Genomic DNA, 57,671 nt, shown 5'->3' with positions numbered 1-57,671 from the left:
CATACACAGTTCAATCGCTACGCGACCTAGATCTAATGGATTGCCGGACGGAGCAGGTATTGCATAGTGGGGCGGCAGGTATTGGCGCACCTTCTCCACCATTCCTCGAGTTTTCGAAATGAACGCCTTTCAGATAGCGTTGTGTGCACTCCTCAGCCTCGGTGTACTGGGTACGGGCGCCTTGCTCGATTACCGGAACGCTGATCGAGACAGGGCGGCCAGGACCACCGATTACTCGAGCCCCAGTACTCTCCTAACAGGCCGCACAAAGCAGAAAGAAGACGAGGCGAAGGACAAACCCACCGCCTGAGCTTTTGTTTAGCTTCTAAACCGATATTACCGGCTCGGCCTCAACTGAGGTCGAGCGCGGGACGTTGAATATCGATCGGCGTTACCGAGCTGGCTATTGCTATCAGCCCTGGTTTCCCGCCAACCGCTGCCAAGCGGCTGAACATGGCAGCTGCCCTCACGCCTAGGTTTATCAGACTGCCTGCGGCGCCGGCGCCTTAGCCTCACCCTTGTTGGCAACGCTAAAGCTCGCTCGTCCTTTACCGGCGCCTTTGGCGCGGTATAGCGCTTCGTCAGCTGACCGAAGTGCGTCGGCAAAGTCACCACCTGACCAGAGCGCGCCGCCGACACTGCAACCGATGTTGATAGATTCGCCCGCCAGCGATACCGGCTCGGCAAGCCTGGCGATCATGCGATCGGCCGCGCGCTGCACATTGCGCACGGATTCGCCTTTGCGCAGGCGCAGAAGCAGGACGAACTCATCTCCACCGTGCCGCACTGCGATGTCTCCGTCGCGGATCGAAGCCGAAAGCCGCAGCCCGACCTCATGCAGGAGCGCATCGCCTACGGCATGGCCAAAGAGGTCATTGACCGGCTTGAAGCCATCGAGGTCCAGGCACAGAACGCCGAAGCTCGATTGCTGTTCTTCTTCGGTCCGTACAGCTTCTACGTATTTCTGCAGCGCTGCCCGGTTCGGCAGTCCGGTCACGGTATCGCGATAGGCAATCCCTTCGACCAACGCCAGCTGACTTCTTTTTCGGGTCAGGCTGTCCACCAGATGCCGTATCGCAACGCTGAGGGCTTCGACTTCCTGCGTGCTTTTCAGTAGCGGAATCCGAACTGCGGCCCCTTCCGAAATGCGGGCCGCTGCGTCAACGATCTCTCGTAGCGGCTGTGTAATCATTCCCGCGACAAACCAGCCGATGACGGCGAAGGCCAAGGACAGCATGGCCCCCCAGATGAAAATCTCATCGCGTAACTGGCGTGCTTCGGCAAACGCGATCTTTGCGGGCTGGCGAGCAATGACGGTCCAACCCAATCCGGGGTAGTTCTCGAAGCCGACGCTTTCGGCAAATCCCGTCAGATATTCTGTGCCGTCTGGCCAATGCACCACGGACCAATTCTGCACGGGACGGTCCTCGAGCTTGATTCCGATAGGCTTACCGATCATTTCCCTCGGGCCGAGCAGCACCGTCCTGTCTTTGCTGACGACAAGAAACTCCAACCCTGGCAAACGCTTTTGCAGTGGTTCAAATAATGATCTGCCCACCTCATCTGCCCACTCCCAGGAAAGATGGGTGGCCAGCACCCCTGCCAGTGCCCCCGAGTCATCGCGCACGGGCATGCTGATGTCGACAAACTTCATCGCCTCGCCCGACGGGTTCGGCAGCAGTTTGGCCAGTAACACCGCCTCGTGTACGTCACCGATAAAGGTGTTTTCCACCCCGTTGAGGAATACGGGTCTGGCCGAGATGTCCACGCCCTCCAACAGGCTATCGGTGGAGGCGACCACCTTGCCGTTGGCGTTTGTGAGGCCGATCCAGGAGTAGCTGGGAAAGTGATCGCTCAGATGATTGAGAAGCGTGCGGGCTTCACCGACATTTTCTGGGTTGCGAAGCGCTTGGAGCTCACTGAGTACGGTCAGCTCTTTGGAGCGGCCGCTCATGTCGCGGTCAAGGCGATCAACCATCGAGAAAGCCGCTTCTCCGAGCTGTTGTCCCGTCCATTCCTTCAATCGCGAAATGGAAGACTCACCGATGGCGGTGCCGAAAATGCAACTGAGTACGAAGACGACCAGGGCGACGACGATGGCGAAGCGCGCTCGCAAGCTGCGTAAAGGTGTGAGAAACATCAAGCGAAACCATAAGGGAGACATCAAAACGCCAGGACAAGCTAACGTCATACGCCGCTATGTCGGCCGCAGGGCTGGATTCTCCAGCCCGATTCATCGCAACGAGGTATCTGGGCCTCTTACAAGGCGGCGCTGCGTCACCGACGTGTTTCCGGCATAGTGAGCGCAGAACAAAAACAAAAAAGGCCCACCATCCGGTGAGCCTTTTCTGTTGTTTCGTATGGTGCCGGCACCAAGAGTCGAACTCGGGACCTACTGATTACAAGTCAGTTGCTCTACCAGCTGAGCTATACCGGCTAAAAGATGGGCGCCATTATAGCCATTGCTCGCGGCGAGTAAACTGTTTGTTGCCAGTTGTTTGCATGAGTTTATTCAAGTGCTTGCGAATCGCGCCTCAAGCTCGGCAATCAGCATCAGATTGCGCGGTGTCAGCTCGGCTGGGCAGAACGTACCCAGGCGTACCGCATAGCCGTTTTCGGCCAGTACCAGCGCGCGGTCGAGCAGCAGCCAGAGTTCCAGCGGCCGTCGGAACAGACCGCGCAGCAGTTCCAGATTGCGTACTTCGGCCAGGCGCTGCCAGCCGCGCCGTTCGAGCGCGTCCCAGTTCTGCTCCGGCGGTTCGGGTAGTTGCTTTAGCGCCGCCAGGTCACGGCAGTACTGTGCGAAGCGCTTTTTCAGCCAGCTACTGGGAAGCGAGGGTGTGGGCAAATAATCATTCTTGCCGCGCAGCTCACGTTGGAGCACGTCGAAACCCAGGCGCCAGGCCATCGACTGGTCGCGCTGACGGCGTTCGCGCGCGCCGGCAGTGACGGTTTCGCTGAGTGGCAGGCCGAGGTCGTCTCGGGAGAGCTCAAGGCTTGATTGCCGCCCAAGCGTCGACAAGGGCCGGTAACGATCTGTCTGGATCCGGTTGTAGCAGCAGGGTGCGATTGCCAGTTGCTGGCAGCGTTGCGCGATGCTCAGGTTGATCAGATGAACGTGCAGCTCGCCACAGGCATGCAGCGCTATCGGCGTTGTGGTGGGGTTGAGCTGTGCAGCCACGTCGTCGGCCATCACGTCCTGCTGTCGGTGGTTTGCGTCGATGCCAAGCTTCTGACTGAGGTGGGCGCCGGCTGTAACCAAAGCCTGATCCCACTCAAGGCACGTCAGCTCGCCCCCGCGCCTGACCAGCTGGCGCCCCAGATGACCTTTGCCCGCGCACCAGTCGACCCAGTGGTGCGGGACTTCACTGAACGTCAGGGCCGCGTCGAATGCCTGGATCTGCAGCCACTTGCGTCCGGGCACGTCGGCCAGCTGGCGCGCAGCAGTGTTTTGGGTGGGTGAGGAGGGCAGCTCGTCCATGCAGCTCAGGGCGATGGCCCGCGCAGCCAGCTGTGGAAACGGGGCGGGTGCGAGCAGCTGTGCGGGCTGGTTGTGCGCGGCTTCAGCGTCTTCCAGCGAGCGGCTGCGCAACCAAAGGGCCAGTTCAGGGTGTTCGGATTCCCAGCCGAGACGCATGTGCGTGAAGGGGCGCGGGCGCCACAACGGTTGGTGCTGCAACAGAAACTCGTCGAGCTGCTGAAAGCGTTCGGCCAGTTGTGCGTAGCTGAATGAGGCGGTGGGCATGGGGGCTCGGCGATGGCGGCTTCATGGTTATGATCGCGCCGAAAGCGGCTGCCGAAAAGCCAGACGCCCGTCGAAACGGGCGTCTGCGGGGACTATTTGCCGTAAATCTGCTCGGGTAGCCAGGTGACCAGCCCAGGGAACTGGTAGGCAATCACCAACAGCAGCAGCTGAATCAGGATGAACGGCACCACGCCTTTGTAGATCGTGCTGGTGGGCACTGATTTCGGTGTCACGCCGCGCAGATAGAACAGCGCGAAGCCGAAAGGTGGCGTGAGGAACGAGGTCTGCAGGTTCAGCGCGATCATTACGCCGAGCCACACCGGATCGAGCCCCATGGCCAGCAACACCGGGCCGACGATCGGGACGACCACAAAGGTGATCTCAATGAAGTCCAGGATGAAGCCCAGGAGGAAAATCACCACCATCACCAGGAAGAAGGCGCCGAGCACGCCGCCTGGAAGTTGGGCGAATACATCCTCGATCAGCACTTCGCCACCGAAGCCGCGGAACACCAGTGAGAACAGCGAAGCGCCAATCAGGATCAGAAACACCATGGCGCTGATTTCGGTGGTGCCATAGGCCACTTCGCGCAGCTGGCCGAAGTTCAGTTTGCCCTTGTAGAGGGCCAGGACCATCGCACCGAGCGCACCCAGCGCCGCGGCCTCGGTTGGTGTTGCGTAGCCAGCGAGGATCGAGCCGAGCACCGCGCTGATCAGCAGCAGCGGCGGCACCAGGGCATTGATCAACTTGCCCCACTCAATCGGGCCGAGCTCTTCCTGCGGCAGGGCCGGCAGTTTCTTCGGCTGGAGGATGGCCACGCCGATGATGTAAAGGATATACATGCCGACCAGCAGCAGGCCGGGCAGTAAGGCCCCGACGAACAGGTCCCCGACCGAAACGGTCTTTGGTGAGAAGATGCCCATCTTCAGCTGCGCCTGCTGGTAGGCGCTGGACATGACATCGCCCAGCAAAACCAGCACGATCGACGGCGGAATGATCTGGCCTAAGGTGCCCGTGGCGGCGAGGGTGCCGGTCGAAATCGCCGGATCATAGCCGCGGCGAAGCATGGTTGGCAGCGCCAGCAGGCCCATGGTCACCACGGTGGCGCCAACAATGCCGGTGCTGGCCGCGAGCAGCGCGCCCACCACACAGACGGATATCGCCAGCCCGCCGCGCAGGGTGCCGAACAGGCGCGACATGGATTCGAGCAGGTCTTCGGCAACCCGGCTCTTTTCCAGCATTACGCCCATGAACACGAATAGCGGCACCGCGAGCATCGTCTGGTTGTTCATGATGCCGAACAGACGATTCGGCAAGGCGCTCAGGTAACCGCCATCGAAGGTGCCGGTAACGATGCCGAGCCCGGCGAACAGGAGTGAAACACCGCCCAAGGTAAACGCGACCGGGTAGCCGGCCATCAAGGCCGCGCAAATGCTGATGAACAGCAGTATTGCCATCAACTCAGCCATGCTTCACCTCCTGCTCTGGCAGGCGGCCGGCCATGGTGTAGGCGGCTTTGATGATTTCGGAAACGCCCTGCAGGATGAGACAAACCACCAGGACGAGGATGATGCTTTTCTGCAGGTAAACGAACTTGAGACCGCCCGATTCGCTGGAGCCTTCCAGCGTCGCCCAGGAGTTGGCGACATAGTCCCAGCTTGCCCAGCCGAGAAACAGGCAGACAGGCAAGAGAAACAGCAGGGTGCCGAGCACTTCGACCAATGCCTGGTAGCGTGGGGTGAAACGCTGATAGAAGATGTCGACGCGGACATGGCCGTTGCGTTGCAGAACCCAGGCGGCGGCACCCATGAATACCAACGCGTGTGCGTAGAGGACGGCTTCCTGCAACGCAGTTGCGCCGATGCCGAATCCGTAGCGCAGTACCACGACGATGGCGGTTCCTATGACCAGAAACAGGGTCAGCCAGGCGCAGGCCTGTCCGAAGCGGGCGTTCACGGCGTCGATTACTCTGGCGAGACCGAGCAGTGGAGGGGCATGTTTCGACATGGCAGATCCTTTATTGTTATGGCCAGGCGGCCGGCGATTCTAGGCGGCTGTGCGAACGTGTCGCAACCGGCAGTACTACGTACGTAGTGCCTGTACGTAGTCACGGCGCTTGAGTGAGAGATAGCCATATGATAGCTAGAACTACCTGATTTCGGGGTTCCGACATTCAGCATTACAACAACAAGGAGTGACTCATGAAACGTCGTCAAATTCTGGCCGCCGCTGGCGTTGGTCTGGCCGCAACCGCACTGGCCGGTTGCAATAAGGAAGCCGAAACCGCTGCCAAGTCCGAAGGCACCGCAAGCACCGAGAAATTCAATTGGAAGATGGTCACCTCCTGGCCGAAAAACTTCCCGGGTGTAGGCGTTGGCGCAGAAAACTTCGCCAAGCTGGTCAACGAAATGAGCGATGGCCGGCTCACGGTCAAGGTGTATGCCGCTGGGGAATTGGTCCCGGCACTTGAAGTGTTCGATGCGGTGTCCCGTGGTACGGCCGAGATGGGTCATGGTGCGCCCTATTACTGGAAAGGCAAGGTCCCGGCCGCTCAGTTCTTCTGCGCATTGCCATTCGGTCCCAATGCTCAGGAAATGAACGCCTGGCTGCATCGCGGCGGCGGCATGGAGCTCTGGGAAGAGGTCTACAAACCATTCGGCGTACTGCCCATGGCCTGCGGTGCGACGGGCGTGCAGACCGCGGGCTGGTTCAACAAGGAAATCAACTCGGTTGATGACTTCAAAGGCCTGAAGATGCGTACCCCCGGCCTGGGCGGCGAAGTGCTGACCAAGATGGGCGGGACTGTGGTCAACATGCCGGCCGGTGAAATCTTCACGGCGCTGCAGACCGGTGCCATCGATGCCACCGAGTGGATTGGCCCGTACAACGATCTGGCGCTGGGGCTGCACAAGGCTGCCAAGTACTACTACACGCCAGGCTGGCAGGAGCCGAACGTCACCTTCGAACTGGACGTCAACCTGAAGGCTTGGGAAACCCTGCCGGACGATCTCAAGACCATCGTTCGTGCCGCGGCCCGTGCCGTCAACGGCGACATGCTCGACGACTACAACGCGAAGAACATGGAGGCTATGGAGCAGCTGCGCGCGCAGGGCGTTGAAGTTCGCCGGCTGCCGGACGAAGTATTGGCTCGTCTGAGGGAAGTGGCTGCCGAGGTGGTCGATGCTTCCGCCGCTGCCGACCCAGTCGCCAGCAAAGTCTGGGACCAGCAGAGTGCCTACCTCAATCGCTTGTACGAATACGCCGAGCTGAACGAGAAGGACATCTACAACATCCGCGGCTGATCCACCAACCGCATGAACGAAAACGCCGCCCGATGGGGCGGCGTTTTCGTTTGCGTGGAATTAGTTTTCCAAGGTCGCGGTCAGACTGATCTGCGCATTGAGCACGCGCGATACAGGGCAGCCTTCCTTCGCCTGGTTGGCGATCTGTTGGAACTGCTCGTTATCGGTGCCCGGCACCTTGGCTTTCAGCGTCAGGGCGATTGCGGTAATGGAGAAGCCTTTGTCGTCCTTGTCCAGGCTGACTTCTGCGGTGGTGTTGATGCGCTCGGCAGTCAGTCCGGCTTGACCGAGCATCATCGAAAGCGCCATAGAGAAACAGCCGGCATGTGCTGCGCCAATCAATTCTTCCGGGTTGGTGCCGGGAGCGCCTTCGAAACGGGTGTTGAAGCCGTAGGGGTTGTCTTGCAGCGCGCCACTTTCGGTGCTGATGGTGCCTTTGCCGCTTTTCAAGTCACCTTGCCAGACGGCGGATGCGGTTTTCTTCATGGGATTCTCCGAATGCTGCGGGTGGACGAATGGCGACGCGGTCTGCCGCTTGGCTGCATGCGGAGCGACATCACCGGCCGGCTGGCCGGCGTTGCGTCACCTAGTGTTGTTCGGCTGCGAGGATCGCGCTGGCCAGCTGCATGTCGCTGGCCTGTAGTTGCGGTTGCTCGCTGCGCAGTTTCACCAGCATCGCTTCGAGATAAGGGCCACGGATGGCGCCATCACTGGCCACGAAGCTGCTGGCGTCTTCCCGTGCCGCGGCGACCAGCTTGTCGTCGCGGAACGTCATGTAAGTGGAAGCGGTGGTCGCGCCCGACGATAGAATCTGCCGGACGAACCCGTCGTCCGCCATCGCCGCACCGAAAGGGATACAGCTCAGGGTCACGGCTGCCAGGAGTGTTTTGCGCATGATGGATGCCTCTGCTTGATCCTCCATTAGAGAGTGCGCAGCGATCAGCAGAGTTCCTTGGACGCTATCCGCTGCGTTCAATCAGTTGGCGAACCTTGGCGCCGAGCATGTCGATGCTGAAGGGTTTGGCCAGCATATCCATTCCGGGACCGAGGAATTCGCCGCGTACCTGAGCGTTCGGTGCATAACCGGTGATGAACAGCACGTGCAGGTCCGGTCGGTGCTGGCGCGCGATTTCTGCCAGCTGACGCCCGCTGATGCCGGGCAGTCCGATGTCGCTGACCAACAAATCGATACGTTGAGCACCCGTCAGATGCGGCAGTGCGCTGTTACCGTCCACTGCTTCGAGGACCTGGTAGCCGAGTTCTTGCAGGACCTCGACCACCAGCATGCGCACCGCGGCTTCATCCTCGACCACCAATACGGTTTCGTCGGCCTGCGCGCCGCTGACGGCCACTGGTTTGCTGGATTGCTCTTCGATGTGCGCAGCCTGCGTCCGGTTGCGCGGCAGGAACAAGGTGATCAGCGTGCCTTGCCCCGGTGTGCTGTCGATGCGTACATGGCCGCCAGTTTGCTTGACGAAGCCATAGACCATCGAAAGCCCGAGGCCGGTGCCCTGGCCGATAGGTTTGGTGGTGAAGAACGGGTCGAATGCCTTGGCGACCACTTCGGCTGGCATGCCCGAACCATTGTCGGCCACGCTGAGCGTGACGTATTCGCCGGGTTCGGGGCCGTCTGGTTGCGGTGTATTGATCTGTACCGAGCCGGTTTGAATGATCAGCCTGCCGCCTTCGCTCATGGCGTCACGCGCGTTGATCACGAGGTTGAGCAGGGCGTTCTCGAGCTGGTGCGCATCCGTGTAGGCCAACCAGGGGCTTTCCTGCAGGCGGGTATCGAACTCGATGTGCTCGGCCATGGTGCGGCGCAGCATGTCCTCCATCGACTCGACCAACAGGTTGACGTTCACCGGTTGCGGATCCAGCGACTGGCGCCGGGCGAAGGCCAGCAGGCGATGGGTCAATGCCGCGGCGCGATTGGCCGAACTGGCCGCCGCATCGACGTAGCGACCGAGATCGTTGGCTTGACCGTTGGCGACTCGGCGCTGGATCAAATCGAGGGCGCCCAGCACCCCGGTCAGCATGTTGTTGAAGTCGTGGGCGAGGCCGCCTGTCAGCTGGCCGATGGCTTCCATTTTCTGTGCATGGCGCAGGGTGTCCTCGGCGCGCTCGCGCTCACCCATCTCCAGATGCAGCAGATGGTTGATCTCGGCCAGCTCGCGCGTGCGCTCGGCGACGCGTCGTTCCAGATTGTCGTTCAGCTCGCGCAGCGCTTCTTCGGCGGTGACCTGTGCCGTGATGTCGGTGTTGGTGCCGAACCAGCGAGTGACCTGACCGAAGTCGTCGCGAATAGGTACAGCGCGCGCCAGGAACCAGCGGTACTGGCCGCTTTTGCCGCGTAGCGGGAAGGTTTCCTCCCAGATCGAGCCGATCGCCACGGCGCGTTTCATAGAAGCACTGACCCGCTCGTGATGGTCGGGGTGATGGACCGAGCGCCAACCCAGGGCTCGCATGGCCTCCAGTGTGGTTCCGGTGTAGTCGTACCAGCGCTTGTTGTACCAGTAGATGTGGCCTGCCGGATCGGCCATCCAGGCGAACTGGCTCATATTGTCGGCGAGGGTGCGGAATTGCTCCTCGCTGGCGCGCAATGCAGTTTCGGCGCGCATACGTTCGTCGGCCGTCCAGGCACGGTCAGCGACTTCGCGAATAAAGGAGATGTCGTCCTCAGCCCATTGCCGTGGTCGATCCTGCAGCAGGATCAAGGCGGCGCTGAGGGCGCCCTGCTCGTGCAGCGGCACGCAGACCAGGCTTTGAACGCGCCTCAGGCGCAGGCTTGCTGCCTGTGCGGCGGTACGCGGGTCATGCAGCACGTCTTCGACCACCACCAGCTCGTCGTGCTGCAGGTCGTAGATGAAGTCGCCATAGTCGGCAAAGCACATGCGCTCGCTGTAGTCACCCAGAGCGCCGTCGCTCCAGTAGCGCTCGACGGTGGCGTATTGTCCGCCTGGGTCGATGGACAGAAAGGCCGCGCGGGTCACCTGCAGTGTGGTGCCCAGTGCCCGCACGGCAGCCGTGACGATGGTGATGCTGTCCGGTTGTCCGCGCAGCAGATCGCCCAGCTCCATGAGCACCGATTGGCGCTGTTCGGTGATCTGGCGTTCCTGTATCTGCTCTTCGAGCAGCGCGTTCATGCGCAGCAGCTTCAACGCAGCGTTGCGCTCAGCGGTGATGTCCCGGGCGGTGCCCAGCAGGCGAACCTTTCCATCGCTGTCTACCAGCCGGCGCCCGCGATTGGTCTGCCAGCGGAACTGGTCGTTGCGCTCGTCATACACCCTGTATTCGAGGTTCAGTTCGCCGCCACCGACCCCGTCGAGCGCGTTGCGGAAGGCCTGCAGAAGTGCGTGGCGGTCGTCAGCGTGCACCCGCGCGAGGAATTGATCCACCGTCAGGGCCGGTTCGTTCGGTGCGATGCCCGCGAGTGCCTTGAGCTGGGAATCCCAGTGCAGGCAGTTGCCTTCAAAATCGTATTCCCAGACGCCAATTGCCGCGATCTCGTTGGCCAGGCTGACGCGCTGTTCGGCTTCCAACAAGGCCTCGCGCGCGCGCGCTCGGTCAGCGGCCGCGCGGATGCGCTCGGCTACTTCGCGCACCAGTGAAATATCCGCCTGGCTCCAGCGGCGTGGCTGTCGACTGCCGAACAGCAGAAAGGCGCAGTCAGCGGATTGCTCCAGCAAGGGCGCGAGCAACAGGCTGCGGTAACCAAGGTGTTCATGCAGGCCGCCGCAGTTGCCGTGACAATCGGCTTCGTCAAGGAGGTCCTCGAACGGCACGATAAGGCCCTGCGATAAGCGCAGGCGTAACGTCCGTGCACAGCCTCCAAGCGTGTAGGAGGCGGAACGAGATTCGCTGGGGCCCTGCGGCCAGTGCTGATCGATGATCAGGCCGTCGCGCTCGTCCACATGTCCTTGATAGATGCAATCCGCCCCCATCAGCTGGGCAAGCCGATCGGCCATCATGTCGGCCAGCTCGATACGACTACCGCTGTCCTGAAGACGGTCGCTCAACTCGAGCAGGTAGGATTGCTGGGCCTCGCCGCGGGTCCGCTCGCTGATGTCGGTGAAGGTGCAGATCGCCCCATGCAGCACCCTGTCCCGGTACAACGGGGCGACCCGGTATTCCACCGGCAGGCTGGTCCCGTCCGCGCGATAGAACAGCTCGTACTCGACGTGTGCCGGCTCGCCGGTCGTGGCGGTGCGCAGAATCGGGCATTCCTCGAGCGGATAGGGTGAGCCGTCCGGATGACTATGGTGGATAGCTGGATGCAGCTGCCGGCCAAGCACGTCTTCTTTGCTGGAAAACCCGAGCAGTTTGACGAATGCCTCGTTGCACAGGGTCACCAACCCCTTGGTGTCTATGGAATAAAAGCCTTCGCTTGCCGCGTCCAGCAAGCTACGGGTGAATGCCTCGCTTTCCAGCCGTTTGATTTCGGCCAGGCGTCGCTCGTGAATGTCCTGAGCGACCAATACCCAGTGCAGCAGCTGGCAGTCGCAGTCGTAAACGGGCGCGCCGCTGCCTTGGAACCAGCGTTGGCTGCCGTCCGCCGCCAGCAGCGGAACTTCGAAGCTGCCGGCCTGGCCGGATTTCAGGGCGCCTCGCCATTGCTTCAGTATGGCGTCGCGGTGATCCGGCGCCACCGCTGAGAGCCAACCCATGCCAGCCGAGGCTTCGGCGCTCAGGCCGGTAAAGTCACACCAGTAGCGGTTGCAGAAGATTAATTGCCCGTCAGCATCGCACTGCCAGATGACCTGAGGGCTCAGGTCGACCAGAGCTCGGTAACGCTCTTCAGCTTGGCGAACGGCTGCCTGTTCGTGCAGGCGCTCGGTCAGGTCGCGCAGGATATGGACGAAACCCAGGTGCTGACCGTGATCATCCTTGAGCGGCATTTGCACCCCGCTGGCCCAGAAGCGGCTGCCATCCTTGCGCACATGCCAGCGTTCGTTCATCGCCGAACCATCGCGTGCCGCGGTTGCCATTTCCTTTTCTGGCACTCCGCTGGCCACGTCTTCCTCCACGTAGAATCGCGAGGCGTGGCTGCCGATCGCGGCGTGCGGTTGCCAGCCGAGGATGCGTTCGGCGCCCTGGTTCCAGCTGGTAATGAGGCCCTGGGCGTCGGTGGTGAGAATCGCGTAATCGACTGCGCTGTCGATGATCTGTCGGTTTCGCTCGTTGGCTTCACGGCTGCGACGCAGCTCCAGCAGGGCCATGACTTGACGGCCCAATGCCTCCAGATGGGCGCGCTGGCGCTCCGACAGCTGCCGCGGCTGGCTGTCCAGAACACATAGTGTGCCGAGCGGCAGACCATCGGCGGTGCGCAGTACCGCTGCGGCATAGAAGCCCGTCATACCGTTGGCCAGCGGCTCGTTGGTCAGGTCCTCGATCACCAGCGGTTCGCTGCAGCCGATGGCGCGGGCGCAGAGCGCCTCGTCTCGAGGACGGTTGCCACCTTCGATGTTGACCGAGGCCTTTACCCATTGGCGGTCCTTGTCGACGAACACGATGGCGGCGCTGGGGGTGGTGCACAGCTCGGCGGCAAGCAGCACCAGATCATCGAATGCCGCCTCGGCGGGGGTGTCGAGAATGCGGTATCGGGCCAGGGCTGCCAGTCGGTCAGCTTCGTTCCATGTATTGCTTGTGTTTTTCTTCTTCAAAACGTTTGCTCGGCTATCCGTGGCGGCAACGATCTTGGTGTCCATGCGGCGGCGACCGAGCGCTTGCAATGGCTAGGCGGCGGCGCAGATGCAAGCGGTTGTTGCTATGCAAGATACCTGTACAGGTCCTAATGCCAAGTAGACCTCGGTCTACGGGCAATCTGCCAGAGCCGCCGGTCTGGTCTTGAGCGGTAGCTCCCAAGTTGTCGTGGCTGGACGGCGTCAGTGCGGGTTGATCGCAGGCCGCACGAGGCCTCGGTCGGCCGCTTGCAGTGCCGCCAGCAGCTTTTGGTCACGGCGGTAGACGTCGGGACGATAGCGCGGCAGCCCGTTGCTGTCGGCTTCGGCTGTCCAGTAGGCCAGGAGTATCGGTGTGGGTTCTGTCGGGCGGTATTCGTAGGTCAGCCCAGTATCAAGCAATTGGGCAACGCGCTCGCGTTCGGCCTCGCTCAGCAGCAAATCAACCAGTTGCATTACCGATTCTACCCTGACACAGCCCGAGCTGAACGCCCGCTGCGAACGTGCGAACAGGCCCTGGCTCGGCGTGTCGTGCAGGTAGATGGAATAGGGGTTGGCGAAACGGATGACCACCCGCCCGAGCGGGTTGTCGGGTCCGGCGGCCTGGCGCAGCAGGATCCGCCCCGGATTGCTCCAGTCGACCGTGGCCGGATCGAGTACACGACCTTCGTAATCGAGCACCTGCATGTTGTGTTGCGCGAGGTAGCCCGGGTTTTCGCGGATCTGCGGCAGCTTGTCCTCACGCAAGATGGTCGGCGGTACGGTCCAGGTCGGGTTGAGCGTGATTCGCGTGACGATCGACTTGATCGAAGGGGTCTGCCGAGTATTGCGGCCCACCTGGCTGCGTGCTTCCCATTGCGGGCTGCTGTCACGGAAGTAGATCACTCGCCCGCCAGCGATATCGACCAGCAGCGAGCGCGGCTCGATGTCAGCGGATAGCCAGCGGAACCGTTCTAGATTTACCCGCAGCTGATTCAGCCGGTCGGCTGGCGTGGCGTTTAGTTCGGTCAGTGTGTCGGCGCCTAGGATGCCGTCGTCCTGCAGGGCATGGCGGCGCTGAAAGGCCTTGAGCGCGTCCACCAGCTGGTCACTGTAGCGATCATCGACGCCGCCCGGCGCGGCGGCCGTTGCGAGCAGGTAGCCGTCTGCGCTCAAACGCTGCCATAGCAGTGGCACACGTGGATCTGACATGCCTGGTCGCAAGGTTTGGCCGGCGGGAATCCGCTGCCATTCTGGCTCCGGTTGATCGCGCAGCCGCGCATAGGCCTTGCGCAAGTTGTTGTACTGCTCCAGCGACGGACGCGCCTTATTGAATGTGTGCTCCAAGTGCTCCAGTCCTTCGCTGGCAATGGACATCAGATGCGCCTCGGCCTTCGGCGTTGCGGCCGCATCGGGGCTGTGCCAGACGGGCTCGATGCGGTCCTGGGGCAGGCGTCCTTGGGCAAGGTGACCTAGGGCCGACAGGTAGGCATGGCTGGCTAATACATCGCTGCACTCGCGGTGCAGCGGATCACGTGTGGCGGTTAGCATCGCCCGACGAATGGCTTCGGGATGGTAAGCCGCAGGTTCCAGTCCATCATCGACCAGCGCTTCGAGCTGCACCAACAGCGCGTCAATCTGCGCATAGGAGGTCCACAACATATCGAACTGCTTGCGCCGATAGAGCTCAGAAAGCCGTTCCAGAGCGGTTGTATCGACATCTGCCAGGGGCTGGCCGCACGCACTTGGGAGGTTCTGCAGGACACCCTGAATTGAGCCGGCGGGCTCAGGTATCGGTTCCGCCGCCGCCAGCCATGGCGCCAGAAGCAATGTGAAAAGCAGACCTGATGTATGTTTTTTGTACAACGCTTCACTCCTGGCGGTCCCGCTGACTGCTAGACTCCGCCGCTGAACAAGCCACGGTGCCTGGAAAACTAGGCCCGTTCAGGCTACTAGAACTTGTTGTATCAGACGACGTGGGAGCGCTGCAGGTCCCGTCTGATTTAATTTCGCTACTTCAATTCGAATATGGGCCTGGTAGCGAGCAGTGGGCGTCGGTCGGCAGGGAAGATCGGCATTGGCGCCCGACGAGGTTACTGTGCAAATGATGGTTTCGCTTCGCCGCCTCTGTTTGGCCGTCGGCTTGCTCATGTCTATGCCGCTGCTGGCTGCTCCACCTGCTTATCAGCCGTTGGTGAACGATCTTGCCCGCGTGGCACCGAGCCTCGATCCGGTAGTGTTGACTCATGCTGTCGCGGCCATGCAGTGCGCCGTGAACCATGGCGCGACGCCGGCTAAACGGTTGGCTGTCATCGATTTTTCGCTGCCTTCGTCAGAGCGCCGGCTGTGGATTTTCGACCTGCAGCGCGGGCGGCTCTTGCTCAAGGATTTCGTCGCACATGGCAACGGGTCGGGCGAAAATCTGGCTACGCGTTTCTCCAACGTCGAAGGTAGCCACCAGTCGAGCATCGGTCTGTTCCGCACTGCAGAAAGCTACAGCGGCAAGCACGGCTACTCGCTGCGCATGGACGGGCTCGAGCCCGGAGTGAACGACTTGGCGCGCGAGCGGGCAATCGTTATCCATCCGGCCGATTACGTGAATCCGGCCTGGATCGCGACGCAGGGACGTATCGGTCGCAGCCAGGGCTGTCCAGCGGTTCGCCCAGAAGTGGCGCGCATGGTGGTCGACAGCCTCAAAGGCGGCCAATTCATGTTCTCCTGGTACCCGGATCAGCAGTGGCTACAGTCGTCGGCTTACCTGAACTGTGAATCGGGCCAGGCGGCCACCTTGATTGCGTCAAGAACTGACAATTAAAAAAGTCGCTCGATGTTTAGAGAGCGAGGTGGATGTGAAAAGGGACATTCACCTCGCCGTTATCCTTTCAGCTATTTCTGTTCGCTTTGCGGCGTGACCCTGAGCACTTCTTCCAAGGTCGAGAGCCCTGCAGCAATCTTCTGCGCGCCAGATAGGCGCAGGCTGTGCATGCCGTCTTTGAACGCCTGACGGCGTAGGGCGATGAGATCGGTGTCGGCGGTGATCAGTGGTTTGATCGCATCGTTGAGCAGCATGATCTCGTAGACCCCGGCGCGGCCGCGATAGCCGGTGTCGCGGCATTCGATGCAGCCCACCGCCTGATGGGCGTTACTCGGCAGCGGGGCATTCCAGGGTTTGGTCAGGGCCTGCCAGTCATCGGCGTCGAGCTTTATGGGCGCCTTGCAGTGTGGGCAAAGTGTGCGCACGAGACGCTGGGCCATCACCCCGAGAAGTGTTGCGCGGAGCAGGTAATGCGGCACGCCGAGTTCCAGCAAACGCGTAATGGCGCTCGGCGCGTCGTTGGTGTGCAGCGTCGAGAGCACCAGGTGGCCGGTGAGTGCCGCCTGGATCGCCATTTCCGCTGTTTCCAGGTCGCGAATCTCACCGACCATGATGATGTCCGGGTCCTGGCGCATCAGCGCACGCACGCCGCTGGCGAAGGTCAGGTCGATGTTGTGCTGGACCTGCATCTGGTTGAAGGCGCCCTCGATCATCTCGATTGGGTCTTCAATGGTGCAGACGTTGACCTCGGGCGTCGCCAGTTGCTTTAGGGTGGTGTAAAGCGTGGTGGTCTTGCCCGAGCCGGTGGGGCCGGTGACAAGGATGATGCCGTTGGGCTGGCCGGTCATGCTCTGCCAGCGGCGCAGATCTTCGGCGGAAAAGCCCAGCTGATCGAAGCCCTTGAGCAGCACTTCCGGATCGAAGATCCGCATCACCATCTTTTCGCCAAACGCCGTCGGTAGGGTGGAGAGGCGCAACTCGACTTCACCGCCGTCCGGCGTCTTGGTCTTGACTCGTCCGTCCTGCGGTTTGCGCTTCTCGGCGACATTCATTCGTCCTAGCGACTTGAGACGGCTGACCACTGCCATCGCTACCTGCGGCGGGAACTGATAGACGTTGTGCAGGACGCCGTCGATGCGAAAGCGCACTGTGCCCTGTTCGCGCCGCGGTTCGATGTGGATGTCGCTGGCACGCTGGTCGAAGGCGTACTGGAACAGCCAGTCGACAATGTTCACCACGTGCGCGTCGTTGGCATCCGGCTCCTGATCGCTGGCGCCGAGATTGAGCAGCTGCTCGAAGTTGCCGGTGCCGCTGATTTTCTGGTCGGTCGCGGTGGCGCCGCTGACCGATTTGGCCAGCCGATAGAACTCGACGGTGAAGCGCTGCAGATCGACGGGGTTGGCCACCACACGCTTGATGGGCCGCTGGAGCACATGGGTGAGGTTGGCTTCCCAACTCTTTACGAAGGGTTGGCTGCTGGCGATGGTCACCGCCGAGCTGTCGACCGCTACCGCGAGGATCTTGTGCCGCTGGGCGAAGGCATAGGACATCAGTGGGGTGACCGCCGCGACGTTGATCTTCAGCGGGTCGATACGCAGGTACGGCTGCCCGGCCTGTTCGGCGAGCCAGACGGTAAGGCTTTCCAGATCGTGTTTCTTGCCGGGACGCGCCAGGTCGTCCAACTGCTGCGCGCCAAGAAACTCCAGCGGGTGCTGCTGGCTGTTCGCTGAACTGCGCCGCAGGGTCATGCATTGCTCAGCAGTTTCCTGCAGTAACCGTCCTTGGGCGACCAGATCTCGCAGCAGATCATTGAGGTCGAGGAAACGGTCCTGGGTGGGCGAGTTCAACACGGACATGGGGCCCTTCGGTCATGGCGGAGACGAGGGCCAAGCTTGCCGATAAATCAGCGCGCTGTCTGCCTGAGCGGTTCAACTTTGCGGGACCGTCCGTAACTGTCGAAGGCTGGCGGCACGCCCGCCGTTACAGCCGCTTGATCGCCAGCTTCGGTAGCGTGGGCTTCACTCACCAGCGTGTGGGGCGGGCATTGACCGCGCGCAATTGGGCAGGTTGGGGGTAGTCAAGTAGGGTGGGCTTCAGCCCACAAGACTCGGGTGGACGGGCACAGGTAAGGGGCTTTGCGATAGCGGTGGGCTAAAGCGGAGCGCCGCCCGGCCCACCCTACGCTCAGTACAGGCCTTGAGCCTATTTTTTTGTCAGCAGCTTCCAGGGCTTGAGCGTCCAAACCGTGCGCGCCTGATCTACCCGAGCATCGAGCAGCTCGTCGTTTAACGGCTGTCCGGCCAGCTCGTAGAGCTTGGCCAGTTCGCCGTAGAGACGGTCGGCTTCCGGCAGCTCCAGCGTGGTCCGAGCCAGGTGCAGCCAGACCAGCAGTCGTTCCATGCGTGGGCGTTGTTCGGCGAGGTCTTCGGGTTGCTGCTGATAACGCAGCAGTTGCAACGCTTCGGCTTCTTCGCCGAGCTGGCGAGGCAGCCAATTGCCCAGCTCCGCGGCGCCCTGGCGGTTGCCACGGTTGTTGCGTCCGCTGGTCCAGCCGCGTTGCAGCAGCCAGAGCGAGGCTCTCAGCGAGAACAGCCCCCAGCGCGGCGCGGCCAATTCGGCGGCAAACTCGTCGGGTGCAGCCTTACGCGCATTCTCGTCGTCCTGACCGGCCTCGATACGCGGGCGCCAGTCCTGGATCAGTGCGTCGAGCTGCTCGCGCAGTTCGCGGCTGGTCGCACGCGGGGCGGCCTGGCCGAGGCTGCCCAGCAGGGCGCGCAGCTCGACCAGTTGCTGCAGCCAGTCGCCGAGCAGTTTCCAGTGGCCGTTAAAGCGGTACTGTTCGGCCAACCGCTGGCTGTTGCCCAGCAGCTGCCAGGCCAGCGCGGCGAAGGCGTCGTCCAGCGGCATGCTCGCCGCAAGCGTCGGTGCGGGCAGGCTCAGCGAGTAGCTGTCGGCGTCATGCAGGCGATAGCCGCGCTCGGCTTTGCTGATGTCGCAAGGCATCAACGGCAGATCAGCGGCCAGCTCGGCGGCCAGTTCCAACAGGGCGTCGGGTTCGCCCTGGCGCAGCTCCAGCTCCAGCTCGCAGATTTCCTCGCTCTGTTTGCCGACCACGACCTTGCCCAGATCCAGCGCCGCTTCGATAACCACCTTGGCCTTGCCGCGACCCCAGGCGATTTCGGCTTTTTCGCGGACGAAGTCCGTGGTGAAAATCGGCTTCAAAGTTTTCTTGTCCAGCTCGGCCAGGCTCGCGGGCCAACACTCGTCCGCGAGTTTTTTCAGGTCCAGCTTGGCCTTGTCCAGGTACCAATCCCACTCGTTACGCTCGGACAGCCCAGCCACGCTCTGGCCGCGGCTTTTTAGCGTCTGAATAAACTGCTCGCCGTCGCGGCGCAGACGCAGCGCGACCTTGGCCTGAGCCAGGTCGCGCTCGGGGGTGTCGTAGTACTGGTTGAACAGTTCGTGCCGCTGCCAGCCGCTCTTGTTGCGTTTCTTCAGCAGCGGATGCTCGCGCAGGGCCGCCAGGGTTTCGCGACTGACGCGCAGTTTGATTTCGGTTTCTTTCTGCATGGTGCCGAGATGATGCCTATGTTTGAGTGTGACCTACGTCACTTGGTAGCGGCCCTTTGAGGTCATCCGTATACTTGCCGCCTTCTGAAGCCGGGGTGTTCCCTATGCCAATCAATCCTTTCGTCAGCCTGTTCGGACGCTCGCCTATCGGGCCGATGCAACAGCACATGGCTAAGTCCCACGAATGTGCCGCCAATCTGGTGCCGCTGTTTCAGGCGATCACGGCCGAAGACTGGGAACGGGTCGAACAGATCCAGAAAGAGATGGCCCGACTGGAAAACGAGGCCGACAAGCTAAAGAAGAGCGTCCGTCAACATCTGCCCAAGAGCCTGTTTCTGCCGGTTCCGCGTTCGGATCTGCTGGAGCTGCTGAGTGTACAGGACAAAATTGCCAACCGTGCCAAGGACATCGCCGGGCTGATGCTGGGCCGTTGCATGACCATTCCGCCGGCCCTGCAGCCGGAAATGATGGCCTTCGTGCAGCGCAGTGTCGACGCCAGCTGCCAGGCGCTGAAAGCGCTCAAGGAACTGGATTCGTTGCTGGAAACCGGCTTTGCCGGTCGTGAAGCCACGCTGGTAGAAAAAATGGTCGAGGAGCTCGAGGAAATCGAACGCGAAACCGACCGCATGCAGATCACGGTGCGCCGCGCGCTGTTCAAGCTGGAAAAGGAATTGCCACCCGTAGACGTGATGTTTCTCTACAAGATCATCGAATGGATCGGTGACGTAGCTGACCGTGCCGAGCGCGTCGGCAACCGTCTGGAACAACTGCTGGCGCGCTGATGCGCCAGCGTCTTTTCTGGTTCAACAGGTAATTCCTTATGTCTTTTATCGCGGAATACGGTTTCGTACTCCTGGTGCTTGCCTGCGCTTTCGGTTTCTTCATGGCATGGGGCGTGGGCGCCAACGATGTGGCCAACGCCATGGGTACTTCCGTCGGTTCCCGGGCGCTGACCATCAAGCAGGCCATCGTTGTGGCCATGATCTTCGAGTTCTGCGGGGCCTATCTGGCCGGTGGCGAAGTCACCGAGACCATCAAGAACGGCATTGTCGACGCAGAAGTCATATCGCCGGATCTGATGGTGCTGGGCATGATGTCGGCGCTATTGGCAGCCGGCACCTGGCTAATGATCGCCACCATGAAAGGCTGGCCGGTTTCCACCACGCACTCGATCATCGGTGCGGTGATCGGCTTTGCCGCGGTCGGTGTGTCCACCGATGCGGTGCACTGGGACGCCATCGGCCCCATCGTCGCCAGTTGGGTGGTGACGCCCATGCTGTCCGGCATCGTCGCCTTTGGCCTGTTCATGAGCGTACAGAAACTGATCATCAACACCGATGATCCGTTTCTCAACGCCAAGCGCTTCGTGCCGCTGTACATGTTCCTGACCGGTTTCATGGTCGCGCTGATGACCGTCACCAAGGGCCTCAAGCATGTCGGCCTGACGCTGAGCGGCGGCCAGGGCATCCTTCTGGCGTTCGCTATCGGTGTGCTGGTGATGCTGGTGGGGATCGCGCTGCTGTCGCGGATCAAGCTTGATGTCGAGGCTGATCGGACCTTTCACTACGCCAGCGTGGAAAAGGTCTTCGCCGTTCTGATGATTTTTACCGCGTGCTCCATGGCTTTCGCCCATGGCGCCAACGACGTGGCCAACGCGGTAGGCCCGCTGGCGGCCGTGGTCGGCGTCATCCAGTCGGGCGGTGCCGCGGAAATCGCTGCCAAGTCTCCGGTGCCGGGCTGGGTGCTGCTGCTGGGCGCCGTCGGTATCGTCATCGGTCTGGCTACCTACGGCTACAAGGTAATCGCCACGATCGGCAAGGAAATCACTGAGCTGACGCCAAGCCGCGGTTTCGCTGCCGAACTTGCGACCGCAACCACCGTTGTCGGTGCCTCCGCCATCGGCCTGCCGGTATCCACCACCCATACGCTGGTCGGCGCGGTTCTGGGCATCGGTATCGCAAGGGGTATTGGCGCGCTGAACCTCGGAGTGGTCGGGTCGATCTTTATGTCCTGGCTGATCACGTTGCCGGCCGGAGCCTTCCTGGCGATTGTGTTCTTCACCATCCTCAAAGCGATCTTCGTCTGATCGGACGCGTTGCCGCTGCTTTTTCCCCTCGGGGGCGCGGCGGCAACGCGTTTCATGTTTCACTGGGCGCCTTCGTCTTTGTCTCCAAGGAGGTCGTCGGTGCCCATCCCCTCGCTCAAAGACCAGTTTGCCGCGCTGATTGCCGCGCCGTCGGTGAGCTGTACTCAGGCCCATTGGGACCAGACCAACCGCCCGGTCATTGACCTGCTTGCGGGCTGGCTGGGCGACCTTGGTTTCAGCTGTGAGGTGCAGGAAGTCACCCCTGGCAAGTTCAACCTGCTCGCCAGCTACGGCAGCGGGCCTGGCGGGCTGGTGTTGGCCGGGCACAGCGATACCGTGCCCTTCGATGCCGAATTGTGGACAGCCGAACCACTCCAACTGCGCGAAGCCGATGACCGCTGGTATGGCCTTGGCGTTTGCGACATGAAAGGCTTCTTCGCGCTGATCATCGAGGCGGTACTGCCCCTGCTCGATCAGCCGTTCCGCCAGCCGCTGCTGATCCTGGCCACCTGCGATGAAGAAAGCTCAATGTCCGGCGCCCGCGCGCTGGCCGATGCCGGCCGGCCGCTGGGGCGCGCCGCGGTGATCGGCGAGCCGACCGGGCTGCGGCCGGTGCGCCTGCACAAAGGCATCATGATGGAAGGCATCGAAATCCAAGGGCAGAGCGGGCATTCGTCCAATCCCGCTTATGGTCATAGCGCCCTGGAAGCCATGCATGACGTCATGACCGAGCTGATGACGCTGCGCCGCGAATGGCAGGGTCAGTACAACAATCCGTTGTTCGACGTACCGCAGCCGACACTCAACCTCGGTTGCATCCACGGCGGTGACAACCCCAATCGCATCTGCGGCCAGTGCTCGCTGGAGTACGATCTGCGGCCGTTGCCGGGGATGGAGCCTGATCAGTTACGCGACGCAATTGCCGGGCGCCTGCGTCCGGTCGCTGACAAACATCAGGTGAAGATCGACCTGGCGCCGCTGTTCCCCAGCGTACCGGCCTTCGATCAGGGCGCTGATGGCGAGCTGGTTAAACTGGCCGAGCGGCTCACCGGACATGCCGCCGAGGCAGTGGCCTTCGCCACCGAAGCGCCTTATCTTCAGCAGCTTGGCTGCGAAACGCTGGTGCTAGGCCCGGGCGATATCGCCTGCGCCCATCAGCCGGATGAGTACCTGGATCTCGACAGGATCGAACCCACCGTGAGGTTGTTGCGCGGGATGATCGAGCACTATTGCCTGCAACCGGCGAGCCGAGGATAGGAGCAGGGCTGGCGACCTCATCGTCGCATGTCCCTGCTCCCTGCCTACCGTACCCGACCCGACTCCCGGACTGAACAAGCTGTTACTGAAGGCTTTTTGCAATGCACAACTACGTCACCTGGCTTCGCGACTCATCGCCCTATATCAATTCGCATCGTGACCGCACCTTCGTGGTCATGCTGCCCGGCGATGGCCTGGAGCATCCCAACTTCGCCAATATTGTTCATGACCTGGTGCTGTTGCACAGCCTTGGCGTGCGCCTGGTGCTGGCGTTCGGCTCACGTCCGCAGATAGAGTCGCGGTTGGCCGCTCGCGGTATCGAGCCGCGCTTTCACCGCGACCTGCGCATCACCGACACGGCAACGCTGGAGTGCGTAATTGATGCCGTCGGGCATATGCGCATTGCGCTTGAAGCGCGTCTTTCCATGGATATGGCAGCTTCGCCCATGCAGGGCGCACGGCTGCGCGTGGCCAGCGGCAACTTCATCACCGCGCGACCCATCGGTGTTCACGATGGCGTCGATTACCAGCACACCGGCGAAGTGCGTCGCGTTGATCGCAAGGGCATCGGCCGCCTGCTGGATGAGCGCACCATCGTGCTGCTCTCGCCGCTGGGCTATTCACCCACCGGTGAAATCTTCAACATCGCCTGCGAAGACATCGCTACCCGTGCCGCCATCGATCTGGAAGCCGACAAGCTGGTGCTCTACGGGTCCGAGCGCGGCCTGCGCGATGAAAGCGGCAAGCTGGTGCGTGAGCTGCGCCCGCCGCAAATTCCGGCCTATGTCGAGCGCCTCGTCGGCACCTATCAGGCCGAGCTGTTGGATGCCGCCGCGCAAGCCTGCAAAGGCGGTGTGCGCCGCAGCCACGTGATCAGCTATGCCGAGGACGGTTCGTTGCTCAATGAGCTGTTCACCCGTGACGGCGGCGATGGCACGTTGGTGACCCAGGAGCAATTCGAGCAGCTGCGCGAGGCGACCATCGAGGACGTCGGCGGGTTGATTGATCTGATCACGCCGCTGGAAGAGCAGGGCATTCTGGTGCGGCGCTCGCGCGAGGTGCTCGAGCGCGAGGTGGAACAATTCAGCATCGTCGAGCGCGACGGGCTGATTATCGCCTGCGCAGCGCTCTACCCAATCGCAGATTCCGACTCGGGCGAGCTGGCCTGCCTGGCGGTCAATCCGGAATATCGTCATGGCGGACGCGGTGACGAGTTGCTCGAGCGTATCGAGGCGCGGGCGCGCAAGTTGGGCCTGAAAACCCTGTTCGTGCTCACCACACGCACGGCGCACTGGTTCCGCGAACGCGGTTTCGAGCCTAGCGGCGTCGAGCGTCTTCCGGCCGCACGGGCCTCGCTCTACAACTTCCAGCGCAATTCGAAGATCTTCGAAAAGGCGCTATAAGGCGGCTGGATCAGCCTTGAGTGGAGCAAGGAGAGCCAGCACGAATGAGGCCGCATTGCGCGACCTTCATGCGTCTGAACTCAGGGGTGTAGGGAGGGCCTAAGCCCACCAAGGATGGTACCGGCGCGCGCACAGCCAGGCCAGGCGTCAAGCGCTGTCAAGAAGCAAGCGGTGGGCTAAAGCCCACCCTACGTACTACGTACTGCCATTGCACATCTGCCGCTCGTTGACGGCTAGCGGCATGTTCCTCGGCGCTATACCGGTGTCAGGCTGGTCAGGCTGCGCTGGTAGTCCTCGACGAAGCTGTCGAAGTCCTGAGTGTCCGCAGCTTCCACCTGCGCCTGCTGTGCCAGTGAGCTGCGTGCGGCTTCGTCGAACCAGGCCATGTCGGCATCTGACAGCGCTCGGCTACGGAAGTCGTCGGCGTGTTGACGGGTCTGCCGCAGCGCGAACTGGCTGAAGCTCTCGCCGTTGCGCTGCAGCTCGGCGAGCACGCGGGCCGAAGGCGTCAGGCTGCTGTCTGCAACCTTGGCCTGTTGCGCGGCGACGGCGCGGGAATGCTCATCACCGCCGTGACTGCGGTCCAGCAGTTCGGCGACTTGGCCGATCTGCGCAATCAGTTCGTTCGCCCACTGCTGCAGGCTGACGTCTTCACCGCAGCGACGCAGTTCAAGCCCGGGTTTGCGGCCTTCCTTGACCACGCTGAGGAAGTTGTCGCTGCTGGCCCGACATTCGCCTTCTACCAGGCAAGGGCTCTGCTGCAACGTGCAGAACAGCAGGAAGGCATCGAGGAAACGCGCTTCGGTGACGTCGATACCCAGCGGCAGGAAAGGATTGATATCTAGGCAGCGCACCTCGATGTACTGGATGCCGCGCGCTCGCAGCGCATGCAGTGGGCGCTCGCCAGTGTCGGTGACGCGCTTGGGGCGGATGTTCGAGTAGTACTCGTTCTCGATCTGCAAGACGTTAGTGTTGAGCTGTTGCCAGTTGCCCTCCGCGTCCTTGGTGCCCAGCGCCGCGTAGTCGGGGTAAGGCGTGGACACCGCTTTGTGCAGGCTGCTGGTGTAACTCGGCAGATCGTCATAGCAGGGCGTCAAGCCGGCCTGGGCATTGCTCTGATAACCCAGATCGCTCATGCGCAGGCTGGTGGCGTAGGGCAGATACAGCGTGTCTTCGTCGAGCTGCTGTAGCTGGTGCGGGCGGCCACGCATGAAGCTGACGTCCAGTGCGGGCGAGGCGCCGAACAGGTACATCAGCAGCCAGCTGTAGCGGCGGAAATTACGGATCAGTGCGATATAGCGCCAGGACTGATAGTCCTGCGCCGAGCGCTGGTCGCTCTCATCGGCCTGCAGCGTAGCCCACAGCGCCTCGGGCAACGAAAAGTTGTAATGGATGCCGGCAATGCACTGCATCGTCTTGCCGTAACGCAGCGCCAGGCCTTGGCGGTACACATATTTCAGTCGACCGATGTTCGAACTGCCGTACTCGGCGATGGGAATCTGCGACTCGTCCGGCAGGTGACCGGGCATCGAGGGACTCCAGAGCAGCTCGTCGCCGAGCTTGCTATAGGTGTAGCGATGGATCGCGTCCAGCTCGGTCAGCGTCTTTTGCGGATCGGTTTCGGTGCCGGTGATGAACTCCAGCAGCGCTTCTGAATAGTCCGTGGTGATCTTCGGATGGGTCAACGCCGAGCCCAGTGCTCGCGGATGCGGCGTCAGCGCCAGCTGACAATCGGTGTCGACACGCAGGCATTCACGCTCTATCCCATGCAGGCATTGCGAGAGCAGCGACAGGTTGTGGTGCTCGGCCAGCAGCGCCAGGCGGTGGGAGAGAAGATCGCTCAATTGGGAATTCCTTCACGCGTCAGTCGGCACAATATGGGGGTGGATTGCACGCTCTACAAGAGGCCGTCAGCGTTGGACCACGCACCGCTGCAGGGCGTTTCCAGCTAACCTTGGGCGGCGGTCCGGTGACTCAGGTAACCGAGAAGGTCGCCTGCGCCTTGGCCACCAGCTTTTCACCCTGGTGGACTTCGGCTTCGAGTACCTGAGTGCGCCGCCCGCCGTGCACCACCCAGGCTCGGCAGGTCAGTTCGCCTTCGCTCACCGGGCGAATGTAATTGACCTTGCACTCCAGGGTGACGCTGTTGGGCTCGCCGCCGTTGAGGCTGTGACTGGCCTGGCCCATGGCGGTGTCGATCAGCGAGAACAATGCGCCGCCGTGCAGCTTGCCGTGCAGGTTGCGCAAGCCATCGTGCATTGCCAGGCGCAGCAGTGCCTCGCCATTGTCGGCCTTGATGATTTCCAGGCCCAACAGGCGCCCAAAGGCGCTGCTGCTGCCTACTGCCTCGACTTCGCGCACCTTATTTCCTCAGATTCTTCGCATTGGCGAACAACGCGGCCATGGCGTTATTGGCCGGTGCCGGCTTGGTTTCCGGCTTGGCCGCCTTGCGTTCGCCGCGTGCTTGGCCGCCACGGTTGTTGCCACCTCCGCGCATGGAGTCCGCTTTCTCACCGGGCGTGTCGCTCATACGCATGGACAGGCCGACGCGCTGACGGGGTATGTCCACTTCCATGACCTTGACCTTGACGATGTCGCCAGCCTTGACCACTTCGTAGGGATCCTTGACGAACTTCTCGGACAGCGCCGAGATGTGCACCAGACCGTCCTGATGCACGCCGATGTCGACGAAGGCACCGAAGTTGGTCACGTTGGTCACCACACCTTCGAGCATCATGCCGGGGGTCAGGTCGCTGAGCTTCTCGACGCCGTCCTGAAACTCGGCGGTCTTGAACTCGGGACGCGGGTCGCGGCCGGGCTTCTCCAGCTCTTGCAGGATGTCGCTGACGGTCACCAGACCGAAGCTCTCATCGGTGAACTGCTTGGGATCCAGGCGTTTGAGAAACGTCGAGTCGCCGATCAGCGAGCGGATGTCGCGGCCGGTGTCGGTGGCGATGCGCTTGACCAGCGGATAGGTTTCCGGGTGCACCGCAGAGGCGTCCAGCGGGTTGCTGCCATTCATCACGCGGAGGAAGCCGGCGGCCTGTTCGAAAGTTTTGTCGCCCAGGCGCGGGACCTTTTTAAGTTCGCTACGGGCTCTGAACGCGCCGTTGGCGTCACGGTAGGCGACGATGTTCTGCGCCAGCGTGGCGTTCAGCCCGGAAATCCGCGCCAGCAGCGCCACCGAGGCGGTGTTGACGTCGACGCCGACGGCGTTCACGCAGTCTTCCACCACCGCATCCAGCGAGCGTGCCAGTTTCAACTGGGACACATCGTGCTGGTACTGGCCCACGCCGATGGCTTTAGGCTCGATTTTTACCAGTTCGGCCAGCGGATCTTGCAGACGGCGGGCGATGGACACGGCGCCGCGGATCGACACGTCCAGATCCGGAAATTCCTTGGCGGCCAGCTCGGAGGCCGAGTACACCGAGGCGCCGGCTTCGGACACCATTACCTTGGTCAGCTTGAGGCCGGGCACCTGCTTGATCAGATCGGCAGCGAGCCGGTCGCTTTCACGGCTGGCGGTGCCATTGCCGATGGCGATCAGGTCGACGCTATGCTTGGCGCAGAGTTTGGCCAACGCGGCCAGGGTGCCGTCCCAATCGTTGCGCGGGGCGTGCGGGTAGACGGTGGCGGTATCGAGCAATTTGCCGGTGGCATCGACCACCGCCACCTTGCAGCCGGTGCGCAAGCCAGGATCGAGGCCCAGCGTGGCGCGCGGGCCGGCCGGGGCGGCCAGCAGCAGGTCATGCATGTTGCGCGCGAATACGCCGATGGCATCATCCTCGGCCTTGTCGCGCAGTTCGCCGAGCAGGTCGGTTTCCAGATGCGTGTAGAGCTTGACCTTCCAGGTCCAGCGCACCACTTCGCCGAGCCACTTGTCTGCGGCCCGCCCACGGTTCGAGATGCCGAAGCGCTCGCCGATCATCACTTCGCCCGGGTGCATGCTGCCGGGCGCTTCGTCGCCGACTTTCAGGCTGACGCTGAGCACGCCTTCGTTGCGCCCGCGGAAGATCGCCAGTGCGCGGTGTGACGGCGTGCTCTTGAGCGGCTCGTCATGCTCGAAATAGTCGCTGAACTTGGCGCCTTCGTTCTCTTTACCCGGCACCAGCCGCGCACTCAGGGTGGCGTTGTGGGTGAGGAAGTCGCGCAGTTTGGCCAGCAGGTTGGCGTCTTCGGCAAAGCGCTCCATGAGGATGTACTTGGCGCCTTCGAGCACCGCTTTAGTATCGGCGAAGCCCTTCTCGGCATCGACGAAGCGTGCCGCCTCGGCTTCTGGATTGAGCTCAGGGTCGGCGAAGATCGCGTCGGCCAGCTCGCCAAGGCCGGCTTCCAGCGCAATCTGGCCTTTGGTGCGGCGCTTCTGCTTATAGGGCAGATAGAGGTCTTCGAGTCGCGTCTTGGTATCGGCAAGGTCGATCTCGCGCTTCAGCTCAGGCGTGAGCTTGCCCTGTTCCTCGATGCTGGAAAGGATCGACGCGCGGCGGTCATCCAGTTCGCGCATATAGCGCAGACGTTCTTCCAGCAGGCGCAGCTGGGTGTCGTCGAGGCTGCCGGTGACTTCCTTGCGGTAACGGGCGATGAAGGGAACGGTGGAGCCTTCATCGAGCAGCGCCACGGTGGCGGCAACCTGTTGCGGGCGCACGCCCAGTTCTGCGGCGATGCGGGAGTTGATGCTGTCCATGAACCTACCTGGGTCAGTCAAACCATGCAGGCCGTGCCTGCGCGAAAGGGCGCGATTATAAGGGCAGCAGAGCATTTGAGGCCGCAAGCCGGACGAAAAACCCGAGCCAGGCGCACCGACTCATTCTTTCGGCCCTCGGCCAGGCACCGCAAAATCTGCTAACAATGGCTGTCAGTTGCGTTTACTTCACTGCGCGCATAATGCGCCGTCGATCATTCCGGGAGTTCTCATGAGCAGCACCGCACCTGCCAACGAAGGCGAAAAGATCCTGATTGTTGACGATGACGCCCGTCTGCGGCGCTTGCTCGAGCGCTTTCTCGATGAGCAGGGTTACCGAGTCCGGACGGTGGAAAGTGCCGAGCAGATGGACCGTCTGCTCAGCCGCGAGCTGTTTCATCTCGTAGTGCTGGACCTGATGATGCCGGGCGAGGACGGCCTGTCGGCCTGTAACCGGCTGCGTACCGGTGGCAACCAGATCCCGATCATCATGCTGACGGCCAAGGGTGACGAGGCCAGTCGCATTCAGGGGTTGGAGCAGGGCGCGGACGATTATCTGGCCAAGCCGTTCAATCCCCGTGAGCTGTTGGCGCGGATCCGCGCGGTGCTCCGCCGCCAGGCACCGCAGGTGCCAGGTGCGCCGGGCAGCGAAGATGAAACGGTGACCTTCGGTGATTACGAGCTGTTCCTCGGCACCCGTGAGCTGAAGAAGGGCGATCAGGTGCATATGCTCACCACCGGTGAATTCGCCGTGCTCAAGGCGCTGGTACAGCACGCTCGCGAGCCGCTAACCCGAGACAAGCTGATGAACCTGGCCCGCGGTCGCGAGTGGGATGCGCTCGAACGTTCCATCGATGTGCAGATTTCCCGCCTGCGCCGGCTGATCGAGCCGGACCCATCCAAGCCGCGTTATATCCAGACCGTCTGGGGCGTCGGCTATGTGTTCGTGCCTGATGGCAACAAATAGCAGCCGCCTGCTGCTCGCGGCGCTGAGCCAAATTGGGATGCAGTGCTTTTCTCAGGCTGCATCATTGGATGGCTTACGGATCACGAAGTGAGCCATCAGCCTCGTAGGGTGGGCTTTAGCCCACCACCCTTGTTCGACTCGGTTGGCTAAAGCGGAGCAGCTTACGACCCAGTCTTCACTGTGAAATCCCACATCGCTGGCCTCTTGGTTCAGCCTCCCGCGGTCAAAATCGGCTTGTTTATGAAAACCCCGCTCTGGTTCCCGCAAAGCTTCTTCGCTCGCACCCTGTGGATGGTGCTGATCGTGGTCCTGTTCTCCAAGGTATTGATGCTCGTGTACCTGATGATGAACGAGGACGTCATGGTCGATCGTCAGTACAGCCATGGTGCGGCGCTAACCTTGCGTGCCTACTGGGCAGCTGACGAGGAAAACCGCGAACGCATCGCAGAGGCGGCCGGCTTGCAGCGGGTTACGATGGACGATGTGCCGCCCAGTGAATATCACTGGCCTTACACGGAAATCTTCCAGCGGCAGATGCAGGCCGAACTCGGTGTCGAAACCGATGTGCGGGTGCGTATTCAGCCTGACACAGCCATCTGGGTCCGCGCGCCTAGCCTAGGGCCGGACTGGTTGCGGGTGCCGTTGTACGCATACCCGTTGCGCGGTCAGCGGATCTGGAGCGTGCTGGGCTGGTTTCTCGGTATTGGGCTGCTGTCCACGGCCGCCGCGTGGATCTTTGTCAGCCAGCTCAACTTGCCGCTCAAACGCTTGGTCTATGCGGCCCGGCAGATCGGCAAGGGGCGTAGCGTGCGGTTGCCCATCAGCGACACGCCGAGCGAGATGACCGAGGTTTATCGCGCGTTCAACCAGATGGCAGAGGACGTCGAGCAGGCTGGCCGCGAGCGGGAGCTGATGCTCGCTGGCGTATCGCACGACTTGCGCACGCCGCTGACGCGCTTGCGGCTGTCCCTCGAACTGATGTCCAGCGACGCGGAGCTGACCGAGGACATGGTTCGCGATATCGAGGACATGAACGCGATCCTCGATCAGTTCCTCGCCTTCGTTCGCGATGGCAGCGACGAGCCGGTGGAAAGCGTCGACTTGGGCGAGCTGGTACGTGAAGTCGTGGCGCCCTACAACCAGTACGGAGAAACCGTTCGCCTCTGTGTCGAGCCGATGCCGCAATTGGCGTTACGACGAGTTTCGATCAAACGACTGCTGGTGAATCTGATTGAAAATGCGCTGCGTTATGGCGGCCATGGTGTCGAAGTGGCCGCCCATGTTTCGGGCGACAGCAATGCACCCTATGTCGTCCTCAGCGTGCTTGACCGGGGCACGGGCATCGATCCCCGGGAGCTCGGCGAAATATTCAATCCGTTCATCCGCGGCGACAAGGCACGTGGCGGGCAGGGCGCCGGGCTGGGGCTGGCGATCGTCAAGCGGATCGCATCGCAACATGGTGGTGTGATCGAGTTACGCAACCGCGAAGGCGGCGGGCTCGAGGCGCGGGTGAGCCTGCCGTTGGGGTTGTTGCTGCCGAGGGATGCGGTGAAGCAGTAGGCTGACCGTAGGCTTCGGTTCCCTACTGTCGAGCCGGTTCTTGCTGGCCGCATAGGGCTCTCGATTACGGAATCCGTGGAAGCTGCGATTCCCGGTTTCCAGCGTTCGCTTAGCCCTTTCCCTTCGTCCTCGTCAGATGCGGGCCGGCGTTCTTTTCCAGGTACTGGATGATCAGCCCCGCGACGTCCTTGCCAGTAGTTTCCTCGATGCCGGCGAGGCCTGGGGAGGAGTTCACCTCCATCACCAGCGGACCATGGTTGGAGCGCAGGATATCGACGCCCGCGACGCTCAGGCCCATGACCTTCGCCGCGCGAATCGCGGTCATCCGCTCTTCCGGGGTGATCTTGATCAGGCTGGCGGTGCCGCCGCGGTGCAGATTGGAGCGGAACTCGCCAGGCTTGGCCTGACGCTTCATGGCGGCGATGACCTTGTCACCAACCACGAAGCAGCGAATGTCCGCGCCGCCGGCTTCCTTGATGTATTCCTGCACCATGATGTCCTGCTTGAGGCCCATGAAGGCCTCGATCACCGACTCGGCGGCGGTGGCGGTTTCGCACATGACCACGCCGATACCCTGGGTGCCTTCGAGCACCTTGATCACCAGCGGCGCGCCGTTGACCATCTGGATAAGGTCGGCAATATCGTCTGGCGAGTGGGCAAAGCCGGTTACCGGCAGGCCGATGCCACGGCGCGACAGCAACTGCAGCGAGCGCAGCTTGTCCCTCGAGCGGGCAATGGCTACCGATTCATTCAGCGGAAACACGCCCTGCATTTCGAACTGGCGCAGCACTGCGCAGCCATAAAAGGTAACCGAGGCGCCGATCCGCGGGATCACCGCATCGAAGCCTTCCAGTGGGCGGCCGCGATAATGAATCTGTGGTTTGTGGCTGGCGATGTTCATGTACGCGCGCAGGGTGTCGATGACGACCACCTCATGGCCACGTTGCTGGCCGGCCTCAACCAGACGGCGGGTCGAATACAGGCGTGGGTTGCGCGACAGCACGGCGATTTTCATGGGGCACCGGAAAGAGTGAGAGTCTGGGGTTTTTCCTGCACGTAGGTGCGGGCAGGGTCGACCAGCCATTTGCCGTCCATCAGGGCTTTTGACCCCAGCAGTAAGCGATAGCGCATGGTCTTGCGACAGGTAAGGGTGAATTCGACGGGCCACAGGTGGTCGCCCAGCGCCAATAGCGTACGCACCACGTAGCGGGTCTGTACGTGTCCGTTGGAGCTTTTGATGATCTTGCGCGCCACCAGCGGCGCTTCGCAGCGGTGGCGACTCTGCACCAGCGTCCCCAGGTGCGCCGTAAAACGGACCCAGCGTTCGCCATTGCGCTTGAATTCGCTGATGTCGGTCGCATGTAAGGCAGAGGTGCTAGCGCCGGTATCGATCTTCGCGCGCAGGCCGACCACACCGAGCTCAGGCAAGGCGATCCATTCGCGCAAACCGATGATTGTTTGGAGGTCGGGACTGTTCAAAAGCGTATCCGGTAAATTTCCGCGCATTCTAGACAGGCTGCATGACAACCGCATCTCCCTGTTCCAACCTATGACAACGAGACGCTAGGCAGAGTTGAACGATGAGTGAGAAAGACGACGGCAAAGTCCGTCTGGACAAATGGCTGTGGGCGGCGCGTTTCTTCAAGACGCGCGCCTTGGCCAAAGCGGCCATCGAAGGCGGCAAGGTGCACTGCAAGGGCGAGCGTTGCAAGCCGAGCAAGGAACCTAAACTCGGCGAGGAGCTGGTGATTCGGGCCGGCTATGATGAGCGCACCGTGGTGATCAGGGCGTTGTCGGCCGTGCGCAAGGGCGCACCGGAGGCTCAGCTACTGTATGAGGAGACCGCCGAAAGCCTGGTTCGCCGGGAGAACGCTGCGGCCATGCGCAAGGCCGGCAGCCTAGGGGTGGAAACCGATGGCAAGCCAAGCAAAAAACAGCGTCGCGCGTTGCAGCGGTTTCATTCGGACGCGGGTTGAGTGCCGCTGGTTGGATGGTCGCCACTTTCGACCTAGAATGCGGTCCCTTCTTCTAGGTGCCGCACCATCGCCGAGACGTGCCACGTCCCGCCATTTATGACGGCCCCGAACGCCCACCTGCTCTGGTCATGCCCATGCTCGATTCCGATTACACCCAACGCTTTCTTTTCGATGACACCGACGTACGCGGCGAATGGGTCGGGCTCGAGCGCAGCTATGCGGAGGTCCTGGCGAAGCATGCGTATCCTGAACAGGTTGCGCAGTTGCTCGGCGAACTGCTCGCGGCGGCGGCGCTGTTGGTCGGCACGCTGAAATTCGATGGGTTGATGGTGTTGCAGGCACGCTCGTCCGGTGCGGTGCCGTTGTTGATGGTCGAGTGCTCCAGCGATCGAGAGGTGCGCGGCATTGCTCGCTATGACGAGGCGCTGCTGACCCCCGGCGCGACCCTGTCGGAACTGATGCCCGATGGCGTTATGGCGATGACCATCGACCCGGCCAACGGGCAGCGTTATCAGGGCATTGTTGCGCTGGACGGCGTGACCTTGGCGGACAGCCTGTCGAACTATTTCGCCTCCTCCGAGCAACTGCCGACGCGCTTCTGGCTAGCCGCTGATGGCCGCCGTGCTTGCGGGATGTTGTTGCAGCAGCTGCCAGCTGATCGCATCCGTGACGGCGAAGAGCGCGAAGCCAGCTGGCAGCACCTGCGCACCCTGGCCGATACCCTGTCGACTGAAGAGTTGCTGGGGCTCGATACCCAGACCATCCTGCATCGTCTTTATCATGAAGAGCGGGTTCGGCTGTTCGACCCGCGGCCGATCGTGTTCCGCTGCAGCTGCTCGCGTGAACGCTCGGCCAATGCAGTCATCAGTCTCGGCCATCACGACGCCGAGCTGTTGCTGACGGAGCAGGGCGGGTCCATCACCATCGATTGCCAGTTCTGCAATCATAGCTACCGGTTCGACGCGGCCGATATCGCCCAGCTTTTTGCCGGTGCGGGAACGGAAGGTCCATCCGGCACGCGGCATTAAAGGCTTTCCGGGCGTAGGAACCTTTTCGCCATCACGCCCTCATACCCAGCGCAGCGTCATTTCTGTCATAATCGCGCGCACTTTTTTTCGGTGTAGTCCACTGTACCGTGGGCTACAACAGCATGGAGGAATCGGCCCAAGGCCGACGGGAAACTCATGACGCAAGCCACTAACGCCGTGTACATCGATATCAGCACCGCTCAACTGGTTGAACAAGCCATTAAGCGCGGTGAAGGTGAATTGGCCGCCAATGGCGCGCTCGTCGTGAAAACCGGCCACCGGACCGGTCGATCGCCAGCTGATCGCTTTATTGTGGAAGAGCCCAGCACCCAGGGCTCCATCGCTTGGGGGCCGATTAACCGTCCGTTCCCCGCCGAAAAGTTCGACGCCCTGTGGGACCGCGTCGAAGCCTTCAACAAGGCTCAGGATCATTTCGTTTCCCACGTCCATGTAGGCTCTTCCGAAGGTCACTACCTGCCGGTCAAGATGGCCACTGCAACCGCGTGGCAGAATCTTTTCGGTCGCCAGCTCTTCATCAATCCCGAGCAGTACAACCCGGCCGGCAAGGATGAGTGGCAGGTCCTCAACGTCGCCAACTTCGAATGCTCCCCCGAGCGTGATGGGACCAACTCCGACGGTTGCGTGATCATCAACTTCGCCCAGAAGAAGGTCCTGATCGCTGGCATGCGCTACGCCGGTGAAATGAAGAAGGCCATGTTCTCGGTGCAGAACTACCTGCTGCCCGAAGCTGACGTTTTGCCGATGCACTGCGCCGCCAACATTGGCGAAAACGGTGACGTCACCTTGTTCTTCGGTTTGTCCGGCACCGGCAAGACCACCCTCTCGGCAGATGAGTCGCGCTACCTGATCGGCGATGACGAGCACGGCTGGGGCACCGGTGTGGTGTTCAACATCGAAGGTGGCTGCTACGCCAAGTGCATCGACCTCTCCGAGAAGAACGAGCCGGTCATCTGGAAAGCCATCCAGTTCGGCACCGTGCTGGAAAACGTCGTGCTGAACGACGAGCGCGCCGCTGACTACACCAACGACAGCCTGACCCAGAACAGCCGCGCAGCCTACCCGCTGGAATACGTCGAGAAGCGTTCCGACAAGAACCTTGGCGGCGAGCCGAACGCGGTGATCTTCCTGACCTGCGACCTGACCGGTGTTCTGCCTCCGGTGTCGATCCTCAATGAAGAGCAGGCGGCTTACCACTTCCTGTCCGGCTACACCGCGCTGGTGGGTTCCACCGAAATGGGTTCGGGCAGCGGCATCAAGTCGACCTTCTCCACCTGCTTCGGCGCGCCGTTCTTCCCGCGTCCGGCCGGCGTGTATGCCGAGCTGCTGATCAAGCGCATCCAGGCGTTCGGCTCCAAGGTCTATCTGGTCAACACTGGCTGGACCGGTGGTGGCTACGGCGTCGGCAAGCGTTTCAACATTCCAACCACTCGTGCCGTAATCGCTGCGATCCAGAGCGGTGCGTTGGTTGGTGCCGAAACCGAGCATCTGCCGATCATCAACCTCGACGTGCCGAAGGCCGTCGCCGGTGTCGACACCCAGCTGCTTAACCCACGCAACACCTGGTCCGACGCCAACGCCTACGACGAGGCCGCGAAGGAGCTGGCGAACAAGTTCGTCGAGAACTTCAAGAAGTTCGACGTCTCCGATGCCATCAAGGCCGCTGGCCCGCAGCTCTAAGCTGTAGCGACAAGCCATGGAAAAAGCCGCCTTCGGGCGGCTTTTTGGTGGACATCTTTCTGCCAGTTCGGTATGGCCGATGGGCGTCAGTCGCCCTTGGCGCGTTGGTTGCGAACGCGGCGGTCCCTAACCGCGAGGCATTACCCGAACCCTTCATCGGTTCGGTTGATAACTTCCATCAACCAACATGGATGGATTCGATGGATGTTGGCGCATAGCATTACGGCCACGTTTAAACCCGATTGGAGCCACATCATGCAGATCGAAGAAGCCATCCAGACCCGCCGCGCCGTCAAGGCCTATGACGCCAGCTTTGAGCTCAGCCGTGAAGAAAAGGACGAGCTGCTGCAACTGGCACTCCTAGCCCCGTCCGCCTTCAACCTGCAGCACGTGCGCTTCGTTGAGGTGAGTGATCCGCAACTGCGCGCGCAGATTCGCGAGGTGGGCTGGAACCAGGCGCAGATGACCGATGCCTCGATGCTGGTGGTGGTCTGCGCTCAGGTCGATAGCTGGGAAAAGAACGTCCGCCGCGTCTGGGACGGTGCTCCGGCCGAAGTGCAGGACTACATGGCAGGCGCCATCGACAACTACTACCGTGACAAGCCCCAAGTACAGCGTGACGAAGCCATGCGCAGCTGCGGCCTGATGGCCCAAACGCTGATGCTTGCTGCACGTGGAAAGGGCCTGGATTCCTGCCCGATGGATGGCTTCGACTTCGACGCCGTGGCTAAGCTGATCAACCTGCCGGACAACCATGTGATCGCGATGATGGTCGCGGTGGGCAAGCGGGCTGCCGATCCTAAGCCACGTATTGGCAAACTGCCGCTTGAAGAGGTGGTTATCCGCGATCGTTTCTGATCGTCTCGGATCAGCTTGCGCCGGTTGCGAAGCGCGCCGATGGGCCTGAAGGCGGATCGGCGTCTGCCAGTTCAGAACTGTAGCTGGTCAGTTCTGGTTCTTGCAGCTGTCGGCAGGCGTTCGGTAGGCGAGCCTACGGACTTGTCCGGCAGAATCCCGATAGGTCATGACGGCATCTGTCACCTCGCAATAGGGTGTCGGCTCGATCTTGATGGACAGCACCGAGGCAATATCGAGTCGGGTGCCGTAGGTGTAAGGTTCGGGTTCGCCGCTGTTGGCATGGGCAAGCGAGGCGGCCGCGAGGAGTAGGGCAGCAGTAGCAAGGGTAACGCGCATGGCAGGAGATCCTGTATCTGGTTCGTAGGTCCGTTCCTGTTCGCGGGGCGGGATCACCTGATCCGGCGGCGCTTATGCTTGTTCTTCAGGAGCCCGGCTATCGTAAATTTGCTAGCTTGCTAACGATAATTGCCGATTCCAATCCAGGCGATTGACCGAAAAACCTGGCCGTTTCGCTTGTTGTCTGTTCTGCCCGCCTCGTAGGGCCGGCTCGATGCGCTTTCCAGACGGCTGACCGTTACCCTCCCGCCGCTTTGCAGTACCGTCTCCCTCCTTTTGCTACCCTCCGGCCTCCAGTCAAAGGAGTGACTCAGCATGATCGAACAGACGCTTAAACAGACATTCGGCTACGACGACTTTCGTCCCGGCCAGGATCAGGCCATTCGCGCCGTGGTGGCCGGGCGCTCAGCGGCCGCCATCTTTCCCACCGGGTCGGGCAAGTCCTTGTGCTATCAGCTGCCGGCGCTGCTATTGCCTCGTCTCACCTTGGTCGTCTCGCCGCTACTGGCGTTGATGCAGGACCAACTGGCGTTCTTGCATCGGCACGGTATCGCGGCAGCCAGCATCGATTCGGCGCAGAGCCGCGAGCAGGCCAGCGAAACCATGGCCCGCGCCAAGTCCGGTGAACTGAAGATCCTGATGATTTCGGTGGAGCGGCTGAAGAACGAGCGTTTCCGTAACTTCATCAGCCAGGTGCCGATCTCGTTGCTGGTCGTCGATGAGGCGCATTGCATTTCCGAGTGGGGGCACAACTTCCGTCCGGATTACCTCAAGCTTCCCGACTATCAGCGCCAGTTCAATATTCCCCAGGTGCTGCTGCTGACCGCGACGGCGACGCCGCCGGTGATCGCCGACATGCAGGCCAAATTCTCGATTGCCGCGGACGACGTGGTGACGACCGGTTTTTACCGGCCCAATCTCAATCTGCTGGTCGAACCGGTCAGCGGCTTCAACAAGCAGCGCCGGCTAGTGGAATGGCTAAAGGACAAGGCTGGGCAGCCGACCATCGTCTACGTCACCCAGCAGAAGACCGCGGAGCAGGTCGCCGAGCATCTGGCGCAACGAGGCTTTCCGGCCAGCGCCTATCACGCCGGTATGGCGCACGAGGCACGCGAGTCGATCCAGCGGCGCTTCATGGCTGGCGAGCTGAATTGCATCGTCGCCACCATTGCCTTCGGCATGGGCATCGACAAGGCGGATATCCGCAACGTGGTGCACTACGACTTGCCCAAGTCGGTGGAGAACTACAGCCAGGAAATCGGCCGTGCCGGCCGCGATGGCAAGCCATCGGACTGCCTGGTGCTGGCCAATCGCGACAGCCTCAGCGTGCTGCAGAACTTCGTCTATGGCGACACGCCGGAGCGTGAGGGCATCCGCTGCGTGCTCGACGAGCTGTTGCAATCCGGCGCGGGCGGGCAGTGGGAGCTGATGCTCAACCAGCTGTCGGACCAGAGCAACATCCGCCAGTTGCCGCTGAAAACCCTGCTGGTCCAGCTGGAGCTGCGCGGCATCATCGCGCCGCGTTTCGCTTATTTCGCCGAGTATCGCTTCAAGTACCTGCTCGAACCTGAAGCCTTTGTGGCGAAATTCGAGGGCGAGCGGCGGCAGTTCGTCGAGGCCATCGTGCACAGCTCGGCACGGGCGCGGACCTGGTGCACGCTGGATTTCGATGCGCTCTACCAGCAGCACGGTGCAGACCGTGGGCGGGTGGTCAAGGCGCTGGAGTACTTCCAGGAAAAGGGCTGGATCGAGCTGGAGAGCAAGCAGATGACCGACGTCTATGCGCTGCTCGATCCGACGTTCGATGCCCCATCCCTGAGTACCGAGTTGCATGCCTACTTCAGGCTCCACGAAGGAAGCGAAATCACCCGTATCGATAACATGCTGGCGCTGTTCGAATCACACGAGTGCTTGAGCCATCGGTTGGCCGTTTACTTCGGCGATGACCTGGCGCCGCAACGCTGCGGACACTGCTCGGTTTGCCGCGGGCAGGTTGCGCAACTACCGGAACCGTCGCCATTGGCGCCGCTGGGCGAGATGGATGTCGATGCCCGCTGCGCCGATTTCAGCCAGCGCTACGGGCAGCTCAAGGACCACGAGCCCAGCGCCGAATGCCTGACGCGCTTTCTCTGCGGCATCAACGTGCCGGTGTTCACCAAGCTCAAGGCGCGCCAAATCACCGGTTTCGCTTCGCTGGAGGCCTATCCCTACGCTGAGGTTCGCGCGCGCCTGACGCGTTAGGGTCTGTTGACGTTTCGTTCGCGGCCGCGCCGGAGCCTGTTTTTGCGCGAGGCAAGGCATGAGGAGGGACGTTTGGTTGTTCCAAATGAACGACGAATAACGCCGCATCGCGCAAAAAACAGGCCCGGCCCGAAGGGTTGCGCGGCAAATGGCGCCATGCGGCGTTGCGGGGCTTGGCAAGGGAACAACCATTACCTGCGTCCCGCGCCTTGCGGAACGCCGCCCGGCCTGGCGCCATTTGACGCAGCAACGCGGCTCGCGACAAAACGTCAACAGACCCTGGCCATCGGCGAAGCGCCTCAGCGCGCGGTCAGGCCAATCAGCATGTCGGCGACGCCCTTGGTCTGGCGCGATGTGCCGGCGGTGAGGTTGCTGGAGTTTTCTAGTGCATTCAGCAGGCCGGTCAGCGAACCGACACCGGCCGACTGCGTCTCGATGTGTTGCGCCACCGCGCGAATCTCGCTGGCCAGCCGGTCGATATCGGTGCCGATCTCCTCGGCATTCTTGCCGGTGATTTCCGCCAGTTTGCGCACCTCGTCGGCGACCACCGCAAAACCCCGGCCCATTTCGCCGGCGCGCGCGGCTTCGATTGCAGCATTGAGTGCCAGCAGATTGGTTTGCCCGGCAATCTGCTGGATGGTCTGCACCACAGATTGAATGCGCTGACTGGACTGCGCCAGCTCCCGCGCGCTGCCGACCACCTCGTCAGCCTGCTTGACCATCTGCTTGACCGAGCTGCCGGCCTGTTCGATTACCGCGCCCTGTTGGTTGATGTTCAGCGTCAGGTCGTCCATGGAACCATGCAGTTCGGTGGCGCACTGGCTGACTTGATCGGAAATGGACCGGCGCTGCTCGTCGGCCTGGGACAGGACCTGGCCCAGATCAGCCAGCCCGCGAAACACCGGGCGTATGTGCTCATCCAGCCCACCGACGTCCACTGCGCTGCTGTAGTCCTGGCGCTTGAACTGCTCGATCTGCTTGACCACCACCTGGCTCAGGCCAGTGAGCTTCTTGATCTGCCGCCGCAGGAAAAACGCCTTGAACTCACCGTGATAGGCGATGAAGTTATCGGTGTATTCGTCGTGGAATTCGTCTTTGCCGTTGGTGCGGAAAAAGAATACCGCGGTCAGTGTCTGGTTCAGGTTAAGTCCGAGGATCTCGCCGAATGTGGAATAGCCCGCTACGGGGACGCCATCGAACACCGGGTCCATGCCGCCCAGGGCCTGTTCGTTATTCAACCGGCGCAGGATGCAGTCGTTGAGGATGCCCACCAGTGGCTTGCCAGGTTTATTGCGCATGAACTGCTGATAGTCGCGGCGGGTAGCCTCGGCCAACGGTGTGCGCTTGACCATGATCAGCTCTTCACCGGGCGCCACATCGCAGAACAGGTGCACGCGCTCGTTGGCGAAGTCGATCTGCGAGATCGAGCGGACAAACACTTCCTCGCCTACGCGAATGGCGAAGGAGTAGTCCGAGAGCCGCTGCTCCAGCTCCTGCGGCGCGCATTTGAGCGCCTCGCACAGCGCCTGGACCATGGTACGGATGTTGCCGCGAGTGTCGACCACCTGGCTGATGTAGCGGTCTTCCAGGGAGGCGCTGAGTACGCTCAGGCTGAGTGGGGTGGGCTCGAAGTTCTGGCTCTTGAACACGCCGAAGCGCACGTCTCGCGCGCACTTGAGGAAGACGATCAGCGCGTGGTTCTGGTAGCTGCGCTTGCCGTCATGCAATTGGGTCGTCTTGAAATCCAGCTTGCCACCGGCTGAGCCGCCGACGAACAGGCAGGGAAAGCGCCCCGACTCGTACAGCGCCTCCATGAAGAACGACTCCGAGGCGGAAAGGCCATCGAAGAAGATATTGGCCAGGGTGTCGCGGTAATCGATCTTCATCGACACCTGCAGGCGTTTGATCGTCGCCGTGAGGCGCGCGATGCGTTCAGCCATCGGCAGGCGCTGGCCCCCGCTGCGGATGTCCTCGCACTCCAGCGGCACGCGGACGATCTCGGCAGCGGCAATGATGCTGGCATCGAACAGTTGCAACACCACCCGATCCCACTGCGCGCCGGTGGCACAGTAGAGCCGCTGGCCCTCGCTGGACAGCTCGCCCGCGGTGGTACACAAGCTGATCGTTGCGTTCGGAAAGCGCTGCGATACCTGCCGAGCCACCTCATCCAGATTCACATGGGGCGAGACGAAGCCAGCAATGTAGGTCGGGTTGAAGTGCAGGGCGGCGAGCTGCTGTGAGAGCTGCTGAGCCGAGCAGAGCAGGCTCGCCGTGCCGTTGGTTTGCGTGTGGCCTGGCTTGAATCGGGAGAGCGTAAACATGGGCATTACTCGCGCTTGGTAGGACGAAGCGGAACAGCGGCCCGCTCCCGCACCGGTCGAAACGCTGATCGGCTGTTCAGGTTATCGGCTTCGACAGGGCCGCCTGCAGACCGCTCGGCGGTATCGCCGTCTGACACGTTATCGGCCGCAGGGGAAAAGATCGCCATGCAACCTTGGCATTCATCCGAAAGTACCGGTAGGTCTCGCTGGCCCGGTCCGGCCTTGCCGCGCCGTCTACCGAGCGGGTTGATCTGACTCAACGGAGCGCAGCGGTCGCTGTGCAATGGTCGACGGGTGACCTGTTGCCGCACCCATCGCGGCCGATAGCCATGGATAAGCCTGCCAAGGAGCACTGTTATGCCCCGCCTGTTCGTCGATCTCGGATTCCGCTGGAAAATCACCCTGCCCATCGCGGCGCTCGCCATCCTGCTGGTGCTAATGGGTGTCTTTGGCATACGCGGCATCGAGCGCGTCGCCGATTCCAGCGAGCGGCTCGCGTCGCGGCATCTGCCTGCCATCAGCCTGCTGCTCAATGCCGATCGCGACCTCTACCAAGCCTTCGTCGCCGAGCGCAGCCTGCTCGACAGCGATGCGGGGGATCACCTCGAGGCACTCAAGGCCAGCCACGCGGAAAATCTTCAGCAGGCCTACGACCGGGTGCAGAAATACGCGGCCATGCAGCCGGGGCCTGAGGCCATGGCGCTGGTCGAGCAATTCAACCGCGGGTTCGCCCAATGGTCGGCGGTGTCGCAGCGGGTCATCGAGCAGATCGACCTCGACCCGCAGGCGGCCAGCACGTTGAGCTTCGGCGACAGCGAGGCCCGCTTCGACAGCATGCGTGACGCCATCGACCAGCTCGGCAACCTGGAGGATGAAGCTGCCTACGCGATCGGCGCGGCGGCGATCGCCGAGGGTGCGAGCACCGAGGCGCAACAGGGCACGCTGCTGGTGATCGGTTTGCTGGGCTGCGTGCTGCTGGTGCTCGGCCTGCCGTTGGTGGTGCTCAAGCCGCTGCGCCGGCTGCTCGATCGCGTTCAGCAGATCGCCGAGGGCGACGGCGATCTGCGCGCCCGCCTGGACGTTCGCTCGGCTGACGAGCTGGGCCAGCTCGGTAATGCGTTCAATCGCTTTCTCGACAAGCTGCAACCACTGATCGCCGAAGTCGGTCGGGTGACTGCAGAAGTCGATACGGCTGCACGTGACATGGCGCGGATGGCAGCGACCAATGATCAATTGATCAACAGCGAGCACGCCGCCGTGGACCAGGTCAGCACAGCTGCCACGGAAATGAGCGCTGCGGTGCACGAGGTCGCGCTGAATGCACAGAACGCCTCGGATGCGGCACGCGACGCGCAACAACAATCAAGCCAGGGCGCTGCCGTGGTCAGCAGTACCGTCCAGTCGATCCGTCAGCTGGCTCAGGATGTGGAAAGCACCTCGAAAACCATTGAGGCACTGGCTGAAGAGACCGCCAGCATCGGTGCGGTGCTTGAAGTGATTCGCGGTATTGCCGAGCAGACCAACCTGCTGGCGCTGAATGCCGCCATCGAGGCCGCCCGTGCCGGCGAGCAGGGTCGTGGTTTCGCCGTGGTGGCGGACGAGGTGCGAGCGTTGGCGGGCCGTACTCAGGATTCAACCAAGGATATCCAGGCACGTATCGAGCGCCTGCAAAGTGGTGTCAGCAAGGCAGTGCAAGCCATGCAAATCGGCAGTGATAAGGCACGTGACAGTGTCGAGCGGGCATCGGGCGTCGATCAGGTGCTGGCGGATACGACGCAGTCGGTTCAGCGCATCAATGACATGGCGGCGCAGATTGCCACGGCCTGTGAGGAGCAGAGCAGCGTCACCGAGGAGATTGCCCGCAACATCAGCGATATCCGAGATCTATCCGATGATGCGGCCGCTAATTCATCGAAAAGCATGCAGGCCAGTCAGCAATTGTCGGGGCTGTCTCAGAGTCTGGCTGCTCTGGTGGGACGTTTCCAGGTCTGACCGCTCCCGTGGTTCGTGGCGATCGGCTAGCCGGGACCGCGTGCGCCCCAGAGCAGCTTGCCCAGCCCGGCGTCGTCCGGTAACAGCAACAGACTGAGCAGAAACACCAGCAGCAGCCCCAGGGCATAGGCCAGGCTGATCAGGCGCTGTCTTCTGCGGCGCTGTTTCAATGGCGCTGCGCTGGTCGGTTGCCCGCTGAGGCGTGAAGGGGTTGGGTGCATCGTTCTCTCGATAGGAAGCAAGCCGCAGCTTATGGGTCGAGCTGAGCCGATGCTTGCCAGTTTGGCGCGGCGAAGTAGAACTTAAATGAAAGCATAATGCCACTACTGTGCGGCCGAGCCGATGGGCTGCCTGTCCTTGAAAGCTGCGCATCTTGGGCGGTCTGCTCTCACTGCGCTGTCACATACAGAAAAGCTCTGGTCATCGGATCTACCGGTGCGTCGTGCGGCGTCGACCATACTCAAACGTCGCCGCCACCGCCCGACCCGGAGACCTACTCATGCAGACTCGCCGTCAGCTGCTCCATCGTTCCGCCCTGTTAGCCACTGTTGCCACCCTCGGGCCGCTGTTGCCCTTGCTGGGAAGAGCCGCTGAATCGTTGCGAGTGCGGCCGATCCCTGCCTCCGGCGAATTGCTTCCGGTGATCGGGCTGGGCACCTCGCGTACGCATGACATCCGCGTCGACGGTCCTGACATGCAGGCCTTGCTGGATGTGCTGCGAGTCTTCGTCGAAGGTGGCGCAAAGGTGATCGATACCGCGCCGAGCTACGGCAATGCCGATCGCGTGGTGGGCGAGCTGATCCAGCGTCGTGACGTGCGTGGTCAGGTTTTCCTCGCGACCAAGGTCTCCGCCACTGGCCGTGAGCGTGGTCTGGCACAGATCGAGAAGAGTTTCGAGACGCTGCAGACCGACATGATCGACCTGATTCAAGTGCACAACCTGCAGGACACGCGCACCCAACTGGGCCTGTTGCGCGAGCTCAAGGAACAGGGGCGCATCCGTTATATCGGCGTGACGCACTATGTCGAATCCGCCCATGATCGGTTGCTCGAGGTGCTCAAGCAGGAGCCGGTCGACTTCGTTCAGTTCAACTATTCGGTCAGCGAGCGCAACGCCGAAAAGCGATTGCTGCCGTATTGCGCTGATAACGGCATTGCCACGCTAATCAACCGGCCTTTTACCCGCGGCAACCTGCTCTCGCGGGTCAAGGGCAAGCCACTGCCGATCTGGGCGTCGGATGTCGATGCCACTTCCTGGGCACAGCTGTTGCTCAAGTTCATTCTCGCTGAGCCGGCGGTGACCACGGTGATTCCCGCCACCTCCAATCCGCGTTACATGGCCGACAACATCCTGGCCGGGCAGGACCGTTTGCCGGACGCCCGCCAGCGAGAAATGATCGTCGAAGCCTTTCAATGAGGAGGGTTGGAGAGGCTTCAGCGGAGGCTGATTAATGAAGTCGCTCGCTGCGCGCGCAGCAGTTACGATCGATGCCCGTCCCGGTGAGCTGAGTGCGGCACTGGCTGGGTTCGGCCTTTTCTTCTGCCTGTTCTCCGGCTACTTCATGCTGCGACCGATTCGTGAGTCCATGGGGATTCAGGGGGGCGTCGACAACCTGCAATGGCTGTTCACCGCGACTTTTTTTTCCATGCTGTTGGCCGTTCCGCTGTTCGCCTGGCTCAACTCGCGGGTGGCGCGCATCCATTACATCGACTGGGTGTACGGCTTCTTCTGCAGCAACCTGTTGCTGTTCGCCACGCTGTTCTTCCTGCTCGACGACAGCGTCTGGCTGGCACGGGTGTTCTATGTGTGGATCTCGGTCTACAACCTGTTTGTGGTGTCGGTGGCCTGGAGCTTGATGGCCGATGTTTTTGACGCGCCTCAGGCGCGCCGGCTGTTCGCCTTCATCGCCGCTGGTGCCAGTGTCGGCGGGCTGGTCGGGCCTGCCATGAGCGCCCTGCTGGTGGGCGTGCTTGGCCAGTTTGGGCTGATGCTGTTGGCCGCGCTGTTGCTGGCGGCTGCGGTGGCGGTCAAGCATTACCTGATGGATTGGCGCGAGGTGTTGGGCGCGGGCAGGCCCGGCGCGGAGCATGCCGAGAGTCCAAAGCGGCCGGTGGCGGGCAATCCGTTCAGTGGCCTGACAAGGGTGCTCGGTTCGGGCTACCTGCTGGGCATTGCAGCTTTCGTGCTGCTGCTGACCACCGCCAGTACGTTCCTCTATTTCGAGCAGGCGCGGTTGGTAGCCGAGCTGTTTCCCGACCGCGCCGAGCAGGTGCGAGTCTTCGGCGCAATCGACTTCGTGGTGCAGGCTGGCGCGTTGCTGTCGCAGCTGTTCATTACCGGGCGCATCGCCCAGCGACTAGGGGTCAGAGTGCTACTCACTGCGGTACCGGCGCTGGTCTGCCTGGGTTTCATCGGACTGGCGCTAGCGCCGAGCTTTGCTGTGCTGGCGGCGGTGATGATCGTGCGTCGCGTCGGCGAATATGCCTTTGTCCGCCCGGGTCGGGAGATGCTTTTCGCACCGCTGGATGCCGAGAGCAAATACAAAGCGAAGAATTTCATCGATACGGTGGTTTATCGCGGTGGTGATGCTCTGAGCGGTTGGGCCAAAGCCCTTCTCGACAGCCTCGGCCACGGTGTCTGGCTGGTTGCCCTGGTCGGCGCGGTGGGTGCGGCGGTCTGGGGCGCGGTGGGTTGGCGGCTCGGTGCGCAGGCCGATCAGGCGAGTAGGCGAACCGGGGGCGAATGACATCAGTTGAAGAGGCGTAGCGGCTGATGATCATGGGCGCGAGACGACGCCTGTGCCCGGCGCGCGGCTTCACTGACCTGCGTCAGGCGAGGCCAATCAACGTCTGGCGACAATTCATACAGACGAAGCCGCTGAACCTCGGCGGTACAGACGCCTCGAACCCTAGTAGGTACGTCATCAATCAGGAGTAGTCGTATGCATGTCCAAGTCAACAGCCACCACATCCCCGGCAGCGTCGAGCTGCATGAATGGGTCGGTTCGACCGTAGAGGAGCGGCTGGAGCGCTTCGACGATTTCCTCACTCGCATCGAAGTGCACGTCAGCGACGAGAATGCACAAAAGGCTGGCGCTGATGACAAGCGCTGCCAGATAGAAGCGCGCCCTAAGGGCCATCAGGCCGTGTCGGTCACCCACAAAGCCGAGTCGTTGCAGCTTGCGGTCGATGGCGCTGTAGAGAAGATGCGTCATGCGCTTGAACACCTGATGGGCAAACTGGATACCAAGGTGCTCTCAGGTGGTGAGATCAATGATCCGTTGCTGGATGAGCAGCCGCAGGCGGTAAAGGATGCGATGCTCGAAGAAGATTTCCTGGAAAAACAGGAAGCCCTCGATAAGTAAGGCGTTCGGCCCTGGTCTTCTGCCAGGGCCTTCCCACCCGTAACCGCATCGGTCCCGTTATCTTTTGAACAGCCCGGAACCGGCTTTGCCGTTACGTTTCGAATAGGTATCGTCCCGTCTGGTAGCCCCGTCATGCAGATCATCCTGGTGCGTCACGGGCGGCCTGACCACAGTGCCGACCCGTGGAGCACGCCGGCCGGCATGAAGGATTGGGTCGAGCGTTACAACGCCGCCAGTGTCGTCGCTGGTGAGCGGCCCGAGTCCCTGCTGCGACTCGCCGATGCGGCCGGCACCGTGGTTTGCAGCTCGCTGATGCGCTGCGTGGAGTCTCGCGAGCACCTGAACTGCCAATGCCTGCACCAGCCCGACCCGTTGTTCGCCGAGGCGCACCTGCCTTATCCCGACTGGGCGTATCCGTTAATGCCTTCGCGTGTCTGGCGCATCACTTTTCGGACAGCCTGGTTTCTCGGTTTCGCGCGTCACACCGAACCGGTCAGCGAATCAAAGCGACGGGCCAGTGCGGCTGCAGACAAGCTCATCGAACTGGCAGAAACCCATGGCAGCGTGTTGTTGATGGGGCACAAGATCATGAATGCGCTAATCGCCACGCAGCTGCGACGCCGCGGTTGGCACGGACCGCCGCTACCACTGCTGTCGGGTTACTGGCATCCGAGTCGATACCGCAAGTCGGCCTCGAGTTGCGAAACCGAAAGCCGATAGGAGTAATACTGGCAAAACGTAGGGCTATAGGGCGGTTCTCGAAGCGCCCTTTGCTTACAGGCAGACCACAGCTAAATCAGCGTGCTGGGCGATGCGTAACGTTGCTAGATACCTTCTAGTTAGCGATTTTTCGCTGTATTAACGGCGACAATTAGCACAGTTGTCGGATCTGACCGGGCTGCTCCGCAATGGCTTCGGTGTCCGATCGGTGATGCATCAATAGCGAAAGGCTTACAACAACCTGCGCAGATCGCCGCTTCAGCTTTGGGGCTGAAGTAATTAATCTATGCCCACTCTGAAGCGCAGGATGCGCTCAGGATCAGGACGATCGACCATGGCCAGGAAGGCGCTCGAACGGATTCGGAAAGGTCAGAAAAAACCCGCTTCGGCGGGTTTTTGCTTTTCTGCACCCCGCCCAAGGGCGCCGGCTCGCTCGATCGCAGGGCGGTTTCGATGGAGCAAGCGGCAAGCCCTATCGCGTAGCTCGTATCCGACCGATACGCAGCATGCAGTGAGGCCACGCGAGCTGGTCAATGCTACGGCCAATAGGCTGTGTCGGGCATGCATTCGAGTCCTGCCTATCGGTCCGGTGCTCGATATGAGCGAGCACTGATGCCATGCACAGGCTCCGGCGCGACAATCCTTAGGCTGACCTGCGCGCCGTTCGCGCTAAACGACTCGCTTGGCGCGCGATCCGCCCGGTCGTCGAACGCGCCTACAGCGCAACGGTAGGGGTGGCGTGGGTTTCGACGAATCTGAAGGCCCTTTTTAGCGTGCGGCTCTGGTCATGTCTCAAGCTGATCTAGGGTCACGGCTTACATCCGGCGCAGGGGTATCGCTATTCAGGGACTGCTTCGTCCCCGGTTATTCTGGCCTCACTCTGAAGCGCAGGACGCGCTCAGGATCAGGATGATCGGCCCCCGCCCTGGATGGCGCTCGCAAGGACTCGGACAGGCCAGAAAAAACCCGCTTCGGCGGGTTTTTGATTTTTCAGCGCGGAGCTTTCGCCGTCCCGCCCCGTCCCGATGACCGATTGCCTCATGGTTTGTCTGCCAGGAGATGACAATGCGTGATCGAACCAATACCGGGTCGACTAGTTTCTATGCGTGAATTAAATAATTCGGACGTAAAAAAGCCCCGCCGAAGCGAGGCTTTTTCTAATCAGGCGTCTTAAGAGACTTGAACCTGATCGGCCTGCATTCCTTTCTGACCTTTAGTGGCCATGAAAGAAACCGCTTGGCCTTCGCTCAGGCTTTTGAAGCCTGCGCTTTCGATCGAACGATAATGAACGAACAGGTCTTCGCTGCCGTCGGTCGGCGTAATGAAGCCGAAACCTTTTTCATCGTTGAACCATTTTACAGTGCCGCTTTGACGAGTAGACATGAGTATCTCCCAGGTGTTTTAAGGCTACAGCGCTGAACCGTTCGGCGCCGAGACTGAGAAGCGAGAAGCAAAACGAACCGAGGAGATGAAACAGTAACATCAAGCCGGGTGTCGAAGTGTTAATTGCGAAGCAGTGACGACCAATATACGCAGATAAAAATATAAGTACAGCTTTTGTTTATTTGCATTGATATCTGGCGTTTTAACTGAAGTGATTATTCAAGTCCTTAATTCGTTTAGCGGCGCTTATGAACTCAATAATTTACTTGCTCAATACGTTCAATAATTAATCAATCTCCGATTATTGTGGAGCGGATATGCCCGTATTCCACCATCCGTTTTCAGTGCAACGGTCAGCCGATACGGACGCCTGAAGTGCTGGCCACAACGCTGCTTTTAGCTGCGTAATGCTCCGCTTGATCTTCAGTGATGATGTTCACACGCAGAGCACTGCGTAGCTGGGACAGACCATATCTTCGTGGGTGATCAACCATCTCGCGTCTCAGATCCTCGGTTACGGCAATCCGCGCTTTCCTAGCTCGATCGTGACTCGATTAGACGATCTGCATCATTTCAGAGAGTTTATGAATCCATACGGCTTTCTCTGATGGGCAAGATAGCTCCATCGGCCGGCACACACCGCCGACCGTAAAGCCATCTACCCATCGAGGAAACGACCATGAGCACACTGAATCGCGCACTGGCTCTCGCCGCACTTACCCTGGTCACAGCTGTTGCAGCTGAAGCGTCCCAAGTCGCTGGCGGCACCACCGCAGCGGTCCTTGGCAGCGAGCGCTCTGAAAGCTACGTCACGACCAAAGATGGTGTCAGCCTTTACTACAAGGATTGGGGGCCACGCGATGGCCAGGTGGTCACGTTCAGCCACGGCTGGCCGCTGAACTCGGATAGCTGGGAGTCTCAGATGATGTTCCTGGCATCGAAAGGCTATCGCGTCGTTGCTCATGACCGCCGTGGGCATGGCCGCTCCAGCCAGCCATGGGAAGGTAACGACATGGATCACTACGCCGATGACCTTGCGGCTGTCCTCGAAGCGCTGGACCTGAAGGACGCCACGCTGGTCGGCTTCTCGACCGGTGGCGGTGAGGTGGCACGCTATATTGGTCGCCACGGCACGGATCGGGTGAAGAAAGCAGTGCTGGTCGCCTCGGTGCCGCCGCTGATGCTCAAGACCGAGAGCAACCCCAATGGCGTCCCGCTGGAAGTGTTCGACGGGCTGCGCCAGGCTTCGCTGGACAACCGTTCGCAGCTGTATTTGGATATCGCATCCGGCCCCTTCTTTGGCTATAACCGGCCAGGTGCAACGCCATCACAGGGGCTGATCCAGTCCTTCTGGGTGCAGGGCATGCAGGCGGGCCACAAGAACACCTACGATTCGATCGCGGCGTTCTCGGCCACTGATTTCCGGGAGGACTTGAAAAAGTTCGATGTGCCCACGCTGGTGATTCATGGTGATGACGATCAGATCGTGCCGATTGATACTTCTGCCCGTGCCTCGGCGGCTATCGTCAAGGGTGCTGAACTCATCGTGTATCCAGGGGCGCCCCACGGCCTGGCAGATACGCACAAGGACCGCCTGAACCAGGATTTGCTGGATTTCCTCAAGAAGTGATGAGCCGGCGATCAGCCCCGGCAAGCGGGGCCGATCGCCGTGGCGGTATTCCGTTGGCACTTGCTACCGCCATCGGGGGCACAGCCGCAGCGAGACAGCGGAACAATGCGTTTGTTTCAGCTATAGCGAAAGGCTTACAAGGATCCCAGCCATTCGCTCTTTTGCCGTCGCCATGAGATCACTAATCTATGCCCATCTCTGAAGCGCAGGACGCGCTCAGGATCAAGGAGGATCGACCATCGCCAGGAGGGCACCCGGAAGGATTCGGAATGGTCAGGAAAAACCCGCTTCGGCGGGTTTTTTGTTTTGCGCTGGAAAAGTACGGGCTGCACCCAGCGCGTCCGCGCTATCGGACTATCGCTCACCTGTGCGGTTTCTGCCCACCGCCGCTATCTGTTCGATCAGCCACTGCAGCGCCGCGTCCCGCTCGCGCTGGGCAACGCTGACGATGTCCAGCTGGAAGGTGCCGAGATCGAAGGGCAGATCGAACAGTTGCAAGGGCAGCAGCCCTGCGAAATGCCGGGCGAGCTCGGTCGGTAGCACAGCGGCGAGGTCGCTGCTGGCAACGATATGCGCCGCCTGCAGGTAGTTGGGCGTGGTGTAGACGACCTCCCGCTCAAGATCGTGATCTGTCAACCACTGATCCACCATGCCGCGGGTCTGCCCACCATGAACCCATAGATGGCGCAGCCGCAGGAACGCCGGCAGATCAAGTTCACCGTCGATCAGTGGATGGTGTTGGCGTAGCGCGACCTGCAGCGTTTCGCTGGCCCAGCGGCGGCTGTGGAAGCGGGTCGGGACATCGAGGAACCGTCCGACTGACAGATCGATCTCCCCGTTATCCAGCGCTTCGGCGGGCAGGGAGGGCGTCAGGTGCTGGATAGCCAGCTGGATGCCCGGCGCCACATTCGCCAGATGCGCCATCAGCGCGGGCATGCAGATCAGTTCTACGTAGTCCGTCACGGCGATGACGAAGCGCTGTCGACTGGTGGCCGGATCGAAAAAATCACCGGCGTTGAGCGTGTGTTCAATCTGCTGCAAGGCATCGCGAATGGGCGCTTCCAGGCTCAGTGCTCGAGGGGTGGGCTGCATGGCCCGGCCCACACGCACCAGCAGTGGATCATCGAGCAATTCACGCAGGCGACTGAGCGCATTGCTGACCGCCGGTTGGCTGAGCGACAGTCGCTCGGCGGCACGGGAAACGTTGCGCTCACGCAGCAGGGCGTCTAGCACGCGGAGGAGATTGAGATCGAAGTTGTAGATATTCATCTGATGAATCTGAAACATCACAAGACTAAATTTCAAAAATAGTAGCGTCTTCGTCTATGGTTGGTCTCCAGTTTTTTCTGCCTTGCGACGAGGACTGCTGCAATGAGCCAAACCCGCTTCGATATCCAGACCGCTGCCGTGATCGGCGCGGGCACCATGGGCCGCGGTATCGTCATGAGCCTGGCCAACGCCGGGGTGCAGGTGCTGTGGTTGGACAACAATCCCGAGATGCTCGAGCAGGCGCTGGGCGCGGTGGCTGACACCTACGCGCACAATGTGCGTCAGGGCCGTATCGATGAGGCCGAGGCGCAGGCGCGTCGCGGACGTATCGCCAAGGCAGCGAATTACCAGGCGCTGGCTGATGTGGATCTGGTGATCGAGGCGGTCTACGAAAACCTCGAGCTGAAGCAGAAGATCTTTCGCGAGCTGGACGGCATCGTGAAGCCGACCGGCATCCTTGCCAGCAACACCTCGGCGCTGGATATCGACGCCATCGCCGCAGTCACAGGTCGCCCCGAGCAGGTCGTGGGCCTGCACTTCTTCAGCCCGGCGCACATCATGAAGCTGCTGGAGATCGTCCGCGGCGCGAAGACTTCCAACGCGGTGCTCGAAGCATCCACTGCGCTCGGCAAGCGCATGGGCAAGGTCAGCGTAATCGCCGGCAACTGCCCGGGCTTCATCGGCAATCGGATGCTCGCCACCTATGTGCGCGAGGCGCGGATGATGCTGCTCGAAGGTGTCTACCCGCATCAGGTGGACGCCGCGCTGCAGGGCTTCGGTTTCGCCATGGGGCCGTTCCGCATGTACGACGTGGTCGGCATCGACCTAGAGTGGCGTGCGCGTCAGCTGTCCGGCAAGGGCCAGGATGAGCCTGAGGTGCAGGTCGACAATCGCCTCTGTGAATTGGGCCGCTTTGGGCAGAAATCCCGCATGGGCTACTACCGTTACGCCGAGGGCAGTCGCCAGGCCGAGCACGATCCTGAGGTCGACGCGCTGGTGCAGCGTGAGTCCGAGCGGCTCGGCTATGAGCGTCGCGAGATTGGCAGTGAGGAAATCCTCGAGCGCTGCCTGCTGGCGCTGGTCAACGAAGGCGCCAAGATCCTCGAGGAAGGCATGGCCGAGTCCAGCGCCGATATCGACACCGTCTATCTCTACGGCTACGGCTTCCCCGCCGAAGTCGGCGGGCCGATGACCTGGGCCGATCGTCAGGGCCTGCCGGCCGTTCGTGATCGCCTGAATGCCCTGGCCGAGCAGCACGGCGAGCACTGGCAGCCTGCCGAACTGATCGACAGCCTGGCCACACTCGGCGGCAGCTTCGTCGACTACAAGAAGGAGGCTTGAGCGTGGAATACAAGGCCCCCCTGCGTGACATGCGCTTCGTGTTGCACGAACTGTTCGATGCCACCGGCCATTGCGAATTGCTTGGCAACGGCCTGGACCGCGAGCTGATCGACGGCGTGCTGGAAGAAGCGGCGCGCTACACCGGCGGCGAGATCGCGCCGCTCAATCGCAACAGCGACGAAGAGGGCGTGACCCTGGAAAACGGTGAGGTCCGCACGCCGCAGGGTTTCGTCGAGGCCTACAAACAGTACGTCGACAACGGCTGGGCGAGCATGACCGGGCCGACCGAGTATGGTGGTCAGGGCTTTCCGCAATTGGTGGCCTGCAATTTCCACGAGATGCTGATGGGCGCGTCCCTGTCCTTCCGCATCTACTCGGGCCTCACCGAGGGCGCGGTGCTGGCGCTGTACAAGCACGGCAACGACGAGCTGAAAAATGCCTATCTGGAAAAGCTGGTCAGCGGCACCTGGAGCGGCACCATGTGCCTGACCGAGCCGCAGGCGGGCACCGACCTCGCCCTGCTGCGCACCCGGGCCGAACCCCAAGCGGACGGTAGCTACAAGGTCAGCGGCAGCAAGATCTTCATTTCCGGCGGCGAGCACGACATGAGCGACAACATCGTGCATCTGGTGCTGGCGCGCCTGCCGGATGCGCCGGGCGGTGTGAAAGGCATCAGCCTGCTGCTGGTGCCCAAGTTCATCGCCAATGCCGATGGCACGCCGGGCGAGCGCAACGCGCTGTCATGCGGTGCCGTCGAGCACAAGATGGGTATCAAGGGCGCGGCCACCTGCGTGATGAACTTCGATGGCGCTACCGGCTGGATCGTCGGCGAACCCAACCAGGGCCTGGCCTGCATGTTCACCATGATGAACGACGCGCGTTTCCAGGTCGGGCTGCAGGGGCTGGGCATTGCCGAACAGGCGTATCAGGGCTCGCTTGCCTATGCCCGCGAACGCTTGCAGTCGCGCGGGCTAGCGGGCGCTCAGCATCCGGACAAGGTGGCTGACCCGATCATCGTCCATCCAGACGTGCGGCGGATGCTGCTGACGCAGAAAACGCTGGTTGAAGGGAGCCGTATGCTGGCGGCCTACTGCGCCCAGCAACTGGACCTCGAGCACGGACATCCCGAGCCGAGCTATCGCAAGGCGGCGAGCAAGCGCGCAGCGCTGCTGATACCCATCGTCAAGGCGTTCTTCACCGATATGGGCCAGGAAGTCGCCAGCCTCGGCGTGCAGGTCTACGGTGGTCACGGCTATATCCGCGAGTGGGGCATGGAGCAGTTGATGCGTGACAGCCGCATCACCCAGCTCTACGAAGGGACCAATGGTATCCAGGCGCTGGACTACATCCGTCGCAAGCTGCTCGGTGATGGTGGCGCGGAACTCTCGGCGCTGCAGGCGGAGTTTAGCGAGCTCTGCGACCGCCAGATCGACCGACCGGCGCTGCACGAGATGGCAAGCAAGGTACAGGCGCGTATCGGCGAATGGCGTGATCTGAGTGCTGAGATCATCGCCGCGGCCGGCCGCGATCCGCAGGAAATCGGCGCGGTGTCGGTGGATTTCCTGCAGTACTCGGCTTATGTGTTGTTGGCCGGGCTGTGGCTCAAGGCCGCGGCGCGCGCGCAGGATGCGTTGGAGCAGGGGACCGGTGAAGAGGCGTTCTATCAGGCCAAGCTGGCAAGTGCGGATTTCTACCTGCGCCGTGTACTGCCGCGCGCGAGTGCGCATCGGGAAGCGATTCAGGGTGGGGCCGAATGTTTGATGGCGCTGCCAGAGACGGATTTTGCGTTTTGAGTGAGGTTGGGTGGGCGAGCGCGACAGCCCCATCACCCCAACCCTCTCCCCAAAGGGGCGAGGGGGTTGACCGAGTGAGGGCCAAGCCGCGCGGTTGGGCAACAACACGGAAATACCCCCTCTCCCCCTGGGAGAGGGCTGGGGTGAGGGCGCTTTTCGATAGGCCGTCACCGACGCCGAATCAAAACAATCAGGAGGCAGCATGCATCCGTTCAGCTTTGCCACAACTGCGCAATTGATCTGTGAGCCCGGCTCTTCTCGCCGGTTGGCCAGCCTCTGCAAGGAGCGCGGGGCGCGTTCCGTATTGGTCGTCACCGATCCGGGCATTACCCGTTTCGGATTGCTCAATGAGGTCTTGCCTGGCTTCGAAAGCGAAGGCTTGGCAGTTGCGATCTACGATCAGGTAATCGCCGACCCGCCTGAACACATCGTCATGACGGCGGTGGAGCAGGCCCGGGCAGTGGGAGCCGATCTCATCATCGGCTTCGGCGGCGGCAGCTCCATGGACGTCGCCAAGCTGGTGGCGTTGCTGGCGCATCCGGCCTGTGCCCAATCACTGCAGGACATCTACGGCGTCGGCAACGCCAAGGGCCGTCGTCTGCCGCTGATCCAAGTGCCGACAACGGCGGGCACCGGATCGGAAGTCACGCAGATCGCCATCATCACCACTGGCGAAACCACCAAAATGGGTGTGGTATCGACTCTGCTGCTGCCCGATCTGGCGCTGCTCGATGCCGATCTCACCCTCGGTTTACCGCCTGCAGTCACCGCAGCCACCGGCATCGACGCCATGGTGCACGCCATTGAGGCCTATACCAGTGCATTGAAAAAGAACCCGATGTCGGACCTGCTGGCCCGTGAGGCGCTGCGTCTGCTGGCGGCAAACCTCGACGAGGCCGTGCACAACGGCAGCAACCGCGAGGCGCGCCAGGCCATGCTGCTTGGCGCCTGCCTGGCGGGCCAGGCGTTCGCCAATGCGCCGGTGGCAGCAGTGCATGCCTTGGCCTATCCACTGGGTGGCAACTTCCATATTCCGCACGGGCTGTCGAACGCGCTGGTACTGCCGCAGGTGCTGCGCTTCAACGTCAGCGCGGCGACGACCCATTACGGCGAGCTGGCGCCGATCATCCTCGGCGACCGGCTGCGCAAGGATGATCCGTCCACCTACGCTGAACAGCTGATCAATGAGTTCGAGCAGATGAGCGCCCGCGTCGGCCTGCCGACTCGTCTACGCGATGCCGGTGTGCCCGAGGACATGCTCCCTCAACTGGCCAAGGAGGCGATGCTGCAGCAGCGGCTACTGGTCAACAACCCGCGCGAAGTGACCGAGGCTGACGCGCTGGCGATCTACCGCGCGGCTTACTAAGCCAAGCGTTGCGTCGCGTTCGTGCGGCGCAGCGCTCTGCCAAACCAAGGATTTTCCAATGGCTGAACAACCGCAGCACCTGCGCGCCGACTACCGCCACTTCCAGCCCATCACCACGCGCTGGCATGACAACGATATTTACGGCCACGTGAACAACGTCGTCTATTACAGCTATTTCGATAGCGCGGTGAACGCCTACCTGATCGAACGTGGTGGCTTGGATATTCATGAAGGTGAGGTGGTGGGCTTTGTGGTCAGTTCGTCCTGCGACTACTTCGCCTCGATCGCCTTTCCGGATTTGCTGGACGTAGGGTTGCGTGTCGGCAAGCTCGGCAACAGTTCGGTGAAGTACGAGCTGGCGATCTTCAAGGCAGGCGAGGCGCAGGCCTGTGCGGCGGGGCGCTTCGTGCACGTGTTCGTGGACCGCGCCAGCAACCGACCGACCCCGATTCCGAGTGGTTTGCGTCAGGCACTGGAAGCGCTGGTGGTCGTGGCTGAATGACTCCGGCCCGCCAGGCATTCCGGATATCTCCGTAGGGCCGAGCTGTGGCGGTCAGCAGATCTGACCCGCTCGGCGATACGGAGCGGCTACTTAGTCGTGATGTTTGTGTTTGTGTTTCCAGTGACCCTTGGCCTTGCCAGGGTGGCCGTGATAACGGCGCTCGTCCCGGTAGCGGCGGTCTCGATAGTCGTCATCGTCGCCGTAGGCGTTGCCGATAGCTCCACCTGCGCCACCACCCACGGCTGCGCCAATCAGGCCACCGGTACTGCCACCGACACGCTGACCGATGACGTTGCCGCCCGCTGCGCCCAGGCCACCGCCGATGGCCGCTTCGGTACGGCTGCGCTTGTCGGCGCCGACCATGCCGCCCGCGGCGCCACCGACACCCGCACCTATCGTGGCGCCCGTCGAACCGCCGAGGTGCTCACCGACGACCGAGCCGAGCGCACCACCCAGTGCGCCGCCGACAGCGGCTTCGGTGTTGCTCGCCATGGCAGAACCGCCGCTAGCCAGGCCGAGGGAGAGGAGGAGCAACTGCAGAGACTTCATAGACACCTCGAGGACAGAACCGCCTTACGGCGAGAATTGCGCCATAGACTGAAAGAGCCACTGTAGGTTCCCGCTTCGCTTGTTCCGTCCGCCAAGAATTGGGAAGCGGCTCACGATTTCTCCACGACTTCTAAACGACTCAGAGCAGGCTTTCGCTGCTCCATTGTAACCGTCCGCCGAACCCATCTCCCCGCTTCTTCCAGATAGCGGCATGGTGTGCACCTATTTTTGGTGGACACCATTTCAAGCCACTTTCTGGA

44 protein-coding genes, 1 tRNA gene and 2 pseudogenes are annotated in these 57,671 nt (G+C 61.7%); 24 read left to right on the top strand and 23 right to left on the bottom strand.

The annotated features are described in order from the left end of the window. Positions 1-481 precede the first annotated feature (481 nt). The 5 genes from ACIGHL_RS18175 to ACIGHL_RS18155 form a co-directional block, all read right to left on the bottom strand. A complete protein-coding gene (locus ACIGHL_RS18175; protein WP_241509087.1) occupies positions 482-2,164 on the bottom strand; it encodes a diguanylate cyclase domain-containing protein in 1,683 nt (560 codons plus the stop codon). A gap of 197 nt (positions 2,165-2,361) precedes the next feature. Then, positions 2,362-2,437, bottom strand: a tRNA-Thr gene (locus ACIGHL_RS18170). Between the two features lie 75 nt (positions 2,438-2,512). After that, entirely contained in the window at positions 2,513-3,745 is a 1,233-nt protein-coding gene (locus ACIGHL_RS18165; protein WP_128119863.1) for a methyltransferase, read from the bottom strand. A gap of 92 nt (positions 3,746-3,837) precedes the next feature. Continuing rightward, positions 3,838-5,214: a TRAP transporter large permease gene (locus ACIGHL_RS18160; protein WP_128119862.1), complete on the bottom strand. Its 1,377-nt coding sequence runs from the start codon at positions 5,212-5,214 to the stop codon at positions 3,838-3,840. Continuing rightward, entirely contained in the window at positions 5,207-5,752 is a 546-nt protein-coding gene (locus ACIGHL_RS18155) for a TRAP transporter small permease subunit (RefSeq protein ID WP_045423313.1), read from the bottom strand. The genes ACIGHL_RS18160 and ACIGHL_RS18155 overlap by 8 nt, the downstream gene beginning before the upstream one ends. Positions 5,753-5,946: 194 nt before the next feature. Between ACIGHL_RS18155 and ACIGHL_RS18150 the strand changes: the two genes are divergently transcribed. Continuing rightward, positions 5,947-7,047 (top strand): TRAP transporter substrate-binding protein, encoded by a 1,101-nt coding sequence (locus tag ACIGHL_RS18150; protein ID WP_128119861.1) that lies wholly within the window; start codon positions 5,947-5,949, stop codon positions 7,045-7,047. 60 nt (positions 7,048-7,107) lie between these two features. Here the strand turns inward: ACIGHL_RS18150 and ACIGHL_RS18145 are convergent, their stop codons facing one another. The 4 genes from ACIGHL_RS18145 to ACIGHL_RS18130 form a co-directional block, all read right to left on the bottom strand. After that, positions 7,108-7,533, bottom strand: coding sequence for an OsmC family protein (locus tag ACIGHL_RS18145; protein WP_128119860.1), 426 nt, complete (start codon positions 7,531-7,533; stop codon positions 7,108-7,110). A 100-nt stretch (positions 7,534-7,633) separates the two neighbouring features. Continuing rightward, positions 7,634-7,942, bottom strand: coding sequence for a DUF2388 domain-containing protein (locus tag ACIGHL_RS18140; RefSeq protein ID WP_128119859.1), 309 nt, complete (start codon positions 7,940-7,942; stop codon positions 7,634-7,636). 64 nt (positions 7,943-8,006) lie between these two features. After that, complete coding sequence (locus ACIGHL_RS18135; protein WP_128119858.1) at positions 8,007-12,752, bottom strand: hybrid sensor histidine kinase/response regulator; 4,746 nt, start codon at positions 12,750-12,752, stop codon at positions 8,007-8,009. Positions 12,753-12,929: 177 nt separating this feature from the next. Continuing rightward, on the bottom strand, positions 12,930-14,570 hold the full coding sequence (locus ACIGHL_RS18130) for a L,D-transpeptidase family protein (RefSeq protein ID WP_128119857.1): 1,641 nt from the start codon (positions 14,568-14,570) through the stop codon (positions 12,930-12,932). Between the two features lie 238 nt (positions 14,571-14,808). On the opposite strand from ACIGHL_RS18130, the gene ACIGHL_RS18125 reads away from it, so the two are divergent. After that, positions 14,809-15,519, top strand: a complete 711-nt coding sequence (locus ACIGHL_RS18125; RefSeq protein ID WP_128119856.1) for a murein L,D-transpeptidase catalytic domain family protein — start codon at positions 14,809-14,811, stop codon at positions 15,517-15,519. 71 nt (positions 15,520-15,590) lie between these two features. Here the strand turns inward: ACIGHL_RS18125 and tfpB are convergent, their stop codons facing one another. After that, positions 15,591-17,375, bottom strand: a complete 1,785-nt coding sequence (tfpB, locus tag ACIGHL_RS18120; RefSeq protein WP_128119855.1) for a type IV pilus assembly ATPase TfpB — start codon at positions 17,373-17,375, stop codon at positions 15,591-15,593. 346 nt (positions 17,376-17,721) lie between these two features. Continuing rightward, complete coding sequence (locus ACIGHL_RS18115; protein WP_128119854.1) at positions 17,722-19,089, bottom strand: CYTH domain-containing protein; 1,368 nt, start codon at positions 19,087-19,089, stop codon at positions 17,722-17,724. A 104-nt stretch (positions 19,090-19,193) separates the two neighbouring features. On the opposite strand from ACIGHL_RS18115, the gene ACIGHL_RS18110 reads away from it, so the two are divergent. From ACIGHL_RS18110 to argA, 4 genes are all read left to right on the top strand, one after another. Beyond that, positions 19,194-19,871 (top strand): TIGR00153 family protein, encoded by a 678-nt coding sequence (locus tag ACIGHL_RS18110; protein WP_045164191.1) that lies wholly within the window; start codon positions 19,194-19,196, stop codon positions 19,869-19,871. A 38-nt stretch (positions 19,872-19,909) separates the two neighbouring features. Beyond that, on the top strand, positions 19,910-21,175 hold the full coding sequence (locus ACIGHL_RS18105) for an inorganic phosphate transporter (protein ID WP_128119853.1): 1,266 nt from the start codon (positions 19,910-19,912) through the stop codon (positions 21,173-21,175). Between the two features lie 99 nt (positions 21,176-21,274). Beyond that, a complete protein-coding gene (argE, locus tag ACIGHL_RS18100) occupies positions 21,275-22,432 on the top strand; it encodes an acetylornithine deacetylase (protein ID WP_128119852.1) in 1,158 nt (385 codons plus the stop codon). Positions 22,433-22,533: 101 nt separating this feature from the next. Next, positions 22,534-23,835 carry an amino-acid N-acetyltransferase gene (gene argA / locus ACIGHL_RS18095; protein WP_128119851.1) on the top strand — a complete coding sequence of 434 codons (1,302 nt, stop codon included), beginning with the start codon at positions 22,534-22,536 and terminating at the stop codon, positions 23,833-23,835. A 254-nt stretch (positions 23,836-24,089) separates the two neighbouring features. Here argA and gshA read toward each other — a convergent pair whose 3' ends face one another. From gshA to ACIGHL_RS18080, 3 genes are all read right to left on the bottom strand, one after another. Next, the gene (gene gshA, locus ACIGHL_RS18090; RefSeq protein WP_128119850.1) at positions 24,090-25,679 is read right to left on the bottom strand and encodes a glutamate--cysteine ligase; all 1,590 of its coding nucleotides are present in this window, start codon (positions 25,677-25,679) and stop codon (positions 24,090-24,092) included. A 130-nt stretch (positions 25,680-25,809) separates the two neighbouring features. Then, a complete protein-coding gene (locus ACIGHL_RS18085) occupies positions 25,810-26,196 on the bottom strand; it encodes a PaaI family thioesterase (protein ID WP_127840457.1) in 387 nt (128 codons plus the stop codon). Position 26,197: 1 nt separating this feature from the next. After that, a complete protein-coding gene (locus ACIGHL_RS18080; RefSeq protein ID WP_128119849.1) occupies positions 26,198-28,519 on the bottom strand; it encodes a Tex family protein in 2,322 nt (773 codons plus the stop codon). Between the two features lie 229 nt (positions 28,520-28,748). On the opposite strand from ACIGHL_RS18080, the gene ompR reads away from it, so the two are divergent. Both ompR and ACIGHL_RS18070 read left to right on the top strand, forming a co-directional pair. Next, on the top strand, positions 28,749-29,483 hold the full coding sequence (gene ompR, locus ACIGHL_RS18075) for an osmolarity response regulator transcription factor OmpR (RefSeq protein ID WP_064480944.1): 735 nt from the start codon (positions 28,749-28,751) through the stop codon (positions 29,481-29,483). Positions 29,484-29,723: 240 nt separating this feature from the next. Next, positions 29,724-31,043 carry an ATP-binding protein gene (locus ACIGHL_RS18070; RefSeq protein ID WP_045431486.1) on the top strand — a complete coding sequence of 440 codons (1,320 nt, stop codon included), beginning with the start codon at positions 29,724-29,726 and terminating at the stop codon, positions 31,041-31,043. A 109-nt stretch (positions 31,044-31,152) separates the two neighbouring features. Here ACIGHL_RS18070 and rimK read toward each other — a convergent pair whose 3' ends face one another. Together rimK and rimB are read right to left on the bottom strand one after the other, a co-directional pair. Then, a complete protein-coding gene (gene rimK / locus ACIGHL_RS18065; RefSeq protein WP_019340871.1) occupies positions 31,153-32,058 on the bottom strand; it encodes a 30S ribosomal protein S6--L-glutamate ligase in 906 nt (301 codons plus the stop codon). Beyond that, positions 32,055-32,522, bottom strand: a complete 468-nt coding sequence (rimB, locus tag ACIGHL_RS18060; protein WP_045423343.1) for a retropepsin-like aspartic endopeptidase RimB — start codon at positions 32,520-32,522, stop codon at positions 32,055-32,057. Before rimB ends, rimK begins: the two co-directional genes overlap by 4 nt. 101 nt (positions 32,523-32,623) lie before the next feature. Here rimB and ACIGHL_RS18055 point away from each other — a divergent pair, with 101 nt between their 5' ends. The 4 genes from ACIGHL_RS18055 (at position 32,624) to ACIGHL_RS18040 (ending at position 36,603) form a co-directional block, all read left to right on the top strand. Beyond that, positions 32,624-33,019, top strand: coding sequence for an RNA-binding S4 domain-containing protein (locus ACIGHL_RS18055; protein ID WP_046161468.1), 396 nt, complete (start codon positions 32,624-32,626; stop codon positions 33,017-33,019). A gap of 134 nt (positions 33,020-33,153) precedes the next feature. Continuing rightward, positions 33,154-34,047, top strand: coding sequence for an Hsp33 family molecular chaperone HslO (hslO, locus tag ACIGHL_RS18050; RefSeq protein WP_413818144.1), 894 nt, complete (start codon positions 33,154-33,156; stop codon positions 34,045-34,047). 156 nt (positions 34,048-34,203) lie between these two features. Continuing rightward, positions 34,204-35,745, top strand: coding sequence for a phosphoenolpyruvate carboxykinase (locus tag ACIGHL_RS18045; protein ID WP_128119848.1), 1,542 nt, complete (start codon positions 34,204-34,206; stop codon positions 35,743-35,745). A 255-nt stretch (positions 35,746-36,000) separates the two neighbouring features. Further along, complete coding sequence (locus ACIGHL_RS18040) at positions 36,001-36,603, top strand: nitroreductase family protein (protein ID WP_128119847.1); 603 nt, start codon at positions 36,001-36,003, stop codon at positions 36,601-36,603. An 87-nt stretch (positions 36,604-36,690) separates the two neighbouring features. Here ACIGHL_RS18040 and ACIGHL_RS18035 read toward each other — a convergent pair whose 3' ends face one another. Next, positions 36,691-36,939, bottom strand: coding sequence for a DUF2790 domain-containing protein (locus ACIGHL_RS18035; protein WP_128119846.1), 249 nt, complete (start codon positions 36,937-36,939; stop codon positions 36,691-36,693). A gap of 315 nt (positions 36,940-37,254) precedes the next feature. Between ACIGHL_RS18035 and ACIGHL_RS18030 the strand changes: the two genes are divergently transcribed. Continuing rightward, positions 37,255-39,180, top strand: a complete 1,926-nt coding sequence (locus tag ACIGHL_RS18030) for a RecQ family ATP-dependent DNA helicase (protein ID WP_128119845.1) — start codon at positions 37,255-37,257, stop codon at positions 39,178-39,180. A 299-nt stretch (positions 39,181-39,479) separates the two neighbouring features. Here the strand turns inward: ACIGHL_RS18030 and ACIGHL_RS18025 are convergent, their stop codons facing one another. Further along, positions 39,480-39,974: a methyl-accepting chemotaxis protein gene (locus ACIGHL_RS18025; protein ID WP_499176451.1), complete on the bottom strand. Its 495-nt coding sequence runs from the start codon at positions 39,972-39,974 to the stop codon at positions 39,480-39,482. 372 nt (positions 39,975-40,346) lie between these two features. Next, positions 40,347-41,501 (bottom strand): annotated as a pseudogene (locus tag ACIGHL_RS18020) (FIST signal transduction protein); the annotation flags it as partial. Positions 41,502-41,858: 357 nt separating this feature from the next. On the opposite strand from ACIGHL_RS18020, the pseudogene ACIGHL_RS18015 reads away from it, so the two are divergent. Both ACIGHL_RS18015 and ACIGHL_RS18010 read left to right on the top strand, forming a co-directional pair. Next, positions 41,859-42,635 (top strand): annotated as a pseudogene (locus tag ACIGHL_RS18015) (MCP four helix bundle domain-containing protein); the annotation flags it as partial. Between the two features lie 69 nt (positions 42,636-42,704). After that, positions 42,705-43,493, top strand: coding sequence for a methyl-accepting chemotaxis protein (locus ACIGHL_RS18010; RefSeq protein WP_499142251.1), 789 nt, complete (start codon positions 42,705-42,707; stop codon positions 43,491-43,493). A gap of 26 nt (positions 43,494-43,519) precedes the next feature. Here ACIGHL_RS18010 and ACIGHL_RS18005 read toward each other — a convergent pair whose 3' ends face one another. Further along, positions 43,520-43,714, bottom strand: a complete 195-nt coding sequence (locus ACIGHL_RS18005; RefSeq protein WP_128119842.1) for a hypothetical protein — start codon at positions 43,712-43,714, stop codon at positions 43,520-43,522. A 278-nt stretch (positions 43,715-43,992) separates the two neighbouring features. Between ACIGHL_RS18005 and ACIGHL_RS18000 the strand changes: the two genes are divergently transcribed. The 4 genes from ACIGHL_RS18000 to ACIGHL_RS17985 all read left to right on the top strand — a co-directional run bounded on the left by ACIGHL_RS18000 (position 43,993) and on the right by ACIGHL_RS17985 (position 47,578). Next, complete coding sequence (locus ACIGHL_RS18000; protein ID WP_128119841.1) at positions 43,993-44,910, top strand: aldo/keto reductase; 918 nt, start codon at positions 43,993-43,995, stop codon at positions 44,908-44,910. Positions 44,911-44,944: 34 nt separating this feature from the next. Further along, on the top strand, positions 44,945-46,240 hold the full coding sequence (locus tag ACIGHL_RS17995; RefSeq protein ID WP_128119840.1) for an NTP/NDP exchange transporter: 1,296 nt from the start codon (positions 44,945-44,947) through the stop codon (positions 46,238-46,240). A 195-nt stretch (positions 46,241-46,435) separates the two neighbouring features. Next, a complete protein-coding gene (locus ACIGHL_RS17990; protein WP_045423360.1) occupies positions 46,436-46,858 on the top strand; it encodes an HPF/RaiA family ribosome-associated protein in 423 nt (140 codons plus the stop codon). Positions 46,859-46,990: 132 nt separating this feature from the next. After that, positions 46,991-47,578 (top strand): histidine phosphatase family protein, encoded by a 588-nt coding sequence (locus ACIGHL_RS17985; protein WP_128119839.1) that lies wholly within the window; start codon positions 46,991-46,993, stop codon positions 47,576-47,578. A 1,170-nt stretch (positions 47,579-48,748) separates the two neighbouring features. On the opposite strand, the gene ACIGHL_RS17980 is transcribed toward ACIGHL_RS17985, so the two are convergent. Then, a complete protein-coding gene (locus ACIGHL_RS17980) occupies positions 48,749-48,961 on the bottom strand; it encodes a cold-shock protein (RefSeq protein WP_128119838.1) in 213 nt (70 codons plus the stop codon). A 679-nt stretch (positions 48,962-49,640) separates the two neighbouring features. Here ACIGHL_RS17980 and ACIGHL_RS17975 point away from each other — a divergent pair. Next, positions 49,641-50,591: an alpha/beta fold hydrolase gene (locus ACIGHL_RS17975; RefSeq protein WP_128119837.1), complete on the top strand. Its 951-nt coding sequence runs from the start codon at positions 49,641-49,643 to the stop codon at positions 50,589-50,591. 354 nt (positions 50,592-50,945) lie between these two features. Here ACIGHL_RS17975 and ACIGHL_RS17970 read toward each other — a convergent pair whose 3' ends face one another. Next, on the bottom strand, positions 50,946-51,860 hold the full coding sequence (locus ACIGHL_RS17970; protein ID WP_128119836.1) for a LysR family transcriptional regulator: 915 nt from the start codon (positions 51,858-51,860) through the stop codon (positions 50,946-50,948). Between the two features lie 102 nt (positions 51,861-51,962). Here ACIGHL_RS17970 and ACIGHL_RS17965 point away from each other — a divergent pair, with 102 nt between their 5' ends. The 4 genes from ACIGHL_RS17965 (at position 51,963) to ACIGHL_RS17950 (ending at position 56,862) form a co-directional block, all read left to right on the top strand. Next, complete coding sequence (locus ACIGHL_RS17965) at positions 51,963-53,201, top strand: 3-hydroxyacyl-CoA dehydrogenase (protein ID WP_128119835.1); 1,239 nt, start codon at positions 51,963-51,965, stop codon at positions 53,199-53,201. Between the two features lie 2 nt (positions 53,202-53,203). Then, a complete protein-coding gene (locus tag ACIGHL_RS17960) occupies positions 53,204-54,994 on the top strand; it encodes an acyl-CoA dehydrogenase C-terminal domain-containing protein (RefSeq protein ID WP_128119834.1) in 1,791 nt (596 codons plus the stop codon). Positions 54,995-55,196: 202 nt separating this feature from the next. Then, positions 55,197-56,360: an iron-containing alcohol dehydrogenase gene (locus ACIGHL_RS17955; protein ID WP_128119833.1), complete on the top strand. Its 1,164-nt coding sequence runs from the start codon at positions 55,197-55,199 to the stop codon at positions 56,358-56,360. A 58-nt stretch (positions 56,361-56,418) separates the two neighbouring features. Next, positions 56,419-56,862, top strand: a complete 444-nt coding sequence (locus ACIGHL_RS17950; protein ID WP_128119832.1) for an acyl-CoA thioesterase — start codon at positions 56,419-56,421, stop codon at positions 56,860-56,862. A gap of 90 nt (positions 56,863-56,952) precedes the next feature. Here the strand turns inward: ACIGHL_RS17950 and ACIGHL_RS17945 are convergent, their stop codons facing one another. Continuing rightward, positions 56,953-57,411, bottom strand: a complete 459-nt coding sequence (locus ACIGHL_RS17945) for a YMGG-like glycine zipper-containing protein (RefSeq protein ID WP_128119831.1) — start codon at positions 57,409-57,411, stop codon at positions 56,953-56,955. Positions 57,412-57,671 lie beyond the last annotated feature (260 nt).

Origin of the sequence: Pseudomonas sp. NPDC077451 (assembly GCF_044543345.1) — a bacterium.
GTDB lineage: Bacteria > Pseudomonadota > Gammaproteobacteria > Pseudomonadales > Pseudomonadaceae > Stutzerimonas.
Note: the sequence above shows the minus strand (reverse complement) of the source record. Positions and strands in the feature narration are given on the sequence as shown.

Bases quoted from the DNA above. Each gene is read 5' to 3' on its own strand.
- ACIGHL_RS17945 (WP_128119831.1), bottom strand. From the start codon at position 57,411: ATGAAGTCTCTGCAGTTGCTCCTCCTCTCCCTCGGCCTGGCTAGCGGC.
- ACIGHL_RS18025 (WP_499176451.1), bottom strand. From the start codon at position 39,974: ATGGACGACCTGACGCTGAACATCAACCAACAGGGCGCGGTAATCGAA.
- ACIGHL_RS17980 (WP_128119838.1), bottom strand. From the start codon at position 48,961: ATGTCTACTCGTCAAAGCGGCACTGTAAAATGGTTCAACGATGAAAAA.
- hslO (WP_413818144.1), top strand. From the start codon at position 33,154: ATGCTCGATTCCGATTACACCCAACGCTTTCTTTTCGATGACACCGAC.
- ACIGHL_RS18140 (WP_128119859.1), bottom strand. From the start codon at position 7,942: ATGCGCAAAACACTCCTGGCAGCCGTGACCCTGAGCTGTATCCCTTTC.
- ACIGHL_RS18145 (WP_128119860.1), bottom strand. From the start codon at position 7,533: ATGAAGAAAACCGCATCCGCCGTCTGGCAAGGTGACTTGAAAAGCGGC.
- ACIGHL_RS18040 (WP_128119847.1), top strand. From the start codon at position 36,001: ATGCAGATCGAAGAAGCCATCCAGACCCGCCGCGCCGTCAAGGCCTAT.
- ACIGHL_RS17985 (WP_128119839.1), top strand. From the start codon at position 46,991: ATGCAGATCATCCTGGTGCGTCACGGGCGGCCTGACCACAGTGCCGAC.
- ACIGHL_RS17950 (WP_128119832.1), top strand. From the start codon at position 56,419: ATGGCTGAACAACCGCAGCACCTGCGCGCCGACTACCGCCACTTCCAG.
- ACIGHL_RS18135 (WP_128119858.1), bottom strand. From the start codon at position 12,752: ATGGACACCAAGATCGTTGCCGCCACGGATAGCCGAGCAAACGTTTTG.
- ompR (WP_064480944.1), top strand. From the start codon at position 28,749: ATGAGCAGCACCGCACCTGCCAACGAAGGCGAAAAGATCCTGATTGTT.
- ACIGHL_RS17990 (WP_045423360.1), top strand. From the start codon at position 46,436: ATGCATGTCCAAGTCAACAGCCACCACATCCCCGGCAGCGTCGAGCTG.
- ACIGHL_RS18005 (WP_128119842.1), bottom strand. From the start codon at position 43,714: ATGCACCCAACCCCTTCACGCCTCAGCGGGCAACCGACCAGCGCAGCG.
- ACIGHL_RS18110 (WP_045164191.1), top strand. From the start codon at position 19,194: ATGCCAATCAATCCTTTCGTCAGCCTGTTCGGACGCTCGCCTATCGGG.
- ACIGHL_RS18055 (WP_046161468.1), top strand. From the start codon at position 32,624: ATGAGTGAGAAAGACGACGGCAAAGTCCGTCTGGACAAATGGCTGTGG.
- tfpB (WP_128119855.1), bottom strand. From the start codon at position 17,375: ATGTCCGTGTTGAACTCGCCCACCCAGGACCGTTTCCTCGACCTCAAT.
- ACIGHL_RS18150 (WP_128119861.1), top strand. From the start codon at position 5,947: ATGAAACGTCGTCAAATTCTGGCCGCCGCTGGCGTTGGTCTGGCCGCA.
- ACIGHL_RS17955 (WP_128119833.1), top strand. From the start codon at position 55,197: ATGCATCCGTTCAGCTTTGCCACAACTGCGCAATTGATCTGTGAGCCC.
- ACIGHL_RS18175 (WP_241509087.1), bottom strand. From the start codon at position 2,164: ATGTCTCCCTTATGGTTTCGCTTGATGTTTCTCACACCTTTACGCAGC.
- ACIGHL_RS17995 (WP_128119840.1), top strand. From the start codon at position 44,945: ATGAAGTCGCTCGCTGCGCGCGCAGCAGTTACGATCGATGCCCGTCCC.
- ACIGHL_RS18165 (WP_128119863.1), bottom strand. From the start codon at position 3,745: ATGCCCACCGCCTCATTCAGCTACGCACAACTGGCCGAACGCTTTCAG.
- ACIGHL_RS18030 (WP_128119845.1), top strand. From the start codon at position 37,255: ATGATCGAACAGACGCTTAAACAGACATTCGGCTACGACGACTTTCGT.
- ACIGHL_RS18070 (WP_045431486.1), top strand. From the start codon at position 29,724: ATGAAAACCCCGCTCTGGTTCCCGCAAAGCTTCTTCGCTCGCACCCTG.
- ACIGHL_RS18105 (WP_128119853.1), top strand. From the start codon at position 19,910: ATGTCTTTTATCGCGGAATACGGTTTCGTACTCCTGGTGCTTGCCTGC.
- argA (WP_128119851.1), top strand. From the start codon at position 22,534: ATGCACAACTACGTCACCTGGCTTCGCGACTCATCGCCCTATATCAAT.
- ACIGHL_RS18010 (WP_499142251.1), top strand. From the start codon at position 42,705: ATGGCGCGGATGGCAGCGACCAATGATCAATTGATCAACAGCGAGCAC.
- ACIGHL_RS18035 (WP_128119846.1), bottom strand. From the start codon at position 36,939: ATGCGCGTTACCCTTGCTACTGCTGCCCTACTCCTCGCGGCCGCCTCG.
- ACIGHL_RS18115 (WP_128119854.1), bottom strand. From the start codon at position 19,089: ATGCAGAAAGAAACCGAAATCAAACTGCGCGTCAGTCGCGAAACCCTG.
- ACIGHL_RS18160 (WP_128119862.1), bottom strand. From the start codon at position 5,214: ATGGCTGAGTTGATGGCAATACTGCTGTTCATCAGCATTTGCGCGGCC.
- ACIGHL_RS18125 (WP_128119856.1), top strand. From the start codon at position 14,809: ATGATGGTTTCGCTTCGCCGCCTCTGTTTGGCCGTCGGCTTGCTCATG.
- ACIGHL_RS18080 (WP_128119849.1), bottom strand. From the start codon at position 28,519: ATGGACAGCATCAACTCCCGCATCGCCGCAGAACTGGGCGTGCGCCCG.
- ACIGHL_RS17975 (WP_128119837.1), top strand. From the start codon at position 49,641: ATGAGCACACTGAATCGCGCACTGGCTCTCGCCGCACTTACCCTGGTC.
- ACIGHL_RS17965 (WP_128119835.1), top strand. From the start codon at position 51,963: ATGAGCCAAACCCGCTTCGATATCCAGACCGCTGCCGTGATCGGCGCG.
- rimK (WP_019340871.1), bottom strand. From the start codon at position 32,058: ATGAAAATCGCCGTGCTGTCGCGCAACCCACGCCTGTATTCGACCCGC.
- ACIGHL_RS18155 (WP_045423313.1), bottom strand. From the start codon at position 5,752: ATGTCGAAACATGCCCCTCCACTGCTCGGTCTCGCCAGAGTAATCGAC.
- ACIGHL_RS18045 (WP_128119848.1), top strand. From the start codon at position 34,204: ATGACGCAAGCCACTAACGCCGTGTACATCGATATCAGCACCGCTCAA.
- ACIGHL_RS18000 (WP_128119841.1), top strand. From the start codon at position 43,993: ATGCAGACTCGCCGTCAGCTGCTCCATCGTTCCGCCCTGTTAGCCACT.
- ACIGHL_RS17970 (WP_128119836.1), bottom strand. From the start codon at position 51,860: ATGAATATCTACAACTTCGATCTCAATCTCCTCCGCGTGCTAGACGCC.